Genomic DNA, 41,749 nt, shown 5'->3' with positions numbered 1-41,749 from the left:
GACGGAGGGGCCATGAGTCACGTGAGGGGGCCTATGACCCCTCCGTCGCCGTAAGACGGCGACACCTCCCCAGCTTCGCTGGGGAGGAGAAGACGCGCAGGAGAATTGATGTTCAAATACCAGTTCCGCTGGGACACGGTGTGGGGCAGCTTCGACTTCCTGATGTCGGGGCTGCAGATGACGCTGATCATCTCGGCCATCACGCTGGTGCTGGCGATGCTGGGCGGCCTGGTCATCGCGCTGCTCGACATGTCGCGCTACCGCGCGCTGCGCTGGATCGGCGTGTCGATCGGCGAGGTGGTGCGCAACACGCCGATCCTGGTGCAGCTGCTGTGGGTCTACTACGTGCTGCCGATCGTGTTCGGGGTGCGCATCGAGGCGCTGGTCGCCCTGATCATCGGGCTGGCGCTCTACCAGGCGGCCTTCATCTCCGAGGTCTATCGCTCGGGCATCCAGAGCGTGCCGGTGGGCCATCGCGAGGCGGCGCGCGTGCTCGGCCTGACGCCGCTCCAATCGTTCCAGCGCATCGTGCTGCCGCAGGCCATCCGCATGACCCTGCCGCCGCTCGCCTCCAACTTCGTGCAGCTGATCAAGTTCTCGTCGCTCGGCGCGGTGATCTCGGTCAACGAGATCACGCGGCGCGGCATGGAGCTGTCGGCCACCAACTTCCGCCCGCTCGAGACCTTCACCTTCATCGCCGTGGTCTACTTCCTGATCTGCTGGCCGCTCGCCATGGCGATCCGCTGGTGGGAACGCCGACTGCAGAGCCGCTGATGACCAGCCCCCTTCGCCCCTCGCTCGCGGCCCGTGTCGATGCCGCGCGGGAAGCGCTGATCGACATGACGCGGCGCCTGGTCGCCGTGGCGTCGCCCAATCCGCCGAGCGACACCCACGAGGTGGCGCGGGTCGCTGAGGCGCTGCTGCGCGCGATCCCGGGCATGGAGGTCGAGCGCATCGAGCCGGAGCCGCGCGTCGTGAGCCTGGTCGGCCGCCTCAAGAGCAACAGGCCCGGCCGGCGGCTGATCTTCAACGGTCACCTCGATACCTTCCCGCTGCTCGAGCAGCTGCCCTGGACGGTGCCGCCGCTGGGCGGCGTGCTGAAGGAGGGAAGGCTCTACGGTCGCGGCGTCTGCGACATGAAGGGCGGCATGGCCTGCTCGCTGCTCGCCGCGTCGCTGCTGGCGCAGCACCGCGATGCCTGGTCGGGCGAGATCGTGCTGACCCTGGCGGGCGACGAGGAGAACATGGGCTCGCTCGGCACCGGCTGGCTGCTCGAGCACGTGCCGCACGCCCGGGGCGATGCCAACATCTGCGGCGACGTCGGCTCGCCCCGGGTCGTGCGCTTCGGCGAGAAAGGCCTGATGTGGGTCGAGGTCGAGGCGACCGGATCGCCGGCGCATGGCGCGCACGTCCATCGCGGCGTCAACGCCATCGACCGTCTGCGCGCGGCACTGGACTGCCTCAAGCAGCTCGAGCAGGTGCCGTTCCAGGCGCCGCCGGTGGTCACCGCGGCGATCGCCCGCGCCAGGCCGATCTCCGAGGCGCTGTCCGGCGCGGGCGAGGCGGAGACCCTGCAGCGCGTCACCGTCAACATCGGCACCATCGAGGGCGGCACCTCGCCCAACCTCGTGCCGACCCACGCGATCGCCCGTGCCGACATCCGCCTGCCCGTCGGCATCACGACAGACTTGCTGGTGGCCGAGCTCGACGCGCGCCTGAAGCCGCTGGAGGGCGTCAGCTGGCGGGCGATCCGCCGCTTCGAGCCGTCCTTCACCCCACCGGACCACGAGCTCATCCGGCGCACGGCCGACGTCGCCAGCGAGGTGCTCGGCGAAGCGCCTGCCGTGAACATGCGGGTCGGCGGCTCGGACTCGCGCTGGTACCGCATGCACGGCGTGCCGACGGTCGTGCTCGGCCTCACCCCCTTCAACATGGGCGGCGCCGACGAATACGTCCTGGTGGACGAGCTCGTCGCCGTCGCCAAGATCCACACGCTCGTCGCCTTCGATTTCTTGTCAGCAGGACAGTGACCATGGACCGGCTCTCCGACCACGATCTCTTCACCTCGCCCATGACCTTCATGGGCGCGCCCTACGGCCGCCCCGGGCCGGCCAACAAGGCGGCGATCCTCGGCATCCCGTTCGACTGCGGCACCAACATGCGCATCGGCGCGCGGCTCGGCCCCGACTCCGTGCGCCAGCAATCGGCGCTGATGCGGCGCTACAATCCCACGCATGCCGATTTCGATCCGGTGGCGGCGCTGGGGCTGGTCGATTGCGGCAACGTCAAGCTGACGCCGAGCAGGATCGTCGACGCTTTCGCGTGCACCGAGCAGGCGGTCGACCGCATCGTCGAGGCCGGCGCCATCCCGGTCACCATCGGCGGCGACGGCTCGGTGACCGTGCCGGTGGCCCGCGCCGTCGGCAAGAAACACCCCAGAATGGCGGCGCTGCACATCGATGCGCACACCGATTCCTATCCCTACGGCGCCGACGAGAAGTACAGCTCGGCCACCCAGTTCACCCACGTCGCCGAGGAGGGCCTGGTCGATCCCGAATTCTCCTGGCACGTCGGCATCCGCAGCACGACGTATGCCCAAGGCGTGGTGCCGCGCGCCATGAGCCTCGGCTACAAGGTGGTGTCGCTCGACGAGCTGGTACGCGGCGGCTTCGCCCAGCGCATGGCGGAGTTCCGCGACAAGGTCGGCAAGCGGCCGGTCTATCTCTGCTTCGACATGGATGTGTTCGATCCGGCGGTCGCGCCCGGCGTCTGCACGCCGTCGTGGGGCGGCCTGTCGGCGCGCGAGGGCATCGACCTCTTGCGCTGCCTGACCGACCTCAACATCGTCGCCGTCGACGTCGCCACGGTGAGCCCGCCGCAGGACGTCAACGGCATGGCAGCCCACCTCTGCGCCCACGTGATCTACGAGACGCTGGTGCTGCTCTGCCGGCAGATGGGGCTGGCGCCGGCCAGCTGATTCTCCACCTCCCCAGCGAAGCTGGGGAGGTGCCCCCGTAATCGGGGGTGGAGGGGTCATGAGTCTCAGTGGGGCTTTCGACCCCTCCGTCGCGTATGACGCGACACCTCCCCAGCGAAGCTGGGGAGGACAGAGTAGCGAGGGACCTTTCATCCTCATGACACCTGCCGCGCTCGTGATGACAGGCCGTGCGGGGCGGCGGTATCCTGCCACCATGAAGCGACTGGCCCTTGCCCTTGTCCTGCTGCTGTCGCTCGCCGCGACGGCGCGGGCCGACTATCCGGAAAAGCCGATCCGGTTGATCGTGCCGTTCCCGCCCGGTGGCGTCACCGACGTGGTGGCGCGCCAGCTGGCGGAGCGACTCGCCGCCGATCTCGGCCAGCCGGTGATGGTCGACAACAAGACGGGCGCCGGCGGCGTGATCGCCAGCGACCTCGTCGCCAAGGCGCCGGCCGACGGCTACACCCTCCTGCTGACGACCCCGAACCACACGATCAACGCGGCGTTCAGGGCGTCGATGCCATACGATACCGAGAAGGATATCCGGCCGATCGCGATCGTCGGCCAGGTGCCCATGCTGCTGGTCAGCCATCCCAGCCTGCCGGTCACGACGTTCAAGGAGTTCGTCGACTACGCTCGCAAGAACCCGAACAGGATCAACGTCAGCAATGCCGGCAACGGCACCCTGCCGCACATCACCATGGAGCTGATGATGCTGCGCCTGCAGTTCCAGGTGACCAACGTGCCCTACCGCGGCGCCATGCCGGCGCTCCAGGATCTCGTGGCCGGCCAGGTCCAGGCCAAGCTCGACAACTACACGCAATCCGCGCAGCTGATCGCCCAGGGCAAGCTGAACCTGCTCGCCGTGACCAGCGACGCCCGGCTGAAGCAGTTTCCCCAGGTGCCGACGGTCGCGGAAACCTTGCCGGGCTTCGAAGGCTACCTGTGGATGGGGGTTGTCGCGCCGGCCGCGACGCCCGATCCGGTCGTGGCCAAGCTGGCAGCCGCCATCAAGCGCTTCGTTTCCCAGCCGGAGACCCAGGCCCGCTTCGAGAAGGACGGCATCGAGCCCGGCGATGACGGTCCCGAAGAGTTCCGCACCATCATCGGCCTCGAGATCAAGCAGTGGCGCGAGATCGCCCGGGTCAGCCGGATCACCGTCGACTGACAAGGCTTGCCACCGTTGTCATCCCGAGCCAAAGGCGAGGGACCTTTGCTCGGCCGGCGCTGCGGAAGGTCCTCGCTGCGCCCGGGATGACAGCATCGTTGCGGCCGGATCACGTCCCTACCGAGGATGCTCAGTTGCCCAGGTGCTTGGCGAAGAACGCCCGGGTGCGCGCCTCGGCGTCGGGCGCTGCCGAGGGATCGTAAGCGAGCCGGTGGCTCTTGCCGTCGGCGACGGTGAGCGTGCGGTCCGGCGCCCGGCTGTCGAAGCTGTGATGGGCGTCGGGATAGTAGACGACCTGCACCAGATCGGGCCGTGCGAAGCCGGCAGCCTGCAACCGCCGGCAGTCGTCGGCTGGCGTCCAGTCGTCCTTGTCGCCGATCAGGACGAGCAGCGGCACGGCCACGTCGCGATCGAACTGGGCGTAGCAGCCCGGATAATAGGCAACGGCTGCCTTGAGCCCGCGTGCCGCCAGACCGTAGCTCCTCTGAACCGCTCTCAGCGCCGTCGCGCCGCCGTGGCTGTGGCCGATGAGGCCGATGTCGCCGCGGCGCACGAAGGGCTGAGCATTGAGGAAGTCCATCGCCCCGGCGATGTCGACCACCCGCATGCTGGGACTGACCACGCGACCGCGGCCGCACACCGACTTCTCGCCGCGCGGCCCGAACGAGTCGGGGGCGACGACGACATAGCCCCAGCTTGCCAGCAGCTTGCCCCACGCTCCGGTATGGCTGCTCACGCCGCTGCACGAATGGGCGAGCACGATGCCAGAATACGGTCCGGCGCCGGCCGGCCGGTACATCCAGCCGTCGATCTCAGGTCCCGCCTGAGACGACCCGATGGCGACGCCGGGAAAGCGCACGCCTTGCGCCGACGCACCGCCGGCCAGCAGCACGAGGAAGGCAATCGCGGCGAGGCGGATCATGCCCCATAGTAGGCGCGACGGAGGAAATCGCCCATCATGATCAAGACCATCGGTCTCCTGACCCGCAAGGACGGCTGGACCCACGAGCAATTCATGCGGCACTGGGTCGACGTCCACGCGCCGCTCGCCCACGCCGTGCCCGGCCTGCGCCGCTACGTGCAGAACCACATTTCCGGCGAGCGCACCCGCGCCGACATCCCGGCAACCGACGTCGCGATCGACGGCGTCGCCGAGCTGTGGTTCGACGACCAGGCCGCGCTCGAGGCGGCGGCCAAGACGCCGGAGATGAAGGCCCTGCACGCCGACGGCGCGAAGTTCATCGGCCGCATCCGGAGCTACGTCGTCGAGGAGAAGTTCATCGTCGGGTCGTGACCTCTTCTCTTCCAGAAGAAGCGCGGTCGAGGCTCTTGCAGGCATTCTCGAGCGCGATCGTCGAGGACCGTCGCAACCCGGCCCAGCGCCGCGACGTCGATCGGCTGGCGAGCTCGATAGTACAAGCCGATGTCGTAATCGGAGGACGCCGTCGCCGTGCCCCTGGGCGCGCGACCCGCCCAGCGCAATCGCCGCCACGCCGCACACCGGGGCCAGAGCCGCGACCAATCTCCCTGGCAGGGCTTCGTCGTTTGCATCGGTCATGGCCCGATCTACCGGCCGCCCGACTGGAAATCGCCGGCCGTCCCCGCCAACATGGCGCCAGGAGGACACGGCACATGCTCGATCTGGTCATCAAGGATGCGCAGATCTTCGACGGCACGGGCGCGGCGCCGGTGCACGGCGATCTCGGCGTCACCGGCGGCCGGATTGCCGCCGTCGGCGGCAAGCTCGGCGCGGCCAGGGAGACGGTGAAGGCCGACGGCCTTGCCCTGGCGCCGGGCATCATCGACGGCCACACCCACTACGATGCCCAGATCACCTGGGACCCCTTCATCGATCCCTCGCCGGCGCTCGGCGTCACCACGGCCGTGCTGGGCAATTGCGGCTTCACCATCGCGCCCTGCAAGCCGGCCGATCGCGACCTCACCATGCGCCACCTGACCCACGTCGAGGGCATGTCGCTCGATGCCTTGCGGGCCGGCGTCCGCTGGGGATTCGAAAGCTTTCCGCAATATCTCGACATGCTCGAGCGCCAGGGCGTCGGGCCCAACGTCGCCTGCTTCTCGGGCCATTCCGCCATCCGCACCTTCGTCATGGGCGAGGAGGCGACCGAGCGCACCGCGACGGACGACGAGATCGCCGCCATGGTCGCCCAGGTGCGCGAGGCGATGGCGGCGGGCGCGGTCGGCTTCGCCTCCTCGACCGCCGAGGCGCACAATGGAGAGGGCGGCACGCCGATGCCGTCACGGCTGGCCGACGACCGCGAGCTGCGCGCCCTGGTCAAGGCGATGGGCGAGAGTGGCCGCGGCATCTACATGCTGACCAAGGGCAGCAAGACGTCGATCCCCTATCTCGAGGAGCTGGCCGTCGAGGCCCGCCGCCCCGTGGTGATCGCGGCCCTCTTTCATTCCAACACCAATCCCACCGCCGCCTTCACCACCCTCGACCTGGTGAATCAGGCGCGCTCGCGCGGCCATCAGCTGGTCGCCCAGACCTCGTGCTGCCCGCTCAGCATGGATTTCACCTTCAAGAGCCCGTACCTGTTCGAAAGCATGGCGGCATGGAAGCCGGCGATGGCGGCGCATGGCTACGACGACCTGGTGAAAGTCTACCGCGATCCGGCGTGGCGCGACGCCGTGCGGCAGGAGCTCGCCGCCTCGCGCGGCCGCCTGGTGTTCAACAGCGAATGGGACAAGCTGTTCGTCGTCGAGACGGCGAAGGAGCAGAACCGGGCGCTCGAAGGCGCGACCCTGGCGGCGCTCGCCACGAAGGCGGGCAAGGACCCGCTCGATTTCATCCTCGACTTCGCGCTGTCGGAAAATCTCGACACGATGTTCGTGGCCCAGCTGCTGCACAACGACGAGACGGCGGTCGGCCGGATCCTGGCCGATCCGAACACGCACATCTCGCTCAGTGACGCCGGCGCCCATCTCACCTTCTTCTGCGACGCCGGCTTCGGCCTGCACCTGATGGGCCACTGGAGCCGCGATCTCGGCGTCCTCGACCTGGCGCAGGCCGTGCACCGGCTGACCGGCCAGCCGGCGAAGCTGTTCGGCATCGCCAACCGCGGCGTGCTCGCCGAGGGCAAAGCTGCCGACCTGATGCTGTTCGATCCGGCGACGGTGGCGCGCGGCCCCAAGCGGCGCGTCCACGACCTGCCGGCCGGCGCGGCGCGGCTCACCGCATCGGCGGTCGGCCTGCACGGCGTCTGGATCAACGGTGCCCACGTTGCCGACGACAAGGGCTTCTGCGCCGACCCGAGCTCGCGGCCAGGCGAGGTGATCCGCCGCTTTGCCGCATAGGCGGCGGCGCACAGGCTGGCGACAAAACCGCTTCCTCACGCCGGCCGCAAGGTATTGACACGTAAAATTGCCTGCCGCTTCAGGAGGTTGGTGAATGGCTTCGATCATGTGACGATACGCGAAACAGGGAATTGGATCAGGGAAACCAGAAAAATTAACAGGGAAGTCCCGGCAACGGATCAGGGAATTCGGAACATCCGAACAGGGAACCCCGCCGCGTCAAGTTACGTCCGCGCCGGCGGATAGGCGAGGAAGGCGAACCGGTTCGACACTCGCGGGCGCAGCCCGCAATCGCGTGCAATTGATTGCACTCGCCTCTCGGCGGTTCCCCGTCAGAGGGCGAAGCGGTTGACACGGAGAGATGTCCGCTCTGAAGATGATCTGCGGTGCCCTGCCGGGCTCCATGCCGATTCGGCCGTGGCGAGTCGTCGTGAAATCTTGCGTCAGTTGCGTCTGTGCGTCAGCGGCCTTTGAAATCAACGACTTGCCGCTGACGCAACCAAACGGCGTTGCGTCAGCGGTACATTGGTTTTCGTCAGCGATAGCGATCACGATCGGTGTCCCTCGGTCGGCGCGCAGTCCGTCTTGCGTGCTATCACGACGGTGCCCGAACGGGCAGGCGAGTGAGCAGAGTTGGCTCGCCCTTGCAGCCAACATCGCCTTGCAAACGGTGCGCTTTTGCAATGTAGCCTGACTCCGCGGCTCGACCGGGGCTGGGTCTTCCTCGTCGCTCGGCCTCTACCGCCCGGATCCGAGATCATGAAGTTCCAATCGGCGGTTCATTGACTCCCAAACAGCCGTATCCATAGTTCAAATTGGCCGGGATCCGGAGAGCGCATGTTCGAGCGGTTCGTGGGGCGGCGAGGGAAGCCGGTTGGCGCCAGCGTTCGACGCAGAGCGGTGCTCATAGAACGTGCCGGTCGAGCCTGTGACGGTCGTCTCTTGCTTACAGATCGCCAACATGCCGTTGCGTGCGCTTCGCCAGCTCGGCGAGCTGCTGGTTCCTGAGAATGTCGATGAAGGCTGAAGGTGAAACACGGCTCTGGGTGAGATTTCTGCGAGCATTCGCCAGAGAGCCAGTCATCAAATCCGGCGCTTCGTCGTAGATACCGGAGAGGAAAGTGTCCGGTTCTCCTTCAGCAGGCCGAACTTCTTCAGCTCCTTCTTCACCTACCTCGTGCCACGCGACGATGCCCTCATCGCCGCCAACGGCGGCGTCAAGCCGGGCGACACGGTCTGCTTCAGCAGCCCGGGCGGGATCTCGTGCAAGTCGGTCAACGCGCCGTCGTGACAAGGCGCCTGAAGCACGTGCGTACACACGCGCAAGGGCGGCTCGCCGCACTGATGCCGTCGCAGCGTGGCGGCGGACGGCCCGCGGCACTCAGGCGTGGTTGGCGATCAGCATCTCGGCATCCTTCACGCCGGCCAACACGCTGTGCGGATCGTTCGACACCGCGTGCAGCAGGCCGGTCGCGGCGGCGACGTCGCTCGCCCCGGCCCACACGGTGTCATGCTCGTCCTGCTCGCGCACATAGGCAAGGCTGACGGCCACCTTGCCCATCAGGGTGGCGATGTCGTTGCCGGCCGTCGTGTCTCGTGCGCCGCTCACGATATCGACCAGCAGCGCGCCGACGCGTTGTCCAGCCTGCAGCGCCGCCTGGACCTGGCCGGTCCAGTAGGCCAGGCCCGACGCATCCGGGGTGCGGTCGAACAAACTGTCGTAGACCGACCCGAGGAAACGCGCGATCTCGGCGTCGCTTGCGCGCGAAGCGTCGGCGAGGAACGGGTGCAACGCCTTGGCTTCGGCACTGACGGCAAACGCGCCCGCGATCCCGGCCAGAGTCCCCGCCGGTCCTTGTGCCGGCAGGCCGCGATCGAGCTCGCCGATCCAGTAGGCGAACCCCGCCGCATCGGCGCCACGGCCGAAGAAGGCGGCGTAGGTCGCGGCGACCTGCTGCTCGGCGCCAAGCGCCAGCAGGTCGAGCGTTGCCGCGCCGACCTGCACCGGCACCACGTAAACAAGCGCCTGTGCATCGGCCGCGGCGACGCCGGCCCCAGCGCCGGCTCGATAAGTGAAAGAGTCGATGCCCGAGAAGCCGGCGTCGGGCGTGTAGCCGAGGCTGCCGTCGGCGGCGAGCTGCAGCGTGCCGTGGTTGGGGCCGGCCAGCAGCGTGGCCGTCGTTGCCCGGTCGTCGTTCGCCAGGACGCTTGGCACGGCGGCGAGCGACCTGCCCTGGATCACCACGAAAGCATCGTCGTGGGCGGCGACCGCGTCGACCGGAGTGCCGTCGGCCAGGTGCACGATTGACGCCAGCCGCGCGGCGACGCCATCGCTGTTGCCGCCGAACTGCTGGTCACCCCACGTCACCACTGACCCGTCGGCGCGCAATGCCGCGAACGCGGTACTGGTGGCGAAAAGCTGCACGACATCGATCGAGCCGTCGAGCTCAGCCTGCACGTCGGCGTCGACGCCGCCGCCGAGGAAGCTGCCCCAGAACACCACCGAGCCGTCTGACCTCAGTGCGGCAAAAGCCTGGTCGGTCGCGACGATGTCCACGACGTCGTGAAGCTCGCCGGCGACCGCGCTGCTTTCGCCGCCGTAGGAACCGTCGCCCCAGGTCACCACCGAGCCGTCGGACCTGAGGGCGGCGAAGGCCGAGCTGCCGGCGAAGATCCGCGTGACATCGATGGTGCCGTCGAGGGCCGCCCCGGCGCCGGTGCTCGAGCCACCGCCGCCATTGTCACCCCACGTCACCACCGAGCCGTCCGCCCGAAGGGCGGCAAAGGCGGTGTTGGTCGCGGTCAGTCCCACGACATCGATCGCCCCGCCCAGCGCTGCCGCGACGCGCGTGCCGTTGCCGCCGTTGTTGGGATCGCCCCAGGCGATCACCGAGCCGTCCTGCCGGATGGCGGCGAAGGCCGACGTCGTCGCGGCAATGCCCAGCACATCGACGGTACCGTTCAGCGCCGCGGCGACGGCGGTGCTGTTGCCACCGTCGTTCGCGTTGCCCCAGGTCACCACCGACCCGTCAGCGCGCCGAGCGGCGAAGGCAGAGCCGGTCGCGGCGATGCTGACGACATCGACCGAGCCGTCGAGCTCGCCCGCGACCGCGCTGCTGTCGCCGCCCTGCGCGGCAAAGCCCCACGTCACCACCGACCCGTCGACGCGCAATGCCGCGAACGCCGAAAGGGTCGAGGCGATGTTGGCGACGTCGATGCTGCCGTCGAGCCTGCCGGCGACCGCCGCACTGTCGCCTCCGTTGCCCGGCGCGCCCCACGTCACCACCGACCCGTCGGCGCGCAAGGCGGCGAATGCCGTGGCCGTCGAGAACAGGCCGACGACATCGACCCGGCCGTCGAGCGCGCTCGCGACGGACGCATTGTTGCCGCCGAAATTCTGGTTGCCCCAGGCGATCACCGAGCCGTCGCGCCGCAAGGCGGCAAAGGCGAAGGCGTTCGACCCGATGCCGGCCACGTCGTGAAGCTGGCTGGCTACGGCACTGCTGTCGCCACCGTTCTGCCCGTTGCCCCAGGTGACGACCGATCCGTCCGCCGCGACGGCGGCGAAGGCGTAGTCGTTGGCGAAGGCGCCGGAAGTATGCCCGGGGAACGACGCGACCGAGACAGCAGGGGAATCGCCGCGCAAGAGCTCCGACGGGTCGGGCATGCCGACGCCCACCTCGGCCACCCTCTCCGCTTCCGGCACGCTGCCCGCAGCCACTGCCGCCGCGCCCGCCCCCGCAGGATCGGCGAGGTAGGCGGCGGTGTAGTCGAACCAGTTCAGCGCCAGCGCGTCGTCGTAGGTCGCGTAGAGGTTGAGCCAGAAATATTCTCCGTGCTCGACCAGGACGTCGGCATGCGTGGCGATGGTGACCGTCTTGACGGTCTCGTCGGCGGCGAAGCTCACTGCCAGCACCGATAGCTCGGCGTAGTCGCCGGCGGCCGCGCTGGCAGTGCCCGCCTCCGTGCCGACATACACGGTCGAGGCGCTGCCGGTGCCACTGCGCGTGATGGTGAAGGTGATGGGGGTGCCCTCGCCGGCCGGCAGCTCCAGCGGCGCATCGCTGGTCACGCTGTAGCCGTAGAGGTCGACCGCGACATCGGTGATGGTGGCGGTCGCGTAGGCGAACCAGTCGATGGCGACGGCGTCGGCGTAGCTGCGATAGAGATCGAACCAGAAATACTCCGTGCCTTCGCTCGCGCCGTCGACGTAGGTGGCGACGTTCACTGTCTTGGCTGTTTCGCCCGCGGTGAAAGTCACGGCGAGTGCGAACAGCTTCTGATAGTCGCCGTCCTTGGCGCTGCCATTGTAGGTGCTGACATAGACGGTCGAGGCGGTGCCGCTGCCGTTGCGCGTGATCGTGAAGGCGACCGCGTCGCCCTCTCCGACCGGCGAATTGGTCTCGATGGCGTAGCTGTAGTCGTCGGCCGCCGCGTCGGCGATCGTGGCGTTGCCGTAGGTCGCGTAGACGCTGTCGCCGTAGTTGCGGAACAGATCGAGCCAGAAGTGCTCCTCGCCCTCGGTGACGCTGTCGCTGAAGGTGCCGACGGTGACGGTCTTCGTCGTCTCACCGGCGGCGAAGGTTACGGGGAGCTTGTCGAGCGCCTGGTAGTCGTCGTTGCCGGCCGTTCCCTCGGTCGTGCTGACATAGACGGTGGACGCGGTGCCACTGCCGTTGCGCGTGATCGTGAAGGTGATCGCGCCGCCCTCGCCCATCGGCCCACCGAGCGCGGTGCTGCTGGTGATGGCATAAAGGTAGTCGGCGGTCACCGTGTCGGCGATGTAGGCCGAGGTATAGGCGAACCAGTTGAAGTCGGCCGCGTCGTTGTAGGTCCGATAGAGATTGAGCCAGAAATATTCGCCGTCGTCGGCGATGCTGTCGGTGAAGGTCGAGATGGTGAAGACCTTGGTCGTATCGTTGGCGCCGAAGTGCAGCGCGAAGCCCGGAATGCCCTGGTAATCGCCGCTGCCCGCGCTCGCGGTGCCGGCCTCTGTCCCGACATAGACGGTCGACGCCGTACCACTGCCGCGGCGCGTCACCGTGAAGCTGATCGCATAGCCTTCGCCCACCGGCGAGTCGAACGGCGCGTTGCTGGTAACGGTGTAGCCGTAGTCGCCGACCGCGGTATCGGCGATCGAGGCGCTGGCGTAGGTGGCCGAGGTGGCGTCGCCATAGGCCTTGAACAGGTCGAGCCAGAAATACTCGCTGCCTTCCGTCACGCCGTCGGTGAAGGTATCGACCGAGACCGTCTTGGCCGTCTCGTAGGCGGCGAAGGTGAGTGCCGCCTTGTCGAGCCCCTGGTAGTCGCCGGCCGTGGCCGTTCCCGCCACGGTGCTGAGCCACACCGTCGAGGCACTGCCGCTGCCGCTGCGCGTGACGGTGAAGGTGACCGGCGCGCCCTCGCTCGCCGGCCCGTCGACGGGCGCGCTGCTGGTGATCGAATAGTCGTAGCCGGCAGCGATCGCGTCCTTGATCTGCGCCTTGCCGTAGGCCGAGAAGCTGTTGTCGGCGCGGTTGCGATAGAGATCGAGCCAGAAATATTCCGTTCCCTCGACGAGCGAGTCGGTGAAGGTGTCGACCGTGACGGTCTTGCTGGTCTCGTAGGCGGCAAACGTCAGCGTCTGCATTCCAATCGATCGGAAATCGCTGCCGTCGGCTGTTGCCGAGGTCGTGCCGAGATAGACCGTGGAGGCCGTGCCGCTGCCGTCGCGCGCGATGGTGAAGGTAATCGGGCTGCCTTCGACTGCCGGCGTCGCCTCGCTCGCGGTGCTGACGGTGTAGTTGTAGTCGAGCTTCGGCTTGTCCTTGATGAAGCCGGTGCCGTAGGCGGCATGGACGCTGTCGGTGACATTGAGGAAAAGGCCGAGGGTGAAGAACTCATCGGTCTCGAGCCACCAATCCTCGTTGGTCTGCACCGTCACCGTCGCCACGGTCTGATTGGCCGAGAAGCTCACGGGTTGCAGGGCGAGCGCGCTGTAGTCGGCGCCGCCCGCCGATCCGCCGGCGGTCGCGACGAACACCTCCGACTTCGTGCCGCTGCCGCTGCGCACGATGGTGAAGGTGACCGCGCCGCCTTCGACGATCCCGTCGGCCGGGCTGCCAGCCGACGACCGCACCGTGTAGGCATAGGTCGGCAGGGCTGCGTCCGCGATGAAGCCGCCGGCCGATGCCGATGGGGTGTTGGTCGACAGGTTCTCGTAGAGATCGAGGTGAAAGGACTCCGTTCCTTCCGCCACGCTGTCCTGCAGGGTGGCGACGCTGATCGTCTTGGTCGTCTCGTAGGCCGCGAAGACGAGCGCCAGGTTGGCCAGCCCCTGGACGTCGCCGGCACCCGCCGTGCCGCCCGAGGTCGCGAGATAGACCGTCGAGGCGCTGCCGCTGCCGGTGCGCGTGATGGTAAAGACGACCTGTCCGCCCTCGGTAACGGCGCTGCCGGCCACGCCGGAACTCGACGTAATGGTGTAGACGTAGGCATCGGCCGCGACATCGTCGATGGCAGCGGTGGCGCTCGCCGTGCTCGCGGCATCGGTGGCCGACGGAAAGAGGTCGAGCCGGAACGTCGCCGTGCCGTCGGCCAGATTGTCGGCATAGGTGTCGATCTTTACCGTCTTGACCGTCTCATAGGCGGCGAACTCGACGGGGAGCTTGTCGACGGCGGCATAGTCGCCGGTGCCGGCGCTGCCCGGTACGGTCGACACGTAGACCGTCGAGGGCGTGCCGCTGCCACTGCGCGTCACCGTGAAGGTGACGGCTTCGCCTTCGGCGCTCGGGATCGTGGTCAGCGTATACGCGTAGGCCGGCGGCGCTTCCGCGGGACCGGAGATCGCCACCACGCCCTTGACCGTGGGATTCCAGAATTCGCCGATCGAGACCTTGAGCTCGACGTTGTAGGTGGCGTTCGAGGCGCCCCACGGATTGCGCAGGAGGAAGCTGTCGGTGGCGGCGTCGTAGCCCATGATCACGAAGGCGTGGCCGGCCACCAGGTTCTTCTTGCCAGCCGTGTCGTAGGTCGTGCCGAACGTGGCGAGCCAGGCGATCTCGCCCTGGGCCAGCGCATCGATGATCGTCTGCTTGTAGGCCAGCGGATCGGCCGAGACGAATTCAGCCGTCTTGAATTCGTCGGGAATGGTCGCGTAGTAGCTTGAATAGTAGGTGTAGCCGAGGTTGGTGACCTGGCGGATCGGGCTGGCCCAACCGTTCTCGATGGCCCGGTAGCTCTTCTCGCCGGTCCAGTTGAGCACGTTGTCGATGTTGGCCTGCGCGTTCAGGTCGACATAGGCCTTTTCGAACAGCGTCACCCACTGCTCGCCCGCCAGGCTGTCGGTCTCGTTGCTGGCGACCGGGACCGTGCCGCCGCGCTTGACCGGCACGCTCATGTCGACCGTCACGTAGGCCGGCGCGCCGTCGAGATAGAAGCGGACGCCCCAGGTCCCGTTACCATTGTCGATGAAGGCACTGACGATCAGCGACGGGTCGATGTCGGCGATCGCGCCCAGGCTGGCCATCAGGTAGCAGTCGCCCGCCTGGCCCTGGTTGATGTCCGTGGGCGCAACGCCGTCCACGAACAGCGGGCCGGTCGCTGTGGCGTAGCTGTACACGCCCTTGGCGGCCGTGCCGCTGGCCGTGTCGCCGCCGACCACCGCCATCGGCAGGTCCTTGCCGAGGAACCACTTGCCGATCAGGCGCTCGCCGTTCAGCTCGGTCATGCCGGCCGCCATGTCACCGAGCGGCGCCACGTCGGCGATCTTCTGCACGCCGCCCCACCATTTGGCGTTCGCCGGGTTGGAATAGATGACGCTGTAGGAGATCGACTTCAGGTAGTCGCTGGCGAACAGCGGCGCGTAGTTGGTGTAGACGAGCTTGAGGTCGGCGTGCTCGCTCACCGTGATCCCACCCGCCACCGTGGCCTCGAGCATGGCGAGCATCTCCTGGTAGCTCACCACGGCGTCGGCCGCCGCCTGAACCGCGAGGTCCCTGATCCGGTCGTTGGCGAGATCGTCAGTCCAGGTCAACGCTACTCCCCGTCGGACAAAGCATCATCGGCTATGCGCCGTACCCTGGCTCGGGCTCTGTTCTCCCCCCGTGCCGGCATGAATGCAAGGCTCCCAGACCTGTTCCTGGAAGGAAGCGACCCTGCCGGCCGCTTTTCGAGCAAGGCAGTTGTAGAGTGGATCGCCACTCCACCGGACTTGAGGGCAAAACGGAACTCTACATCAAACGCGCCGGCCGCAACCTCTTAGAGGATGCCGGCTTCGACACGCTAGAATTCATCCAGGAGTTGTATAGCCGCGGTCAGACCATTTGGCTCACGCAACTCTATCCGGAACACCGCATCCTTGGCGATCTCGTCAACCTGCGCTGGTGGCGGCGTCCTCGATGGACGACCTGTGATCAGCTTCCAGTGCCTCCAGCTATGCGGACATGCGGCTTGATGCATGCGTCAGGTTTGCATCACATTTGCTCACTACCCGCGAGTATGTGCGGTGCGCTTGGGAAAATTCATCCTGCGCCGAATTGAGGGGCTTCGCGATGACAATCGACGGCAGCATCGTCTTTCAGGACGATTTCTCGGTCAACGGCACGCTCGAGGATACCAAATGGGATTTCAACCGCTGGCAGCCGGCCAACAACCCGTCCTATCTCGGGCAGACCCAGATGCGGCAGGAGTTGCCGAAGGCCTACAACGGCATCGCGAACATCACGCTGGACACCTTTGTCGCCGGCAACGCACCGGGCCAGCCCAACTCGTTCCTGGGGTCGGAGGCGATCACCAGAGATTCTTGGGTGCCCGACGCCACCGGCGGCGTTTCGTTCGAAGGCGTGTACCGGTTCCAGCCCCAGCAGGGCGGCCTGGTCGCCGGCTTCTTCACCTATCAGACGTTTCCGCCGCAGGCGGATCGCAACATTCATGACGAGCTCGATTTCGAGATCTTCACGAGCGCACGTGATTACGTCAGCACCAACCCGTATGCCCAGGACCCACAAGGTCCTGGTCACCCCAAGCTGATCCCCATGCCCGGCGGCGTCGCCGATTTTCATACCTACCGCATCGAATGGCTGGCCGACGCCGTGCTCTGGTATGTCGACGGCCAGATGGTGCGCAGCGACATGGAGCATGTGCCGCAGTTCAAGCAGGAATTTCACATCAATCTGTGGGCACCGCCGACAAGCGGGGTATATGGCGACCTCCCGGGTCTGATCGATGTCAAGTTCAGCGACCCCACCATGCAGCCTGCCGCAACGGCCGCAGAGAACAAGACGTACAACTTCGAAGTGTCGTCGATCGTCGTGCAACGACTGGCCAGCCAGACCGGCACCGATCAGCTCGACGAAATGAACGGCACCGAGGGCAACGACGCGCTGAGCGGCCGCGGCGGCGGAGATGATTTGTGGGGCATGGGAGGCGACGACATCCTGATCGGCGGCACGGGAATCGACGGGCTCGACGGCGGCGCCGGCGACGACACGGCAATCTATTCCGGCCCGCGCTCCCGGTACGACGTCTCGTTCATCCCGGTCCATGACGGCAGCTCGCAGGGCGTCACGGTCATCACCGACAAGTCGACGGGCGCCATGAGCGACGGCCAGGATTTCCTGTCCACCGTCGAATTCGTCTCTTTCAGCGACGGCCTGTATGCGGTGGGCCTCGGAGGTGTTCTTACGCTGATCCCGCCCGGCGTCTCGGCGGGCGCCGCCGGATCGGAACTCGTCGTCCACGCCGATGCCTATGTCGTGCGTCCGAACCAAGCGCTGACGACGAGCGCGGCGGCAAGCGTGCTCGTCAACGACGACTCCGATACGGAGCTGCTCGCCGCCGTGGTGACGGGCCCGAGCCACGGCGAGCTCCAGTTGAAGGCCGACGGCTCCTTCACCTACACGCCGACGACCGGCTATTCCGGCCACGACAACTTCACCTACCAGGCGACGAGTGCCGAGGGGCAGGTCGGCCAGGGCGAGGTCACGCTGTACATCGCGCCCGTCACGGCCGGTGCGACGCCCACGCTGGCGCTATCGTCGCTCGCGGCCGAAGAGCAGATCGCCACGCTCTATATCGGCCTGCTCGGCCGCGCCGCCGACCTGCACGGCTTCCAGTTCTGGATCAACGAATACCACACCGGCCTGTTCACGCAGGGTGCAAGTGCGGCGCTTCGCAACATCGCGGGCGCAATCGGCGGCAGCGCCGAGGCCAAGGCCCACTTCGCCCTGCTCGACCATCCGCAGGGCGCAACTGACGCCCAGATCGGCGCCTTCATCGATGCCGTCTACCGCAACCTCTTCGACCGCGGAGCCGATACCGGTGGTCAGGCGTACTGGACGGGCCAGATCCGGCAAGCCGTGACGGCGGGCCAGTCGGTGGGCTCGAAGGTTGTCGATATCATCGGCGGTGCCCAGGATTCGGTGGCCAGCCACGACATCACCGTGCTGATGAACAAGGTCAGCGTGAGCTTGACCTACGTCAACGACCAGTTCGTCAACGACACGCCTCTGGGCGACATCGCCTCCGCCGCTGCCCTGCTACAGGGGGTAACGGCCGCGCCGGAAACCGTGCTGACCGGCATCAAGCAGGCAGAGGCGCTGGTGTTCGGCGCCTGAGACAGCCAGGCGCGCGCAAGTGCGTTAGGGAGCCGGCTGTCGACCGACCTGCATGATTGGCGAGCGGCGGGAGCAAGTCGGGCGCTCCCGGCCATGAGCCTGGCTGCTTCGGCCACGGCTGCCAACGTCACCGCCAGTCGGCGACCGAGCGTGCTGCATCGCCCAGCGCCCGATCGATCTCGCCGTGCGTCAGGCCGCCCGACCTCTTGTCGGATTTGCCCATCCAGCCTCGTCAGGCCTGCTCGATGGCGTCGGGCGTCCGGGGCGCGCGCTGCGCCGCTGCCCGCCCGACGGCGAGCAGAAAGGTCGCGACGAGCATGACGACGAGCCGGCGCACGGTCAGCGCCCGTGCGCCGCCTGCAGGCGCTTCTCGCGCGACCGGCTCCATTGCGAGAGGCCGAAGCAGGTGAACCAGTAGATGGCGCCGGCGAAGACGTAGGCCTCCATGTTCATGCCGACCCAGGCAGGATCGGCGAGCGCCGCCTGCGCGATGCCGAGCAGGTCGAAGATCGAGACGATCAGCACCAGCGTCGTGTTCTTGAACAGAGCGATGAACTCGTTGGTCATGGCCGGCAGGGCGATGCGCAAGGCCTGCGGCAGCACGATCAGGCGGGTGATGCGCCAGTAGCCCAGGCCGAGCGCCTGGGCGGCCTCGACCTGGCCCTCGGGCAGCGCCTGCAGGCCGCCGCGCACCGCCTCGGCCATGTAGGCCGCGATGACGAAGGCGAGCCCGATGACCGCGCGCGCCAGCCGATCGACATTGACCCCGCTCGGCATGATCAGCGGCAGCAGGAGCGAGGCCAGGAAGATCACCGCGATGATCGGCACGCCGCGCCAGAACTCGATGAACACGATCGAGGCGAAGCGGATCACCGGCAGGCGGGATTGCCGGCCGAGCGCCAGCAGGATGCCGAGCGGGATCGCGATCAGGCCGGCATAGATCGCGAGAAAGAGCGTCAGCATCAGCCCGCCCCATTCGCGCGTCTCGACGACGTTGAGGCCGAGGCCGCCGTAGAGCAGCCAGATGCCGAGCGGCGGCAGGACGACCAGCGCGGCGATGGCAGCCTCGCGGCGCCGCGGCAGGCGCCGCCACGACAGGGCGAGGATGACCGCCAGGGTCAGCAGACCGAGGAGATCGACGCGCCAGCGCTCGGGGACGGGATACTGGCCGTACATGAACTGCGAGAAGCGCGCGCGGATGAACACCCAGCAGGCGCCGGCGCTCGTGCAGTCGTCCCGCGTGGTGCCGCGCCAGTTGGCCTCGACCAGCAACCAGTCGACCAGAGGCAGCGAGATGCGCCAGACGACGTAGAGACAGAGCAGCGACACGGCGATGTCGACCGGGCTGGCGAACAACCGCTGCCGGAGCGCCTCGAGCCAGCCGGGTATCGCGCGGACGGCCTTCATCGCGTCACCAGGCGATGGCGGGCGTTGTACCAGTTCATGAACAGCGACACGGCGAGGCCGAGCACGAGATAGAGGCCCAAGGTGATGGCGATGATCTCGATCGCCTGGCCGGTGGCGACCAGCGCCGAGCCCATGAACACCGCGACCACCTCGGGATAGGCGATCGCCGCGCCGAACGAGGAGTTCTTGATCAGGTTGAGGTACTGGCTGGTCAGCGGCGGGATGATCACCGGCATGGCCTGCGGGATCACGACCAGACGGATGACCCGGCCAGGGGTGAGGCCGAGCGCGCGGCCGGCGTCGATCTGGCCCTGGCGCACCGACAGGATGCCGCCGCGCACGACCTCGGCGATGAAGCCCGCGGTATAGGTCGACAGGGCCATGAGCAGCGCCACGAACTCCGGTATCAGCACGAAGCCGCCGCGATAGTTGAAGCCGCGCATGACGGGAACGTCCCAGCTCGTGGCGGCGCCTGCCCATATGAAGCCGGCGAGCGGCAGGGCGACGCACAGCCCGAAGCCCACCAGCCAGGTCGGGAAGTCGCGGCCGGTGCGCGCCTGGTGGGCCCGCGCCCAGCGCGCCAGGACGACCTGCGCGACGATCAGGAGAACGGTCGCCAGCAGGGCGAGATGAAAGCCCGTGACCTCGTTGGGTATCGGAATGGACAGGCCGCGGCGATTGAGAAAGGCGACGCCGAAAAAGTCGAGGCTGTCGCGCGGCGCCGGCAGCGCCGCCAGCACGCCGAAGTACCAGAACAGCACGAAGAACAGCAGCGGGATGTTGCGCACGAACTCGACGTAGATCGCCGCCAGGGTCGACAGCAGCCAGTTGCGCGACAGCCGCATCAGGCCGACGGCAAAACCCACCGCCGTCGCAATCACGATGGCCGCGACGGAGACCAGCAGGGTGTTGACGATGCCTGTCCAAAGCAGCGCCAGGATGGACATGCTGGGCTTGTAGCCGGTGATCTGGAACGGCACCTCGATGCCGGAATCGCGCCACAGGAACTGGAAGCCCGAGGCGATGCCGGCCTTCACCATGTTGTCGGCGGCATTGCGCACGAAGTAGACGACGACCACGACCAGCCCGACCGCGGCGATGATCTGCCACAGGACGTCGCGCACCTTGCGGTCGCGCAGGAAACGGATCATGGCGGAGCCGTTCGGCGCACCTTTGACTCTCCTCCCCAGCTTCGCTGGGGAGGTGCCCCGTCATACGGGGCGGAGGGGTCATGAGCAGCGGGACTGGGGCTCATGACCCCTCCGTCGCCGAAGACGGCGACACCTCCCCAAGCTACGCTTGGGGAGGGAAATGGGTGCCTCACTGGAACGGCGGGGAATAGAGCAGGCCGCCCTTGGTCCACAGCTCGTTGGCGCCGCGCTTCAGCTTGAGCGGCGAGCCCATGCCGACGGTGCGCTCGTAGCTCTCGCCGTAATTGCCGACCTGCTTGATGGCGTTGAACATCCAGTCGTCGGAAAGGCCCATCATCGCGCCGAACTTGCCTTCCGCGCCGAGCAGGCGGCGGACCTCGGCGTTGGCCGACTTGGCCTTCATCTCCTCGACGTTCTTGGAGGTGACGCCCAGCGCCTCGGCGGCGATCGTGCCGTTCAGCACCCAGCGCACGACGAGCTGCCAGCGCTCGTCGCCCCAGCGCGTCACCGGCCCCTGCGGATCGTTGGAGATGATCTCGGTCAGGATCTGGTGCTCGTCCGGGGTCTTGAACTTGATGCGCTGGCCGGCCAGCGCACCGATCCCCGCCGTGTAGGCATCGCAGCGGCCCTGGTCGTAGGCCGATATGGCGTCGTCGTTCTTCTGGAAGTTGATGATGGTGACCTTGAGGTTGCGCTCGCGGAACCAGTCGGCGGCGTTCTTCTCCTCGGTCGAGCCGGCGGCGACGCAGATCGTGGCGTCGGCCAGGTCCTTGACCGCCGCCACCTTGGCCTTGGTGCGCACCACGAATGTCTGGCCCTCGTAGAAATTGATGCCCTGGAAGTTCACGCCCAGCGTCGCGTTGCGCGAGAAGGTGATGGTGGTGTTGCGCGACAGCAGGTCGACCTGGCCGGACTGCAGCACCGGCCAGCGCTGCTGCACCGAGGTCGGGGTGAACTTCACCTTGCCGGCGTCGCCCAGCACGGCGGCGGCCAGCGACTTGCAATAGTCGACATCGAGGCCGCTCCATTCGCCCTTGTCGTTGGCGAAGGAGAAGCCCGGCAGGCCGAGATGGACGCCGCATTCGATGTGGCCGCGCGCCTTGATGGCGTCGAGCGTCGGGCTGGGCGCGAGCTGCTGGGCCGACGCGGCGGAACCAACAATAAAGGCTGCGGCAGCGGCCGCGCGGCAGACGAATCTCATCGCCAGAGCTCCCCTCGAAGACATGCAGTGCGAGTACCTGTCGGATAGCGTAACTACCCCGGCCATGGCGAGCAAATTGCACCTCGAAACGGCGCTGATGCCGGACGGCTGGCGGCAGGACGTCGTGGTCGGCATCGACCATGGTGTCATCACGAGTGTCGAGGAGCCCGGCGACGGGACGGCCGAGCGCGTTTCCGGCATCGCCCTGCCCGGCCTCCCCAATCTGCACAGCCATGCCTTCCAGCGCGCCATGGCGGGCCTCACCGAGCGCCGCCGCGGCAACGAGGCCGATTCCTTCTGGACCTGGCGCGAGGCGATGTACCACTTCGTCGACCGGCTCGGCCCGGACGACCTGGAGGCGATCGCGGCCTTCGCCTACATGGAGATGCTCGAGGCGGGATTCACGCAGGTTGCAGAATTCCACTACCTGCATCACCAGCCCGACGGGCGGCCCTACGATACGCCGAACGAGATGTCGCAGCGCATCGTCGCGGCCGCCGAGGCGGCTGGCATCGGCCTGACGCTGCTGCCGGTGCTCTACCGCCAGGGCGGATTCCTGGGCAAGCCGGCCACACCGGCGCAGCGCCGCTTCCTGTGCGACCGCGATGCCTATGCCCGGCTGATGGAAACCGAGGTGCCCGGCGGCGCCACCGGCATCGCCCCGCATTCGCTGCGCGCCGTCACCCTGGGCGACCTGGGCTGGGCCGCGCGCACCTGGCCCGACCGGCCGGCGCACATCCACGTCGCCGAGCAGGAGCGCGAGGTCGCGGACTGCCTGGCCGCGCACAACAGGCGACCGGTCGACCTGCTGCTCGACACGATCGGGAGCGATGCCGGGCGCTGGTGCCTGGTCCATGCCACGCATGCCGATGCCGCCGAGCTCGGGCGCATGGCGGAGGCCAGCGCGGTGGCGGGGCTGTGCCCGATCACCGAAGCCAATCTCGGCGACGGCCTGTTCGACGTCCCCGCCTTTCTCGCCCGGGGCGGCCGGCTCGGCGTCGGCTCGGATTCGCTGATCCGCATCTCCGCCGCCGACGAGTTGCGCACCCTGGAGTACGGGCAGCGGCTGATGCACCGCCAGCGCAACGTGCTGGCCGAGCCGGCGCGCTCGACTGGCCGCCGCCTGTTCGAGGCCGCCCTGGCCGGCGGCGCCCGGGCAACCGGCGAGGAGAGGCTGGGCGGCATCGCGAACGGCAAGCGCGCCGATCTGGTCGTCCTCGACCAGCACCATCCCTCCCTGGTCGCCGCGCGCGACGACAGCCTCCTCGACGGCTGGCTGTTCGCCGCCGACAATGCGGCGATCAAGTCCGTGTACCGTCGCGGCCGGGTCGTCGTGCGGGATGGCCGTCACATCGCCCGAGACGCAATCGCCCGGCGCTACGCCAAGACCGTGGCGGCGCTCGCGTGACACGGCACTTGCGGGTCCTCAGGAGCGTTTAGTCAGTTCTTGGCGGCGATGCGATTCCCTCACCAGCAGACGCGACCAGAGCCGATGCCTGCACTGCAAACCTGGGGGCAACCGCAGCGAGCTGTTGGATCAACTCGGCGACGGACAGGGGTGGCCGACGATAGGCTGCAGCCTGGATTTCAAGCGCACCCATCAATTCGGCCGGCCGGGCATCAGCAGTTCCGTGAGAAACTGGTCAGGGGTGATGGCGATAATGCCGACCGGAAGATCCGTGAAGTCGCGAACATTCGAGGTCACAATGACGCTTGCCCCAATCGACGCCGCTACCGCTGCGACATGGCGGTCTTTGGGATGATTGCGCATCTTGGGTTCGAACTCTTCCCAACCCTCGACATTCGCGTCTGGAAAGGCCTTTTCCATCAACCTGCGCAACGTCGAGGCCTTGGCTTTCCCCATGCCGTACTCGTCGATCAGGTTGCGCGTGACTTCGTCGAGTATCCGCGACGACCAGTGGATGCGAAAGCAGTCGGCAGCAGCCGCACGCAGTAGGGTGTCGCGCAGCACCATTGGAAACAGGACATTGGCGTCGAGGACGGCAGGCAGCATCAGGAACAATTCTCCCAGCGACTCGGGGTGTGATGATCCCGGCCGATCGTCACGAATGCTAGCCCAGACGCCTTCTCCGCGGGATGTTTGCCAGAAAATGCAAGCCGATCTTGGACTTAGGCGAGACCGACAGCTCGCAGTATGGTGTGCTGGTCGGTGGACCGTCGTACCTCAGCAGAGGGCAGGTCGGGAGGGGCAGTAGTTACGTTTATAGCGTTTGTGCACCATATTACTTTCATGTCCACCTCGTCCCGCTCAGGCAAAAAACTGCCTCTGTCACCAGAAGCCATTTCAACCGTCGAACGGGTGGCGGCTGCCCGCATTGCGTCACTCCTGTCGCCGACTTCTACCAAAGGAGGCCGCAGGGTGCAGGTCGTCAATGCGAAAGGTCAGCGACTTGAGTTGTCGGCCACGTTGGCGAACGTCATGTACCGCGCAGCCGAGCTCCTCGCGGAAGGACGGCCGGTTGCAGTCCTGCCCGAAGAGGAAATGTTGTCCACTCAGACGGCGGCAGATTTCTTGAACGTCTCCCGTCAGTATCTTGTTCGAATGGTTGACGCTGGCGAGTTGGCTGCAATGAAAGTCGGAAGCCATCGCCGCCTGCGAGCGGCTGATGTCGCGGCGTTCAAGGCCGTGCGCGACGCCAAGCGAACAACAGCATTGAACCGTCTGACCGAGCGCAGCGAAGAGGCAGGCGGCTACGCGTTTGGTACGAAACAGCGCTGATAAGAAATCGCACCACAAATGGAAGGTGATTGGCGGCTGGAACACCTCCGGACTCAACCGTTTCTTCGTGGGGCCCGCTTCCAGAGAACGCTCTACAAGACCAATCACCCGGACTGGGATCACGATCACTGCGCAGGATGCTGGGCAAAATTTGCCGAGAATGCTTCAGAGCCGGAACTCATCGAGCAAGAAGGCTATGCCACCACCTCTAACTATGAGAAGGGCGCCGGCTATGATTGGGTTTGTGTCACCTGCTTCGCCCTGTTCAAGGACGAGATGGGTTGGATCGAAGTCAGAAATTGAAACTGGGACAGCCCCGTAGTTGGCGCCGCCGCCGCCGCGGCCTCCAATCATTGCAGGGCGAGCGGCGACAAGTACGAAGCCTGCGCCCAGGCCGGTCTCGACAAGGCTGTAAACCTGCTCAGATGACGCGCGGGGTCGCCTCTGCCGGGCCATCCTGCTAGAACGCGACCAGCTCCAGTGGAGGATGCAATCATGGTCGCCGAGATCGGGCACTACATCGAGAACAAGCGCGTGGCGGGCACCAGCGGCCGCAGCGGCGAGGTCACCAATCCGGCGACCGGCGAGGTGACCGCGCGGGTGGCCTTCGCCTCCACCGGCGAGATCGATGCCGCCGTGCAGCTCGCGAAGAAGGCGCAGCTCGCCTGGGCGGCGACGCCGCCGCTGCGCCGCCAGCGCGTCATGTTCAATCTCAAGAGCCTGGTCGAGAAGCGCGCCGACGATCTCGCCCGCCTGATGACTCTCGAGCACGGCAAGACCTTCGACGACGCCAAGGGCGAGGTCGGGCGCGGCCTCGAGGTCGTCGAGTTCTCCTGCGGCATCGCCCATCACATGCGCGGCGACTTCACCGAGCAGGTCGCCACCGAGATGGACAGCTGGTCGATCCGCCAGCCGGTCGGCGTGGTGGCTGGCATCACGCCGTTCAATTTCCCGATCATGATCCCGTGCTGGATGGGCGCCATGGCGGTAGCCTGCGGCAATGCCTTCATCCTGAAGCCGTCGGAGAAGGACCCGAGCGCGCCGATGCTGCTGGCCGAGCTGTTCGCCGAGGCCGGCGCGCCAGCCGGCATCTTCCAGGTTCTGAACGGCGACAAGGTCGCGGTCGATGCCCTGCTTGAGCACCCCGACGTGCCGGCAATCTCGTTCGTCGGCTCGACCGCGATCGGCGAGTACGTCTATCACCAGGGCACCCAGCGCAACAAACGCGTCCAGGCGCTGTGCGGCGCCAAGAACCACATGGTGATCATGCCCGACGCCGACCTCGACCAGGCGACCGATGCGCTGATCGGCGCCGGCTACGGCGCGGCGGGCGAACGCTGCATGGCGATCTCGGTCGCCGTGGCGGTCGGTGACGTGGCCGACCGCCTGATCGACAAGCTGGCGCCGCGCGTGTCGGCGCTCAAGGTCGGGCCCGGCCTCGACCCGGCATCCGAGATGGGCCCGCTGGTGACCCGCCAGCACCGCGACAAGGTGATGGGCTACGTCGATCTCGGCGTGAAGGAAGGCGCCAGGCTGGTGGTCGACGGCCGCAGCCTCAAGCTTCAAGGCTACGAGAACGGCAACTTCATGGGCGGCTGCCTGTTCGACAACGTCAAGCCCGACATGCAGATCTACAAGGACGAGATCTTCGGACCGGTCCTGTCGGTGGTGCGCTCGAAGAGCTTCGACGAGGCCGTCGGGCTGGTGAACGACCATGCCTACGGCAACGGCACGGCGATCTTCACCCGCGACGGCGATGCCGCCCGCGCCTTCGCCAACGGCGTCAAGATCGGCATGGTCGGCATCAACGTGCCGATCCCGGTGCCGGTCGCCTATCACAGCTTCGGCGGCTGGAAAGCCTCGATCTTCGGCGACCACGGCATCTACGGCATGGAAGGCGTGCGCTTCTACACCAAGCTCAAGACCATCACCGCGCGGTGGCCGACCGGCATCCGATCCGGGGCGGAGTTCCATTTCCAGGCGAGGAACTAGCTCATCCGCCTCCCCAGCTCCGCTGGGGAGGTGTCGCCGTCATCGGCGACGGAGGGGTCATGAGTCACCGCCGCGAGCGGCCACTCCGAGCGCGTGAATTTATCGGCGGCATCGACTTTGGCCGCAAATCCGGGAAAGGAAAGGTCCTCGCTGCGCTCGGGATGACACCATTGTTGTTGCCACAGCGGGCAAAGCTGTCATCCCGAGCGCAGCGAGGGACCTTTATTTTTTGCCACTTCCGTTCGAAAGCGACATCGGCAACAAATTCACAAGCTCTTCATGACGCTCTTCTTCCTGCAACGAGGGGAAGATGCGCCTATGAGTGGCGCGCTCCAGCAATGCCCCCTCCGTCCGCTTCGCGGACACCTCCCCAGCGATGCGCTGGGGAAGATTCGTCCGTCACTTCTTCTCGATGTTCCAGAAGATCGTCACCGGCGATTCGAGGCTGCCGTTGATGTTCTTGCGCAACGCCACCGGGGCGTACCATTGGCCGAGGAAGGCGTGGGTCGGATTGGCGGCCACGCGCTCCTGCATGGCGACGGCCAGGTCCTTGCGCTTGGCGGCGTCGGTCTCGTCAGCGAAGGCGGCGCGCAGCTTGACCAGGGTCTCGTCGCTCGGCCAGCCGAACCAGGCATTCTCGCCGATCGCGTTTATGTAGGTGTTGGCCAGCGGATCGACGATGTCGACCGACGCCGACGAGGTCAGGAAGGCGTTCCAGCCGCCCTTGTCGGGCGCATCCTTGCGGGCGCGGCGGCTCACCAGCGTCTGCCAGTCCATCGACTGCATGTCGACCTTCATGCCGGCGCGCTCGAGCAGCTGCTTGGCGACCGGCGCGAGATTGGCGAGCACGTAGAGGTCGGTCGAGTGCATCAGCACCACCGGCGTGCCGTCGTAGCCGCCCTCCTTCAGGAGCTCCCTGGCCTTATTGAAGTTCGAGTCGAACTTGTCCTCGAAGCCCTTGAAGCTGGCATAGGGCGTGTCGCACATGAACATGGCCTTGCAGGTCTTGTACCACTTGGGATCGCCGATCACGCCGTCGAGAAAGTCCTTCTGGTTGAAGGCATAGAGCGCGGCCTGGCGGATCTTCGGATTGTCGAACGGCTTGAACAGCTGGTTGAAGCGGAAGATGTACTGGTTGCCCCACTTGTTGAGGTTGACCAGCTTGACGTTGGGATCGGCCGTCATGACCTTGAACAGATCGTGCTGCGGCGATTCGATCATGTCGATCTCGCCCTTGATCAGCGCGTTGACGGCCGTCTGCTGGTCGGCGATGGCGACCCATTCGACGCGGTCGACCTTGGCGATCTTGCCGCCAGCCAAACCCGACGCCGGCTCGGCGCGTGGCTTGTACTTGGGATTCTTGACGTAGACCGTCTTGTCGCCGGGCTTCCATTCATTCTTGACGAAGATGAACGGACCGGAGCCGGTGTAGTCGTCGATCTGCTTGAACGGGTCGGTCTCGGCGACACGCTTGGGCATGATGAAGGGATTGCCCGATGGCTTGCCCAGCGCCTGCAGCATGATGCCGGTCGGCGCCTTGAGCTGGATCTGGAAGGTCTTGGGATCGAGCGCCTTGATCTCGGTGACCTTGGTCCACAGCAATTGCCCCAGGGGATCGCGCACCGCCCAGCGCTTGACCGACGGCACGACGTCGTCCGACGTGACCGGCTGACCGTCGGTGAACTCGAGACCGTCGCGCAAGGTGAAGGTCCAGGTGAGCTTGTCGTCCGAGGTCGTCCACTTGTCGACCATCTGCGGCTTGACCTCGAGATTGCCGTCCAGCGCGAACAGCGTGTCGTAGATCATGTAGCCGTGGTTGCGCACGATGTAGGCCGTGGTCCAGATCGGATCGAGGATCTTCAGATCCGAATGGTTGACCACCCTCAACGTCGTCTGCGCCTCGGCCGTCCCGGCCATGCCGAGCGCGCCGGCGACGAGTAATGCCAGTATCCTGTTGCTCAACGACGCCTCCCTTATCCCCGAGCCCGCATCGTGAAACGGTGCGACGGCTTTTGGCAAGGGTGCTCGTCGAGCGCGTGCAACGCTCTGGAATGGCGGCGCGTCGTGGCGCAGTCTCGCCGCCTGCTTCCTGAGTGGGCATTCTCATATCGACCTCGGGCGCTCCGTCCGCTCATGCGCTCGCGCGGTCGGGGCGCCCGAGGTCCCCATGAGAATGGAGCGCTCCGGTCAATTCACAGGAGGAAACAATGCCGTCGACGACATCGCCAACCGCCATCAGCTCGCATCTCACGGTGCGCCCGGATTGGCTCAACCGGCGTCGCGAGCCGGCCATCGAGCCCGATTTGCCGATCGTCGATCCGCATCATCACCTGATCGACCGGCCGGAGAGCGGGCGTTACCTGCTGCCCGACCTGCTCGACGACATCAACGGCGGCGGCCACAACGTCGTCGCCACGGTGTATCTGGAATGGCTGTCGATGTATCGCCTCGACGGTCCAGAAGAAATGCGCCCGGTCGGCGAGATCGAGTTCGCCAACGGCGTCGGGGCGATGTGCGCCAGCGGCAGCTACGGCAAGCCGCGCGTCTCGGCCGGCATCGTCGGCCACGCCGATCTCGGCATCGGCGCGCGCGTTGGCGATGTCCTCGATGCCATGATCGCCGCCGGCGGCAGCCGCTTCCGCGGCATCCGCTTCATCTCGGCCAGCGATCCGGATCAGCCGCATTGGGGCGCAACGGCGATCCGCCCGCGGGGCCTGCTTCTCAATCCGAAGGTCCGCGAAGGTTTCGCGCAGCTCGCGCCGCGAGGCCTCACCTTCGATGCCTTCATGTATCACCCGCAGCTCGGCGACCTCGTCGACCTGGCGCGCGCCTTCCCGCAGACGCCGATCGTGCTCAATCACGTCGGCGGCCCGATCGGGCTCGGCCGCTACACGGGCAAACGCGATGCCGTCTTTTCCGACTGGAGCAAGAAGATCCAAGAGCTGGCGGCGTGCCCCAACGTGCACGTCAAGCTGGGCGGGCTGGGCATGAAGGTGTTCGGCTTCGACGTCCACGAAGGCGAGCTGCCGCCGAGCTCCGAGCAGCTGGCCAGCGCCTGGCGGCCCTATGTCGAGACCTGCATCAATGCCTTCGGCGCCAACCGCGCCATGTTCGAGAGCAACTTCCCGGTGGACAAGGGCTCGTACGGCTACGGCGTGTTCTGGAACACCTGCAAGCTGCTCACCAAGGGCGCCAGCGCGCCTGAGAAGGCCGACCTGTTCCATGGGACGGCGGCGAGGGTCTATCGGCTGAAGCTCTGACTCTTTGCCGGGAGCGCGCCACTCTGTGGCGCTCATGGGATGTGTGATCAGCAAGAAGAGCGCCACAGGAGTGGCGCGCTCCCAGCCCATGACCTCCGTTTAACGGAACGGAGGGTCAGGGCTCAGACACAGCAGAAAGGTCCCTCGCTGCGCTCGGGATGACAATATCGATGTGCCAACCAACAGTATTGGTGTCATCCCGAGCGCAGCGAGGGACCTTTCCTCGTGAGCCTACTCCGGCTCGATGCCGGCGATCTTGGCGATGGCGGCGTAGCGCGCCACCTCGGCCTTGATGAAGGCGGCGAATTCGGACGGCGAATCGCTCATCGGGTCGAGGCCGAGCGGGGCGAAGCGTTCCTTGACCTCGCGCTGGGCCACTGCCTTGCGCATCGCCGCGTTGAGCTTGCCGACGATGGCGTCGGGCGTGCCGGCGGGCGCCAGCAGGCCCCACCACGTGCCGACATCGTAGCCGTCGATGCCGAGCTCATGCAGGGTCGGCAGGTCCGGCAGAGCCTCGCTGCGGCGGGTGCTGGTCACGGCGAGGGCGCGCAGCTTGCCGGCGCGGATCTGAGGCGCGGTCGAGGCCACCGACATGAAGGGGAGCTCGACGTTGCCGGCGAGCAGATCGTTCAGCGCCGGCGTGTCGCCGCCGTAGGGTACGTGCACGATGTCGGTGCCGGTCTTCGACTTGAAGAGCTCGGCAGCCAGGTGAAGCGGCGTGCCCTTGCCGGCGGATGCGTAGTTGAGCTGGCCGGGCTTTGCCTTCAGGAGCGCGATCAGCTCCGGCAGGGTGCTGGCCGGCACGGCAGGATTGACCACCAGCACGTAGGCGCTGGTGGCGGCGAGGCTCACTGGCGCGAAGTCCTTGACGAGGTCGTAGGGCATTTTCTTGAACAGGCTGGGCGCCAGCGCATGGGCGCCCGCGCCCATGAACAGCGTGTAGCCGTCGGGCGGCGACTTGGCGACCATGTCGGCGCCGATCGTGCCGCTGGCGCCGGCGCGATTCTCGACCACGAAGGATTGGCCCAGCTCCTTCTGCAATTCGGGCGCGATCACGCGGGCCACCACGTCGTTGGAACCGCCCGGTGCATAGGAGACCACGATCTTCACGGGGCGCGATGGATAGTCCTGGGCCGCCAACGGCACGGCGACGAGCAGGCCGAGAACAACGGCGATCCATCTCATGAACTGGCTCCTGGTTTGCGCAGGGCATTCGCATATGGGCGCGCCTTTCACGCTCCTCCCCAGCTTCGCTGGGGAGGTGCCCCGTCATACGGGGCGGAGGGGTCATGAGCCTCAGTCCTGCTGCTCATGACCCCTCCGTCGCCGAAGACGGCGACACCTCCCCAACAGAGTTGGGGAGGAAAATGAGAGAGCGCTCCTGTGCGAATGCCCTTCTGGTTTGCGGGCGGCATAGTGGGTGAGATCGCCGCCGAGCCGGGCGGTCAGCCCGCGGCAGGCCTCGAGAAGGACCGCGCCCATCTTGTGCGCCTCGCGCTTGCGGAAGCGGGTGATCGGGCCGGACAGCGAGACGACGCCCAGAAGCTCATCCTCGGGGCCGAACACCGCGCAGGCGATCGCCGCCAGCTCCGGGTCGTACTCGCCGCGGGTGACGATGGGCAACGGAAGCGCCGGGCTGGTGCGGATGGCGGCTGGCACCGCGCCGCGCCTCATGTTGCGCGAGAGCCCCGAATCGAAATGCAGGAACACGCGGCCGGGTGCGCCGACCGTCAGCGGAATCAGGTCGCCCTCGCGGATGTGATCGCGCAGCGTGCGTTGCGAATCGACGCGGCGCAGGCAGAAGCGGTGCTCGCCCTTGCGCACATAAAGCGTGGCGCTTTCGCCGGTCCGCACCATCAGCTCGCGCAGCACCGGCATGATCAGGCCATCGAGCGTCGTGCCGCGCTTGCAGATCTCGCCCAGCCGCACGACGGCCGAGCCGAGCTGATAGCGGCCGCTCTCCAGCCGCACCAGGAAGTGCGCGTTCTGCAGCGAGCGCGCCAGCCGCAGAATGGTGCTCTTGTAGAAGTGCGTGCGCTCCGCCAGGTCGGCCAGCGACAGGGACGTGTCGTTGGCCTGGAAGGCCGCGAGCACCGCGAGCGCCCGCTCCACCGACGTCATGGCCTTGCCCATCGTGACGGCCTTCCATTGCACCGTTGCCTACAGCAGAATGCCCTTTCCTTTTGACAGAATATCCGGCCGCTCCGTATTTTTGCCAGCTTGAAGTGGCCCTCAGCGTGAAGGCCCCATCATGAAGGGGCAAGGAGTCGTGCGATGGAGATCCGCCGGACACCGATCGAGCATCCCTCAGCCTGGCGCGGCATCGACGTGGCGGACGATCCGGCCTGGCGTGTCGAGCTCGGGCCGACCGAGATCGCCGAGATCGAGCAGGCCCTGACCGGCGTGCAGCGCCGCGGCTTGCGCGCCGGCGGGTTCACTGCCGACGATTTTCCGCTGCCGACGGTCGAGGCGATCCTGCGGCGCTGCCGCGACGACGTGCTGTCCGGCCGCGGCTTCGTGCTGCTGCGTGGCCTGCCGGTCGAAGGGCGCGACCTCGAGGCCATACGCACGCTCTACTGGGGCATCGGCCTGCGGCTCGGCACGCCGGTGACCCAGAACCTCGCCGGCGACCTGATGGCCGAGATCAGCGACCGCGGCCTCGACGTCAATGCGCTGAACGTCAAGCCGTCGCAGACCAATGCCGAGCAGCGCCCGCACAGCGACCCGGCCGACATGGTGGCGCTGCTGTGCGTACGCCGGCCGGAGTCGGGCGGGCTCAGTCGCATCGCCAGCTCGCTGGCCATCTACAACGAGATCCTGGTGCACCGTCCCGATTATCTCGACGTGCTGTATCGCGGCTTCCATCACGACCTGCGCGGCGACGCGTCGAAGGACAGCCCCCACGGGGTCACGCCACAGCCGATCCCGATCTATCGCTGCCGCGACGGCGTGGTCAGCAGCGTGTTCAACGCCAGCACCATCAAGGACGCGCAGCGCCGCATGCCCACCGGTGTGCCGGCGCACGAGATGGCGGCGGTCGACCACATCGTGGCCCTCGCCCATCGCGACGATCTGCGGCTGGAGATGGATTTCCGCCCCGGCGACCTGCAGATCCTGAACAATTACACGGTGCTGCATTGGCGCACCGCCTTCGTCGATGGCGCCGACGCGGCGCACAAGCGCCTGCTCTATCGCTTCTGGGTCAACGTGCCGGGATCGCGGCCGATCGATCCGGCGATGGCCGCCGGCTACATCACCGGTGCGCAGACCGGACGGACTCAGGCGGGGAAGATCCAGACCGTAGAGGCCAGGGCAACCGCGCATGCCTGAGGCGACCCTCGTCACCGGCGGCAGCAATGGCATCGGCCGCGCCATCGTGCGGCGCCTCGCCGACGAAGGCCATACGGTGGTCAATGTCGACATCGCCGAGCCGCCGGCCGAGTCGCCGGGACACTTCCGCCAAATCGATCTTTCGGACAAAGCCGGCGCACGCGCGGCGCTGGCCAAGCTTGCGGAAGAATTCTCGCTGACGCGGGTCGTCAACAATGCCGGCATCGTTCGGGCAAGGCCGGTCGAGCAGGTCACCGCCGAGGAGTTCGACGAAGTGGTCGGCGTCAATCTCGGCGGCGCAATCCTGGCCACGCAGGCTGCCTTGCCGGCGATGCGCGCCGCCGGCTTCGGCCGCATCGTCAACATCAGCAGCCGGGCGGTGCAGGGTCGGCCCAACCGCACCATCTATTCCATGACCAAGGGCGGGCTTCTTGCCATGACCCGTACCTGGGCGCTGGAATTCGCCGCCGACGGCATCACGGCCAATGCGATCGGCCCCGGTCCGGTCGACACGGAAACGTTCCGGCGCAACAATTCGCCCGCGATCGTAGCGAACGTGCTCGCGGCCATTCCGATGAAGCGCCTCGCCGTCGCCGACGACGTGGCCCAGGCGGTGAGCTTCTTCCTCGACGCGCGCTCCGGCTTCATCACCGGCCAGATGCTGCATGTCTGCGGCGGCCAGACGCTCGGCCTGCAGCCCGCCGCATGAGCCGCGACGCCGTCCTCGTCACCGGCGCCAGCCGCGGCATCGGCGCCGCCATCGCCGAGCGGTTGGCCGGCGACTATCACGTGGTCAATCTCGACATCGCGCTACCCGGCGAGGCCTCGCCCGCCGAGTTCGTGCCAGTAGACCTTCGTGACCTCTCGGCGACCCGCGCCTGCCTCGCCGAAATCTGCGCCCGCCATCGCTTCACGCGGCTGGTCAACAATGTCGGCATGTCGTCGGCGGTGCCGCTGGCCGAGCTGGGCGATGACCTCGCCGAGGCATCGATCGCGCTCAATCTGCGCGCCGCCCTGCTCTGCCTGCAGGCGGTGCTGCCGGCGATGACCGAGGCGGGCTTCGGCCGGGTCGTCAACATGGGCAGCCGCGCGGCTTTGGGTAAGGAGCTGCGCACGGTCTACAGCGCGACCAAGGGCGGCATGCACGCCCTGACGCGGACCTGGGCGCTCGAGCTCGCCGGCCGCAGCATCGCGGTCAACGCGGTGGCCCCCGGGATGATCGACACCGAGCTGTTCCGCGGCGCCAATCCGCCCGACTCGCCGCTCACGCAGAAGCTGGTCGGCGCCATCCCCATGAATCGGCTGGGCACGCCCGACGACGTGGCCAAGGTCGTGGCGTTCCTGCTGTCCGACGACGCGGCCTACATGACCGGCCAGATCGTCCACATCTGCGGCGGCCTCTCGGTCGGCGCGGTTCTTGAATGAGGCACGAGGCGATGACACCGCACTTCTTCACCGCCAGCGACGGGCTGAAGCTTGCCTACTACTTGGACGACAACACCGACCCGTGGGCCAATGCGCCGACGCTGCTGATGCTGCACGCCGCCATGGGCTGCGCCGAGCGCTTCTATGCCTGGGTGCCGATGCTGTCGCGCCATTACCGCGTGCTGCGGCCCGACCTGCGTGGTCACGGCCATTCGGCGACGCCGCCCGCCGACAGCCCGTTCGGCATCGACCGGCTGATGAAGGACACGCTGGAGCTGATGGACTCGCTCGGCGTGGAGAACGCCCATATCGTCGGCAACTCGGCCGGCGGCTATGTCGGCCAGAACCTCGCCATGGTCCATCCCGATCGGGTGAAGAGCCTGATCCTGTTCGGCTCGACCCCGGGCCTGCGCAACAGCCAGGCCGCGACCTGGGTGCCGCGCATCGCCAAGGACGGCATCCGGAAGTTCCTGATGGACACCATCGCCGACCGCTTCGTGCCGGGGACCGATCCGCGCAAGATCGAATGGTTCGTCGCCCGCGCCGCCGAATGCGACCCGGCCTATATCGGCCGCTTCGTCAGCCACATGGCGTCACAGGACTGGAGCGACAGGCTCGCCGCCATCAAGTGCCCCACGCTGCTGGTGATACCAGGCGCCGAGACGGTGGGCTCGATCAGGAACTACGATGTCATGCGCGAGCGCATTCCCGACGTGCAGCTGATCGCCTACGAGGGCCTGCCGCACAATATCGGCGAGGCCGCCCCCGAGCGTTGCGCCGAGGACGTGCTGGCCTTCCTGCGCTGGCGCTTCGGCCAGCCCTCGCCGCCGCTGCACGTCGCGCAGCCGCATTGAACCCGGCGCAGTCGCCTATGACAAAAATACTGTCATCCCGACCGGCGCTGAGCGCAGCGAAGCGTCGTGGAGGGACCTTTCTTGTTGTCCGCATGAGCCAAGACAAGGTCCCTCGACTGTGCCGCCAATGGCGCTGTAAACAGCACCTAAGGGGCCGTGACAAAATAAGTGCTTCAGATTCCGATTGCTGACGCGTGGTGTGCGCGACAAGGATGCTGTCATCCCGAGCACCCCGGGGGGACCTTTCCTGCTGCCTTTTAGAGGTCCCTCGCTGTGCTCGGGATGACACCTTGTTGGATGCACTCATCTCTCGTGGAAATGAAGCGCTTGTTTCGTGACAGGCCCTAAGCGGAAGTCTCCGCTCGGGATGACGAAGAAAATGGCACGTTCGAATACCCTGCAGTGACCTGGAGCCGCTGATGCGCCGATTGCTCTTTCTTCTCGCCCTGTCCGTCAGTCTTCTCGCCTTCGACCTCCAGGCGCAGCCCTTCCCGGCCCGGTCGGTCCGCATCGTCATCCCCTACCAGCCGGGCGGCGGCACCGACATCCTGGTGCGCGTCCTGACACCCGAGGTCTCGCGCACGCTCGGCCAGCAGCTCGTGATCGAGAACAAGCCGGGCGGGGCCTCCCAGATCGGCACCCAGATCGTCACCGATGCCGCGCCGGACGGCTACACGATCCTCGCCACCGACAGCGCGCTGCTGGTCAATCCCGGCCTGTTCGGGTCCAAGCTGCCCTACGACACGCTGAAGAAGCTGACCGGCATCACGATGATGGCGAGCGGTCCGGTGCCGCTGCTGCTGCATCCCTCGGTGCCGGCAGCCGATCTGCAGGCCCTGGTGGCGCTCGCCAAGGCGAAGCCCGGCACGCTCAATTTCGGCTCCGGCGGCAACGGCAGCGCGCCCCACCTCGCCGGCGAGCTGTTCAGGCAGGTGGCGGGCATCGACATCGTGCACGTGCCGTACAAGGGCACGGCACCGGCCTTGAATGACCTGATGGCCGGCGCCGTGCAGATGATGTTCGGCGGCATCAGCTCGTCGCGCCAGTTCGTCGAGCAGGGCAAGCTGCGCGCCGTGGCGATGAGCGCCAACAAGCGCTCGCCCGCCATGCCGACCGTGCCGACCTTCGCCGAGGCCGGGCTGCCGGGCGTCAATGCCGAAAGCTACTGGGGCCTCTACGCGCCCGCCGGCACGCCGGCCGAAATGCTGAAGGTTCTGAACGAGCATTTCGTGAGGGCGCTCAAGGACCCCAAGATCATCGCCCAGCTGCAAGAGCTCGGCTTCGAGATCATCGCCAATTCGCCGGCCGACCATACGGCCCAGCTTGCGAAGCTGGTGGCGGAGTGGACGCAGACCATCCAGAAGGCCGGGATCAAGCTCGAGTAGGGCTCATACCCATCGAACGAACTGGTCTTTCTCTTGTCATCCTGAGTAAGGCGCGGTTTACCGCGCCGTAAGCGAAGGATCTCATCGCCAGAAGGTCCAAAGTACGCTGTAGCATACCGCGATGAGGTCCTTCACTTCGTTCAGGACGACAGAAAGGACGTTCAAGCCGCCACTTTGGCCCGCCCATCCTCGACGACCATCGCCGCCGCCTTTTCCGCGATCATGATGGTGGGCGTGTTGGTGTTGCCGGAGGTGATCGTCGGCATCACGGAGGCGTCGATCACGCGCAGGCCCTCCAGCCCGGTGACCCGCAGCCGGGCGTCGACCACGGCCATCGGGTCCGAGGCGATGCCCATCTTGGCCGTGCCGACGGGATGGAAGATGGTGGTGCCGATGTCGCCGGCCGCCTTGGCCAGCGCCGCATCGTCATCGCCGACACCAGGGCCGGGCAGGAACTCTTCCGGCCGATAGGCCTGCAGGGCATGCTGCTGCATCAGGCGGCGGGTAACGCGGATCGCGTCGGCGGCAACGCGGCGGTCCTCGTAGGTCGCGAGATAGTCGGGCGCGATCACCGGCTTGGCCGACGGATCGCGCGAGCGCAGGCGCACCGTGCCGCGCGAGGTCGGCCGCAGGTTGCAGGCGCTCACCGTGACTGCCGGAAACTGATGCAGGGGATCGCCGAACTTGTCGAGCGACAGCGGCTGCACATGGAACTGGATGTTCGGCCGCTCGTGCTCGGGCGAGGAGGTCGTGAAGATGCCGAGCTGGGAGGGCGCCATGGTGAGCGGACCGGTCTGGAACAGGGCGTACTCCGCCCCCATCAGGCCGCGGCCGATCAGCGAGTGATAGGTCTCGTTCAGCGTCTTGACGCCATGCACCTTGTAGATCGCGCGCTGCTGCAGATGATCCTGCAGGTTGTTGCCGACCCCGGGCTTGTCGCAGACCAGCGGGATGCCGAGCTCGGCCAGCCGGTCGGCCGGCCCGACGCCCGACAGCTGCAGGATCTGCGGCGAACCGATGGCGCCAGCCGACAGGATGACCTCGCCTTTGGTCCGCGCCTCGACGAGGCGGCCGTTCCGGCGGAATTTGACGCCGACGGCGCGCCTGCCCTCGAACACCAGCTGGTCCACCAGCACGCCGGTCTCGAGCCGCAGGTTGGGCCGGCCGAGCACCGGCTTCAGGAACGCCCGCGCCGCCGACCAGCGCACGCCGCGCTTCTGGTTGACGTGGAAATAGCCGACGCCGGTATTGTCGCCGGTATTGAAGTCTGATGTGCGCGGGATGCCCATCTCGGTCGCCGCCCGGGCGACGGCATCGAGCACCGCCCAGCGCACGCGCGGCTCCTCGACCCGCCATTCCCCACCCGCGCCGTGATGCTCGGTGTCGCCGAGGAAGTGGTTGTCGAGCCGCTTGAAGGCGGCCCGCACATCGTCCCAGCCCCAACCGGGCAGGCCGAGCTGGCGCCAGTGATCGTAATCCTGCGCCTGGCCGCGCATCGAGATCATGGCGTTGATCGCCGAGCAGCCGCCGATCACCTTGCCGCGCGGGTACTTCAGGCTGCGGCCGTTCAGCCCCGGCTCCTTCTCGGTCTCGAACATCCAGTCCGAGCGCGGGTTGCCGATGGCGAACAGGTAGCCAACCGGGATGTGGAACCAGATCCAGTTGTCGCGGCCGCCGGCTTCCAGCACCAGCACGCGCGATCGCGCATCGGCCGACAGCCGGTTGGCGACCACGCAGCCGGCCGACCCCGCCCCGATCACGATGTAGTCGAAGTCCCCTTCGAGACGAGTTTCGGCTTCAGCCGCCATTGAATGCTCCTCGACCCGGATGATGCGACGCACTGGCAGGAGCCTACAATGACAATCACGCGTCGGCGGGGAGGTCGTTAGCTCCAAGGACCGGCGCGAAGTGAGACGCCCAGTTTTTCCAGCTCACCGATCAGCTTCGGCACGTCCTCCTGGATCACGCGCCAATGCCTCGCGTAGTCCACTTCGTCGTAATCGTGCACGACGATGTCGCGAAGGCCGATGATTCGTCGCCACTCGATGCCTGGACAAGCAGCCTTGGTTCCATCGGATATCCTGCGGGCCGCCTCCCCGAGGATATTGAAGCCTCGGTCTGTCGCTCACTGCATTGTTCGATCATTCAGCAGATCGTCGATCGAGCGCCCCTCCCACATGCGGCGCAGATGACTTGCCGCGTCGAGCATGTCGTAGAGCAACGCCCTGTCGCGTTCGTCAGATGGCATAAAGGACCGACTTGTCGCGCAGGATCGATGCCTTGCGCCAGGGATTGCGGATCGCCTTCTCCTCGATGAGATCGACGTTCCGCCCGAACAGATTCACCAGTTCCTCACGCAGATCCACGAGATCAAGCGTGCTCCAGGGTGCGTCCGGCCGAAACGTGACCAGTAAATCGACGTCGCTGTCCAACCGGGCCGAACCGCGCGCCACCGACCCGAAGACGGCAAGCTCCGATATCCGCCAACGCCGGCAGAGCTCGGTCAATGCTTCCCGCGGAGCCAGATGAAGGGTGTCCATGATATGCGTCCAGTGCGCTTATCAGTATGCCACATGCTGAATGCCATCGCCTCGGCGTTGCGGCGCGGCCTCCTCACCCCTCAAATCTGCGAATAACCCGAGCCGCGCGTATCGACGCCACGACCCGTGCCGGTCTCGATCCAGCCGAACTCCTTCAGGATCTGCTGGCTGTAGGTCACGCGCCCATTCACCTTTTCGGCCGGCTCGCTGGCCAGCAGCAGGGCTGCATTGGCCATCATCGACGGCGGCTCGCCGTTGGGATCGTCCAGGCTCTTGACCAGCTTGTGATAGACGGTACCCGCCGTCGGCACGACCTGGGAGGGCGATACGCAGCTCACGGCGATGCCGCCATGGTGCGCCACCTCCTGCGCCAGGCCCTGGGTGAAGCGCTCGAGGGCGGCCTTGCTGGCGCCGTACATGACGCCGCCGCGCACCGTCTGGTCGGCGTAGGGGCCGCGTCCCGGGCCGATCGCCGAACCGGAGGAGATGTTGACGATGGCCCCGCGCCCGGCCGCGATCATGTCGGGCAGCACGGCCTTCGACAGGATGAAGGGAGCATGGACGTTGATGGCGAATGCCTTGATCCAGCGGTTGGTCGGATAGTCGGTAGTCGGGATGTAGTAGTTGAGGGCGGCATTGTTCACCAGCGTGTCGACCCGGCCGTAGGCCGCCCGCGCCGCCTCGACCAGCCGCAGGCACTCGGCTTCGGTCGAGATGTCGGCCGCGACCGCCGTCGCCTCCCCGCCCGCCGACCTGATCGCCGCGACGGTGCTGGCCAGTGACCCCGCCAGCTGATGGTCGCCCTCGTTCGCCGTCCGGGCGACGCACACCACCCGGGCGCCCTCGTGCGCCATCAGCTCGGCAATCGCCTGGCCGATGCCGCGGCTCGCCCCGGTGACGATGGCCACCCGCCCTTTCAGGCGGGCGCCCTGCGTTTCGGCCATGGCTGCCTCCCCTTGACTGTCGAAACCCGGCCCTTGCCGGACCGCCCGGTGGGCGCGCACTATTCGGGCAATACGGGAGCGAAGCCATGCAATACAAGCGCATTTCCGCCGATTGCCATCTCGACATGCCCTGGATGCCGCCCGACCTGTTCACGTCGATGGCGTCGAGCGAGATGAAGGACCGCATGCCCTTCGTGGTCGAGACCGACGATGGCCCGAAATGGACGGCCAAGAACGGCGCCAGCTTCGGCTACAAGAACGGCGTCGGCCCGGCCGGCTCCAAGTACGTCAAGGGCAAGCATCACCGCGTCGACGTCATGGCCGGGACCGGTCTCTATGAAGACGGCGCCAAGGACATCCGCCGGGTCTCCGACCCGCACCTGCGGATCAAGGATCTCGATCGCGACGGCGTCGATGCCGAGGTGATCTACGGCATCCTGGGTGCCTCGAGCCGGCTCAACGACCGCGACGCCTCGAACGAGATGCTGCGCATCTACAACGACTGGCTGAAGGACTTCTGCAGCCATTACCCCGATCGCCACATCGGTCTGGCCTGCCTGCCCTACGGCGACATCGACGCTGCGGTGAAGGAGATCCATCGCGTCGCCAAGCTCGGCCTGCGCGGCCTCGAGCTTTCCTGCTCGTGGGACATGGAGCCGATGTGGCATCCGATGTGGGATCCGCTGTGGAAGGCGGTCAATGACGTTCAGCTGCCGCTGCACTTCCACACCTTCCCGACCGTGCCGCCGAACACCATCGAGAAGCACGGCGGCCGGGTCGGCCGCTCGGTGTTCTTCACCGTCGTCTCGGGCTTCCAGATGAACCTGGTGAACATCCTGGCGGCGATCATGGGCGCCAATGTGCTCGAGCGCTTCCCGAACATCCGCATCGCCTTCGGCGAGAGCGGCTGCGGCTGGATCCCCTATGCGCTCGACCGCATGGACTTCGAATGGGAGGACCGCTTCACCGATCTCGGCCTCAAGATGAAGCCGTCCGACTACTGGCGGCGCCAGTGCAAGGCGACCTTCCAGTTCGACCGCATCGGCGCCAAGCTGATCGACGACATGGGCGCGGAAAGCCTGATGTGGGGCTCCGACTACCCGCACGGCGATGGCGTGTGGCCAAACTCCGACCAGTACATCAAGGAGCAGTTCGCCGAGGTGTCGCCGGAGGTCACCAAGATGATCACCTGCACCAACGCCGGCAAGTTCTACGGGCTGATCAACTAGATCTGCCGCAATCGCGGAACCGAAATGGCCGGGCCTGGCGACAGGCTCGGCCATTTTGTTTGCGCCAATTCACGCTGATGATGAGAAAGGTCCCTCTCGCTGCGCTCGGGATGACAACCCTACTGAGGCGCGCGCCGCGAGCACATGATGTCATCCCGAGCGCAGCGAGGGACCTTTGCCTTCATGCTCTTCTGGACCGCGGGCGTCTCGCCCGCCCACGTTCATGAGCGGGC

Annotated in this window: 31 protein-coding genes and 1 pseudogene; 18 read left to right on the top strand and 14 right to left on the bottom strand. The window is 66.8% G+C overall.

Features of this window, described 5'->3' with window-relative positions; genetic code table 11:
- Positions 1-108 precede the first annotated feature (108 nt).
- The 4 genes from ACILR9_RS34720 to ACILR9_RS34705 all read left to right on the top strand — a co-directional run bounded on the left by ACILR9_RS34720 (position 109) and on the right by ACILR9_RS34705 (position 4,145).
- The gene (locus tag ACILR9_RS34720) at positions 109-774 is read left to right on the top strand and encodes an amino acid ABC transporter permease (protein WP_395714569.1); all 666 of its coding nucleotides are present in this window, start codon (positions 109-111) and stop codon (positions 772-774) included.
- A complete protein-coding gene (locus ACILR9_RS34715) occupies positions 774-2,030 on the top strand; it encodes a M20/M25/M40 family metallo-hydrolase (protein ID WP_395714568.1) in 1,257 nt (418 codons plus the stop codon). Before ACILR9_RS34720 ends, ACILR9_RS34715 begins: the two co-directional genes overlap by 1 nt.
- Before the next feature lie 2 nt (positions 2,031-2,032).
- Positions 2,033-2,977, top strand: a complete 945-nt coding sequence (locus tag ACILR9_RS34710; RefSeq protein ID WP_395714567.1) for an arginase family protein — start codon at positions 2,033-2,035, stop codon at positions 2,975-2,977.
- 214 nt (positions 2,978-3,191) lie between these two features.
- Positions 3,192-4,145, top strand: a complete 954-nt coding sequence (locus ACILR9_RS34705) for a tripartite tricarboxylate transporter substrate binding protein (RefSeq protein ID WP_395714566.1) — start codon at positions 3,192-3,194, stop codon at positions 4,143-4,145.
- 130 nt (positions 4,146-4,275) lie between these two features.
- On the opposite strand, the gene ACILR9_RS34700 is transcribed toward ACILR9_RS34705, so the two are convergent.
- Positions 4,276-5,067, bottom strand: coding sequence for a dienelactone hydrolase family protein (locus ACILR9_RS34700; RefSeq protein ID WP_395714565.1), 792 nt, complete (start codon positions 5,065-5,067; stop codon positions 4,276-4,278).
- A gap of 36 nt (positions 5,068-5,103) precedes the next feature.
- Between ACILR9_RS34700 and ACILR9_RS34695 the strand changes: the two genes are divergently transcribed.
- Both ACILR9_RS34695 and ACILR9_RS34690 read left to right on the top strand, forming a co-directional pair.
- Positions 5,104-5,439 carry an EthD family reductase gene (locus ACILR9_RS34695; RefSeq protein WP_395714564.1) on the top strand — a complete coding sequence of 112 codons (336 nt, stop codon included), beginning with the start codon at positions 5,104-5,106 and terminating at the stop codon, positions 5,437-5,439.
- A gap of 338 nt (positions 5,440-5,777) precedes the next feature.
- Positions 5,778-7,463: an amidohydrolase family protein gene (locus ACILR9_RS34690; protein ID WP_395714563.1), complete on the top strand. Its 1,686-nt coding sequence runs from the start codon at positions 5,778-5,780 to the stop codon at positions 7,461-7,463.
- A 946-nt stretch (positions 7,464-8,409) separates the two neighbouring features.
- On the opposite strand, the gene ACILR9_RS34685 is transcribed toward ACILR9_RS34690, so the two are convergent.
- Together ACILR9_RS34685 and ACILR9_RS34680 are read right to left on the bottom strand one after the other, a co-directional pair.
- A complete protein-coding gene (locus tag ACILR9_RS34685; protein WP_395714562.1) occupies positions 8,410-8,757 on the bottom strand; it encodes a hypothetical protein in 348 nt (115 codons plus the stop codon).
- Positions 8,758-8,844: 87 nt separating this feature from the next.
- The gene (locus ACILR9_RS34680) at positions 8,845-15,477 is read right to left on the bottom strand and encodes a Calx-beta domain-containing protein (protein ID WP_395714561.1); all 6,633 of its coding nucleotides are present in this window, start codon (positions 15,475-15,477) and stop codon (positions 8,845-8,847) included.
- A gap of 409 nt (positions 15,478-15,886) precedes the next feature.
- On the opposite strand from ACILR9_RS34680, the gene ACILR9_RS34675 reads away from it, so the two are divergent.
- Complete coding sequence (locus ACILR9_RS34675; RefSeq protein ID WP_395714560.1) at positions 15,887-18,058, top strand: Ig-like domain-containing protein; 2,172 nt, start codon at positions 15,887-15,889, stop codon at positions 18,056-18,058.
- Positions 18,059-18,397: 339 nt separating this feature from the next.
- On the opposite strand, the gene ACILR9_RS34670 is transcribed toward ACILR9_RS34675, so the two are convergent.
- The 3 genes from ACILR9_RS34670 to ACILR9_RS34660 all read right to left on the bottom strand — a co-directional run bounded on the left by ACILR9_RS34670 (position 18,398) and on the right by ACILR9_RS34660 (position 21,817).
- Entirely contained in the window at positions 18,398-19,465 is a 1,068-nt protein-coding gene (locus tag ACILR9_RS34670) for an amino acid ABC transporter permease (protein ID WP_395714559.1), read from the bottom strand.
- The gene (locus ACILR9_RS34665) at positions 19,462-20,616 is read right to left on the bottom strand and encodes an amino acid ABC transporter permease (RefSeq protein WP_395714558.1); all 1,155 of its coding nucleotides are present in this window, start codon (positions 20,614-20,616) and stop codon (positions 19,462-19,464) included. Before ACILR9_RS34665 ends, ACILR9_RS34670 begins: the two co-directional genes overlap by 4 nt.
- A gap of 169 nt (positions 20,617-20,785) precedes the next feature.
- Positions 20,786-21,817, bottom strand: coding sequence for an amino acid ABC transporter substrate-binding protein (locus ACILR9_RS34660; RefSeq protein WP_395714557.1), 1,032 nt, complete (start codon positions 21,815-21,817; stop codon positions 20,786-20,788).
- Positions 21,818-21,881: 64 nt separating this feature from the next.
- Between ACILR9_RS34660 and ACILR9_RS34655 the strand changes: the two genes are divergently transcribed.
- Positions 21,882-23,225 (top strand): formimidoylglutamate deiminase, encoded by a 1,344-nt coding sequence (locus tag ACILR9_RS34655; protein WP_395714556.1) that lies wholly within the window; start codon positions 21,882-21,884, stop codon positions 23,223-23,225.
- A 192-nt stretch (positions 23,226-23,417) separates the two neighbouring features.
- On the opposite strand, the gene ACILR9_RS34650 is transcribed toward ACILR9_RS34655, so the two are convergent.
- A complete protein-coding gene (locus ACILR9_RS34650; protein WP_395714555.1) occupies positions 23,418-23,831 on the bottom strand; it encodes a PIN domain-containing protein in 414 nt (137 codons plus the stop codon).
- A gap of 366 nt (positions 23,832-24,197) precedes the next feature.
- Between ACILR9_RS34650 and ACILR9_RS34645 the strand changes: the two genes are divergently transcribed.
- The 3 genes from ACILR9_RS34645 (at position 24,198) to ACILR9_RS34635 (ending at position 26,549) form a co-directional block, all read left to right on the top strand.
- Positions 24,198-24,557, top strand: coding sequence for a helix-turn-helix domain-containing protein (locus ACILR9_RS34645; protein ID WP_395714554.1), 360 nt, complete (start codon positions 24,198-24,200; stop codon positions 24,555-24,557).
- An 18-nt stretch (positions 24,558-24,575) separates the two neighbouring features.
- The gene (locus ACILR9_RS34640) at positions 24,576-24,860 is read left to right on the top strand and encodes a hypothetical protein (RefSeq protein ID WP_395714553.1); all 285 of its coding nucleotides are present in this window, start codon (positions 24,576-24,578) and stop codon (positions 24,858-24,860) included.
- A 192-nt stretch (positions 24,861-25,052) separates the two neighbouring features.
- Positions 25,053-26,549 carry a CoA-acylating methylmalonate-semialdehyde dehydrogenase gene (locus ACILR9_RS34635; protein ID WP_395714552.1) on the top strand — a complete coding sequence of 499 codons (1,497 nt, stop codon included), beginning with the start codon at positions 25,053-25,055 and terminating at the stop codon, positions 26,547-26,549.
- 399 nt (positions 26,550-26,948) lie between these two features.
- Here the strand turns inward: ACILR9_RS34635 and ACILR9_RS34630 are convergent, their stop codons facing one another.
- Positions 26,949-28,511: an ABC transporter substrate-binding protein gene (locus tag ACILR9_RS34630; RefSeq protein ID WP_395714551.1), complete on the bottom strand. Its 1,563-nt coding sequence runs from the start codon at positions 28,509-28,511 to the stop codon at positions 26,949-26,951.
- Positions 28,512-28,756: 245 nt separating this feature from the next.
- Here ACILR9_RS34630 and ACILR9_RS34625 point away from each other — a divergent pair, with 245 nt between their 5' ends.
- Positions 28,757-29,809 (top strand): amidohydrolase family protein, encoded by a 1,053-nt coding sequence (locus ACILR9_RS34625; RefSeq protein ID WP_395714550.1) that lies wholly within the window; start codon positions 28,757-28,759, stop codon positions 29,807-29,809.
- 231 nt (positions 29,810-30,040) lie between these two features.
- On the opposite strand, the gene ACILR9_RS34620 is transcribed toward ACILR9_RS34625, so the two are convergent.
- Positions 30,041-30,994: a Bug family tripartite tricarboxylate transporter substrate binding protein gene (locus tag ACILR9_RS34620; protein WP_395714549.1), complete on the bottom strand. Its 954-nt coding sequence runs from the start codon at positions 30,992-30,994 to the stop codon at positions 30,041-30,043.
- Between the two features lie 111 nt (positions 30,995-31,105).
- A complete protein-coding gene (locus ACILR9_RS34615) occupies positions 31,106-31,963 on the bottom strand; it encodes an IclR family transcriptional regulator (protein ID WP_395714548.1) in 858 nt (285 codons plus the stop codon).
- Positions 31,964-32,083: 120 nt separating this feature from the next.
- Here ACILR9_RS34615 and ACILR9_RS34610 point away from each other — a divergent pair, with 120 nt between their 5' ends.
- The 5 genes from ACILR9_RS34610 (at position 32,084) to ACILR9_RS34590 (ending at position 36,803) form a co-directional block, all read left to right on the top strand.
- Complete coding sequence (locus ACILR9_RS34610; protein WP_395714547.1) at positions 32,084-33,139, top strand: TauD/TfdA family dioxygenase; 1,056 nt, start codon at positions 32,084-32,086, stop codon at positions 33,137-33,139.
- The gene (locus tag ACILR9_RS34605; protein ID WP_395714546.1) at positions 33,132-33,848 is read left to right on the top strand and encodes an SDR family NAD(P)-dependent oxidoreductase; all 717 of its coding nucleotides are present in this window, start codon (positions 33,132-33,134) and stop codon (positions 33,846-33,848) included. Before ACILR9_RS34610 ends, ACILR9_RS34605 begins: the two co-directional genes overlap by 8 nt.
- A complete protein-coding gene (locus tag ACILR9_RS34600; protein WP_395714545.1) occupies positions 33,845-34,564 on the top strand; it encodes an SDR family NAD(P)-dependent oxidoreductase in 720 nt (239 codons plus the stop codon). Before ACILR9_RS34605 ends, ACILR9_RS34600 begins: the two co-directional genes overlap by 4 nt.
- 11 nt (positions 34,565-34,575) lie before the next feature.
- A complete protein-coding gene (locus ACILR9_RS34595) occupies positions 34,576-35,418 on the top strand; it encodes an alpha/beta fold hydrolase (RefSeq protein WP_395714544.1) in 843 nt (280 codons plus the stop codon).
- A gap of 419 nt (positions 35,419-35,837) precedes the next feature.
- Positions 35,838-36,803, top strand: a complete 966-nt coding sequence (locus tag ACILR9_RS34590) for a Bug family tripartite tricarboxylate transporter substrate binding protein (RefSeq protein ID WP_395714543.1) — start codon at positions 35,838-35,840, stop codon at positions 36,801-36,803.
- Positions 36,804-36,964: 161 nt separating this feature from the next.
- On the opposite strand, the gene ACILR9_RS34585 is transcribed toward ACILR9_RS34590, so the two are convergent.
- The 4 genes and pseudogenes from ACILR9_RS34585 to ACILR9_RS34570 all read right to left on the bottom strand — a co-directional run bounded on the left by ACILR9_RS34585 (position 36,965) and on the right by ACILR9_RS34570 (position 40,287).
- The gene (locus tag ACILR9_RS34585; protein WP_395714542.1) at positions 36,965-38,611 is read right to left on the bottom strand and encodes a GMC family oxidoreductase; all 1,647 of its coding nucleotides are present in this window, start codon (positions 38,609-38,611) and stop codon (positions 36,965-36,967) included.
- 77 nt (positions 38,612-38,688) lie between these two features.
- Positions 38,689-38,916: pseudogene (locus tag ACILR9_RS34580) on the bottom strand (DUF86 domain-containing protein); the annotation flags it as partial.
- A 124-nt stretch (positions 38,917-39,040) separates the two neighbouring features.
- On the bottom strand, positions 39,041-39,343 hold the full coding sequence (locus tag ACILR9_RS34575) for a nucleotidyltransferase family protein (protein ID WP_395714541.1): 303 nt from the start codon (positions 39,341-39,343) through the stop codon (positions 39,041-39,043).
- A gap of 80 nt (positions 39,344-39,423) precedes the next feature.
- Positions 39,424-40,287, bottom strand: a complete 864-nt coding sequence (locus tag ACILR9_RS34570) for an SDR family NAD(P)-dependent oxidoreductase (protein WP_395714540.1) — start codon at positions 40,285-40,287, stop codon at positions 39,424-39,426.
- An 86-nt stretch (positions 40,288-40,373) separates the two neighbouring features.
- Here ACILR9_RS34570 and ACILR9_RS34565 point away from each other — a divergent pair, with 86 nt between their 5' ends.
- A complete protein-coding gene (locus ACILR9_RS34565; protein ID WP_395714539.1) occupies positions 40,374-41,516 on the top strand; it encodes an amidohydrolase family protein in 1,143 nt (380 codons plus the stop codon).
- Positions 41,517-41,749 lie beyond the last annotated feature (233 nt).

It is taken from the genome of Reyranella sp., assembly GCF_044224635.1.
Taxonomy (GTDB): domain Bacteria; phylum Pseudomonadota; class Alphaproteobacteria; order Reyranellales; family Reyranellaceae; genus Reyranella.
Note: the sequence above shows the minus strand (reverse complement) of the source record. Positions and strands in the feature narration are given on the sequence as shown.

What these genes read in the sequence shown, in the direction of transcription:
- ACILR9_RS34720 (WP_395714569.1), top strand. Translation starts at nt 109, where the DNA reads ATGTTCAAATACCAGTTCCGCTGGGACACGGTGTGGGGCAGCTTCGAC.
- ACILR9_RS34715 (WP_395714568.1), top strand. Translation starts at nt 774, where the DNA reads ATGACCAGCCCCCTTCGCCCCTCGCTCGCGGCCCGTGTCGATGCCGCG.
- ACILR9_RS34710 (WP_395714567.1), top strand. Translation starts at nt 2,033, where the DNA reads ATGGACCGGCTCTCCGACCACGATCTCTTCACCTCGCCCATGACCTTC.
- ACILR9_RS34705 (WP_395714566.1), top strand. Translation starts at nt 3,192, where the DNA reads ATGAAGCGACTGGCCCTTGCCCTTGTCCTGCTGCTGTCGCTCGCCGCG.
- ACILR9_RS34700 (WP_395714565.1), bottom strand. Translation starts at nt 5,067, where the DNA reads ATGATCCGCCTCGCCGCGATTGCCTTCCTCGTGCTGCTGGCCGGCGGT.
- ACILR9_RS34695 (WP_395714564.1), top strand. Translation starts at nt 5,104, where the DNA reads ATGATCAAGACCATCGGTCTCCTGACCCGCAAGGACGGCTGGACCCAC.
- ACILR9_RS34690 (WP_395714563.1), top strand. Translation starts at nt 5,778, where the DNA reads ATGCTCGATCTGGTCATCAAGGATGCGCAGATCTTCGACGGCACGGGC.
- ACILR9_RS34675 (WP_395714560.1), top strand. Translation starts at nt 15,887, where the DNA reads ATGCGGCTTGATGCATGCGTCAGGTTTGCATCACATTTGCTCACTACC.
- ACILR9_RS34670 (WP_395714559.1), bottom strand. Translation starts at nt 19,465, where the DNA reads ATGAAGGCCGTCCGCGCGATACCCGGCTGGCTCGAGGCGCTCCGGCAG.
- ACILR9_RS34665 (WP_395714558.1), bottom strand. Translation starts at nt 20,616, where the DNA reads ATGATCCGTTTCCTGCGCGACCGCAAGGTGCGCGACGTCCTGTGGCAG.
- ACILR9_RS34660 (WP_395714557.1), bottom strand. Translation starts at nt 21,817, where the DNA reads ATGAGATTCGTCTGCCGCGCGGCCGCTGCCGCAGCCTTTATTGTTGGT.
- ACILR9_RS34655 (WP_395714556.1), top strand. Translation starts at nt 21,882, where the DNA reads ATGGCGAGCAAATTGCACCTCGAAACGGCGCTGATGCCGGACGGCTGG.
- ACILR9_RS34650 (WP_395714555.1), bottom strand. Translation starts at nt 23,831, where the DNA reads ATGCTGCCTGCCGTCCTCGACGCCAATGTCCTGTTTCCAATGGTGCTG.
- ACILR9_RS34640 (WP_395714553.1), top strand. Translation starts at nt 24,576, where the DNA reads ATGGAAGGTGATTGGCGGCTGGAACACCTCCGGACTCAACCGTTTCTT.
- ACILR9_RS34635 (WP_395714552.1), top strand. Translation starts at nt 25,053, where the DNA reads ATGGTCGCCGAGATCGGGCACTACATCGAGAACAAGCGCGTGGCGGGC.
- ACILR9_RS34625 (WP_395714550.1), top strand. Translation starts at nt 28,757, where the DNA reads ATGCCGTCGACGACATCGCCAACCGCCATCAGCTCGCATCTCACGGTG.
- ACILR9_RS34620 (WP_395714549.1), bottom strand. Translation starts at nt 30,994, where the DNA reads ATGAGATGGATCGCCGTTGTTCTCGGCCTGCTCGTCGCCGTGCCGTTG.
- ACILR9_RS34610 (WP_395714547.1), top strand. Translation starts at nt 32,084, where the DNA reads ATGGAGATCCGCCGGACACCGATCGAGCATCCCTCAGCCTGGCGCGGC.
- ACILR9_RS34605 (WP_395714546.1), top strand. Translation starts at nt 33,132, where the DNA reads ATGCCTGAGGCGACCCTCGTCACCGGCGGCAGCAATGGCATCGGCCGC.
- ACILR9_RS34600 (WP_395714545.1), top strand. Translation starts at nt 33,845, where the DNA reads ATGAGCCGCGACGCCGTCCTCGTCACCGGCGCCAGCCGCGGCATCGGC.
- ACILR9_RS34595 (WP_395714544.1), top strand. Translation starts at nt 34,576, where the DNA reads ATGACACCGCACTTCTTCACCGCCAGCGACGGGCTGAAGCTTGCCTAC.
- ACILR9_RS34590 (WP_395714543.1), top strand. Translation starts at nt 35,838, where the DNA reads ATGCGCCGATTGCTCTTTCTTCTCGCCCTGTCCGTCAGTCTTCTCGCC.
- ACILR9_RS34585 (WP_395714542.1), bottom strand. Translation starts at nt 38,611, where the DNA reads ATGGCGGCTGAAGCCGAAACTCGTCTCGAAGGGGACTTCGACTACATC.
- ACILR9_RS34575 (WP_395714541.1), bottom strand. Translation starts at nt 39,343, where the DNA reads ATGGACACCCTTCATCTGGCTCCGCGGGAAGCATTGACCGAGCTCTGC.
- ACILR9_RS34570 (WP_395714540.1), bottom strand. Translation starts at nt 40,287, where the DNA reads ATGGCCGAAACGCAGGGCGCCCGCCTGAAAGGGCGGGTGGCCATCGTC.
- ACILR9_RS34565 (WP_395714539.1), top strand. Translation starts at nt 40,374, where the DNA reads ATGCAATACAAGCGCATTTCCGCCGATTGCCATCTCGACATGCCCTGG.